This window comes from Streptomyces sp. NPDC041200 (assembly GCF_055591805.1).
On the sequence record NZ_JBVIZF010000025.1, the window covers coordinates 1 to 57,671 of the forward strand.

The window sequence follows — 57,671 nt, forward strand, 5'->3', positions numbered from 1 at the left end:
GATCAGCGGTCGATCAGAGATTGATGTCGCTGATGGAGCTGGCGACCGAGTCGAGGAAGTCCTGAATGTTCGGCGCCAGATCGGAAGAGGCGAGCAGGAAGCCGAAGAGGGCGGCGACGAGCGCCGGTCCCGCCTTCATCTTCCCGGCACGGATCATCAGTACGAGGATGATCCCCACCAGCACCACCAATGACAGGGAAATGACCACAGCTGATCAAGCTCCTCGGTCGCTCATGTCTTCACCCGGCCCCGGAAGCACGCGACCTCGCACACCCCCGCTGACAACCATCGTGCCATCAACTACGGCTCCACAGCAGCAGGGTGAGGCGACTACCTGCGTCGGCACACACCACACCCAGCCGCTTGGTACCCCGCCGGGAATGCGTTACACGGGCGGACACGGGTGACGCTCCCCACAATTCCGTGGATCAATTTTCGACCTGATCGCATAACCCGTAAGGGAATTCCGATTTCCATGAATCAGACATTCCACCGGAGGCACCTGAGGGGCATATGCACCATTTAAGGTGGATGAAACCCGACAGATCGGACAGCCTGAGTCCTCATATCGAACAGCTGGATCGCTATGTCGACTTGATAACGGTCGGCAATCGACCGGAGTGTGAACTGTATTACCGGGGAAGACGTGGACGAGGTTTTACGCAATAGAGGTTTCGGCGCTATCGTGCCTCAGATGTTCCACGCTGCCATCTCTCCCCCACGCGCAGTGCGGTCCCGGGTGCTCTCCCCCAGCTCCTGGTGGGAGGGCCTGTGACCAACTCCCTGCGCCCGCACGGTTCCCAGCGGTCCCCGCTCCCTCCGGCCCGGGAGGCCGAGGCCGAGGTATCCCCCACACCGCAGCGCGAAGAAGCAGGGCGTCAGGCGACTCCGCCCGCCGCCAGTGCCCCTGCCGGGCCGAAGCCGAAGCAGCGGGACGCGTTCTTCGACAACGCGAAGTACCTCGCGATCGTCCTGGTCGCGATGGCCCACTCCTGGGAGCCGCTCACCGACACGAGCCGCACCGCGGAAGCCCTGTACATGACCGTGTACACCTTCCACATGCCGGCCTTCATCATCATCTCCGGCTTCTTCTCCCGCAGCTTCGACATGCGGGCGGACCGGCTCAAGCGGCTCATCACCGGGGTCGCGGTCCCGTACGTGCTGTTCGAGGTCGCGTACAGCCTCTTCAAGCGCTGGGCCGACGACGACCCGAGCCACCCGATCAGCCTGCTCGACCCCTGGTACCTGACCTGGTTCCTGGTCGCGCTGTTCGTATGGCGGCTGACGACGCCGATCTGGAAGCTGGTGCGCTGGCCGGTCCCGCTGTCGCTGGCGATCGCCACCCTGGCGTCCGTCTCGCCCGACATCGGCGACGACCTCGACCTCCAGCGGGTCCTGCAGTTCCTGCCGTTCTTCGTCATCGGTCTGTGCATGAAGCCCGAGCACTTCCAGATGATGCGCGGACCCAAGATGCGGATCGCGGCCGTGCCGATCTTCGCCGGCGCGCTGCTGTTCGCCTACTGGGCGGCGCCCCGGATGAACTCGGCCTGGTTCTACCACCGCGACAGCGTCCAGGAGCTGCACGCTCCGGCGTGGACCGGCCCCGTGATGACCCTGGCCATGTTCGGCTGCTCGATGGTCCTCGTGGCGTGCTTCTTCGCCTGGGTGCCGCGGCGGAACATGTGGTTCACCGTGCTGGGCGCCGGAACGCTGTACGGCTACCTGCTGCACGGCTTCCTCGCCAAGGGCTCCCGCTTCTGGGGCTGGTTCGACATCGACTGGCTGCACAAGCCGCTGGGTGAGATCACCGTCACCGTTGTCGCCGCCAGCGTGATCACCGTGCTGTGCACCCCGCCGGTGCAGCGCGCCTTCCGCTTCGCGATGGAGCCGAAGATGAAGTGGGCCTTCCGCAAGGACCCCGCCGAGCAGGCCCGTCACCGTACGGCCGCCTGACCGCCCGCACCGCCGAAGGGCCGGGACCGTGTACGCACGGACCCGGCCCTTCTCGCTGTCCGCTCACTCCCCTCCGGGGCTCTCCCGGCGCAGCGCCGCGCGGGCGGGCAGGGCGGTCGCCGTGAGCCCGAGCGCCACGGCCGCGCCCACGAACCCGGCGTAGGTCAGCGGCGGGAGGTACGGGCGCCCGCCGGTCAGCCCGCGCACCATCGGTACGAGCGTGGCCAGGGCGATCGCCGTGCCCAGCGCGACACCGGCCATGGTCACCAGCAGCGCCTCCCAGCGCACCATCTCCAGCACCTGCCGCCGGGTCGAGCCGATCAGGCGCAGGATGCCCAGCTCCCGGCGGCGGTCGAGGACCGTCATCACCAGGGTGTTGGCGGCGGCGACCGCGGCGAAGCCGCCGAGCACCGCGGCCATGGTGCTGTTGGACCAGGCGTTCAGCGCGCGGTCCCGGTCCTGGGCGGCCGCGTAGCCGTCCCGGCCGGTGACCTGCTCGCCGAGCCGCTTCCCGAGCGCCGCCGCGACGGTGCCGTGGTCCGCGCCCGCGCCGTCCCGTACCAGCACGTCCCCGTCGAAGGGCGACGTGACGTGGGCCGCCAGGGCCGCGCGGTCCAGGGTGACCTGGGCGATGCCCAGGCCCCGGCCGTACGTCGCGACCACCTCGGGTGCGGCCTTGGTGCCGTCCGGGAGCCGGAGCCTGAGCCGGTCGCCCACGCGGACGTGCGCGGATTTCGCGAGGTTCGCGTCGACCGCGACCCGGCCCGGCCCCAGGTCCGCCAGGCGGCCGGTGCGGACGTCCAGGTCCTGTACGGCGGCCAGCGCGCGGCCGGTGCCGGAGACGCCCTGGGCCGTCGCGCCCTGCAGGCCGGAGCCCATCGGCACGAGCACCCCGGTGCGCAGCACGCCCACCGCCGCCGCGACGCCCGGGACGGAGGCGGCGCGGTCGGCCGTGTCGGCCGGGAGGCCGCCGGGGGCGGAGATGACCTGGTCGGCGACGATCCCGTCGCGTCGCTGCGCGGCCATCGCGTGGTCCTCGCTGGTGTGCATGAACACGAGCGTCGAGGAGAACGCCATGGCCAGCACGATCGGGGTGATCGCGGAGGCCAGCGGCCGGGCGTTGGCCAGGGTGTTGGCCGATGCCAGGACGGCCGGGGCCTGGCCCGCGCGCAGCGGCAGTCCGATCAGCCACGCGCACAGCCGGGCGATGAGCGGACCGAGCAGGGCCACGGCCAGCATGAAGAGCATCACGATCCCGAGCGCGGTGTTGGCCGCGTCCTCGCCGGAGGTCGAGGCGGCGATTCCGGACAGTGCGAAGCCGCCGACCAGGGCCGACGCGCCCAGCAGGGTACGGATCACCCCGGGGCGCAGCCGCTCGACGGCCGCCTCGCCGAGCGCCTGGCCGGGCTTGATCCGCGCCGGGCGGCGGGCGGCCATCAGGCCCGCCAGAAGCGAGGTGACCAGTCCCGCGCCGACGGCGGAGACCAGCGGAATCCAGGAGACCGCGGGCTCCACGGGGGCGGGGATCGCGCCCTTGTCCTTGAGCTGTCCGAACCACCAGTGCGCGAGGGCGATCCCGGGCAGGCAGCCGAGGGCGCCCGCGAGCGGGGCGACGAGCAGCGCCTCGGCCGCGATGGAGCGGCGGATCTGGCGCGGGGTGGCGCCGATGGCGCGCAGCAGGGCGACCTCGCGGGCGCGCTGGCCGACGGAGAGGGCCACGGTGCCCGCGGCGGTGAAGATGGCGACGGCGGTGGCGATCCCGCCGAAGGAGCCGCCGAGGGCGGTGAGCAGTTCCCTGGCCCCGGCGATCGAGGTGTCCTCGACCGCGCCGCGACCGTCGCCGGTGTGCACGCGCACGGCGGTGGCGTGCGGGGTCTTGCCGTGCGCCCCCTTGCCGTACGCGGCCTTCAGCCGTGCGGCAAGGTCGTCCGCGCTGGTGCCGGGGGCGGGGCGGACGAGGAGGGCGTCGACCGTACGGGGGTGGCCGGACAGGGCGCGGGCCCGGGCGTCGGCGAACCAGGCCGTGGGCCCGTCCTCGGTGGAGTGGGCGGTCCGTGCGATACCGGAGACCCGGAAGGCGTGCCGACCGTCCGGGGCGCTCACCGTGACGCGGCCGCCCACCCCGGTGCCCGCCGCGCGGGCGGCTCCCTCGTCGAGCACGACGTCGCCCGAGCGGGGCGGTGTGCCGGTGGCGAGTGTCACGCCGGTGAAGGGGGCCGCGCCCCAGCCGTGACCGGTCAGCGCCTGACCGGTCAGCGCGCCCTTCCGGACGCCGCCCAGCGGGAAGGTCACATCGGGTGCGGCGGCGGCCGTTCCGGGAGTGCGGGCGGCGGTGGTGACGAGCGCGGCGTCGAGCCGGGCCCGGTCGGGGAGCGGTTCGGACTCGTCCTCCCGGTCCTCCCCATGGCCGACGACGTAGTGCGCGCGCTGGTCCGCGGCGACGACGACCGGGGCGCCCGCGTAGCGCTCGGGGGGTACGGAGGCCCGTACGCCGGTCTCCAGCAGGATGCCGCAGGCGGACACGATCATCGCGGTCATCATCAGGGCGATGAAGGTGCCCGCGAAGGCGGCGGGCTTGAAGCGGACGGAGGCGCGGGCCAGTCCGTTGGTGAGCGCCCTCACCGGACGACGGCGAGGCCGGCGGGGGTGCGGGCGGTGAGCCGGGTCATCCGGTCGGCGATCTCGTCCGCCGGGGCGCGGGTGAGCCGGTCGGCTACGCCTCCGTCCGCGAGGAAGAGCACCCGGTCGGCGTAGCTCGCGGCCACCGGGTCGTGGGTGACCATCACCACGGTCGCGCCGAGCGTGTCCACCGCGTGCCGCAGCAGCCCGAGCACCTCGGCGGCGGTGACCGTGTCCAGGGCGCCGGTCGGCTCGTCGGCGAAGACCACGTCGGGGCGGGTGACGAGGGCGCGGGCGATGGCGACTCGCTGCTGCTGGCCGCCGGACAGCTGGCCCGGGCGGCGCCGGGCGTGCTCGTGCAGCCCGACCTGGGCCAGCACTTCCAGGGCGCGGTGGCGGTCGGGGCGGGCACCGGCGAGCCGCATCGGGAGCAGCACGTTCTGCTCGACGGTGAGGGAGGGGAGCAGGTTGAAGGCCTGGAAGACGAAGCCGAGGCGGCTGCGGCGCAGCGTGGTGAGCTTGTTCTCACTCAGTCCGGTGATCTCGGTGCCGCCGAGCCGGACGGATCCGGCGGTCGGCCGGTCGAGCCCGGCGGCGCACTGCAGGAAGGTCGATTTGCCGGAGCCCGAGGGGCCCATGACGGCGGTGAAGCTGCCGTGCGGGAGGGCGAGGCTGATGCCGCGGAGTGCGTGCACGGTGTTGCCGCCGCGGCCGTAGCGGCGCTGGACGCCATGGAGTTCGACGGCGTGGGTGGCAGGGGCGGGGTGCTGGTGCGGTGCCGGTGGCACCGCTGTCGTACGCCGCTTGCGCAGCCGCATGGTGGTGGCCCTCTCAGGAGTTCGCCCGATGTCTTTCGACGCCCTACGAACGTAGGGACCGGGGGTATCCCGGGGCCATGGCGGTCGCCGCCGTACCGAGGTGGGGTTAACCCCCGGTAAGGGGGCCCTACTGGCGGCAGATCAGCAGGAGCGCACGGTCGTCGTTGACGTCCTTCGCGACCGTCTCGATCAGGTGCCAGGCCGCGCCCTGGAAGCCGGAGGAGACGTAGCGGTCGGCCTCGCCCGTCAGGTGGTCGATGCCCTCGCTGATATCGCGATCGGCGGTCTCGACGAGGCCGTCGGTGAACAGCATCAGCACGTCCCCGGGGCGCAGGGTGCCCTTGGTGGGGTCGAACTGGGCGCCGTCGTAGACGCCGAGCAGCGGACCGTCGGCGGACTTCTCCTCCCATTTGCCGGTGCCCGCGCTGAGCTGGAGCGCGGGCAGATGACCGGCGGAGAACAGCTCGAAGTCGCCGCTGTCGAGGTCGAGTACGAGGTGGACGGAGGTCGCGAAGCCCTCTTCCCAGTCCTGGCGCAGGAGATAGCCGTTGGCGGCCGGGAGGAAGCCGTGCGGGGGCAGCGAGCCGAGGAGGCCGCCGAAGGCGCCGGAGAGCAGCAGGGCGCGGGACGCGGCGTCCATGCCCTTGCCGGAGACGTCGGTGAGGACGACTTCGAGGGTGCGGCCGCCGTTGCCGGTGCGGGCGGCGACCACGAAGTCGCCGGAGAAGGACTGGCCGCCGGCCGGGCGCAGCGCCATCTCACGGTGCCAGCCGCGCGGCAGGGCGGGCAGCTTGCTCTGGACGCGGATGCGTTCGCGCAGGTCGAAGAGCATGGTGCCGCCGCGCCGCCAGGGCACGCCGACCCGGCTGCGGAACTGGGCGATGAGCAGCCCGAAGAAGCCGACGGCGGCGACCACGAGGATGGTGCCGGGGGTGACCCGGGCGGAGGTGTCCTCCTCGGTGTACGGGCCGAGGACGGCGGACTCCACGATGAGCGCGGAGGCGGCGGCCGCGTACAGGCCGAGCAGGCTGGCGGGGCGCAGCAGCAGTCCGCCCGCGACGATCGGCAGGACGAGGGCGGAGGGGGCGCACCAGTCGGGGGTGGCGATGGTGCCGCAGGCGATGGCGGGGACGGCGAGGAGCAGCAGGGCGAGGGCGAGCCGGTCGGAGCCCTCGCCGCGGAAGTAGTCGACTCCGGCTTTGCGCACGCCGGTGCGAGCCCGGTGCAGAGCTTTGCGCATCCGGGCCATCGGAGTGTCCGCGCCGCCAGTCATTGCATCGGGACCCTACCCACCCGTTCGGACGCGCGTCGATTCGTGGCGCGTTGAACCACCCAGCCAGGGGGGCAATCGTAAGCGATATTCGTTCGCGCGTACGGGAAACCGCTGTTGGGGATGGGGATATGAGCGCGGAGCGGGGGGTACTCGATCGGCTGTTTGGGGTGATTGGTACGGAAAGCTGGTACTCGCGGCCGGTGTCGTACCCCGAACGCGGGAGAAAACCGCGTTCCGGCGGGAGTTGACCGAATGCGAGCGCTCGATGGTCTCAGCTCGCCGGCCTCAGAGGGTGTCCGCCTACGACCGCTGGCAGCCGGGGCACCAGAACAGATTCCGGGCGGCGAGTCCCGCGGTGCGGATCTCTCCACCGCAGACGTGGCAGGGCTGCCCGGCCCGGCGGTAGACGTAGACCTCGCCGCCGTGGTCGTCGACGCGCGGCGGACGGCCCATGGCCTCGGGGGTGTGCTCGGGGCGGACCGTGTCGATCCGGTTGTTCCGTACGCCCTCGCGCATCAGCTCCGCGAGGTCGGACCAGATCGCGTCCCATTCGGCGCGGACCAGCCCGCGGCCCGGCCGGTACGGGTCGATGCCGTGCCGGAACAGAACCTCGGCGCGGTAGACGTTGCCGACGCCCGCGACCACCTTCTGGTCCATGAGCAGCGCGGCCACGCTGACCCGGCTGCGGGAGACCCGGGCCCAGGCGTCGCCGCCGTCGTCGCCCGTGCGCAGCGGATCGGGGCCGAGCCGCTCGTGGATGGCCTGCTTCTCGGGCTCGGTGATCAGGGCGCAGGCGGTCGGCCCGCGCAGATCCGCGTACCCTCCGGGGCCCGCCAGCCGCAGCCGCACGGTCTCGGTGGGCGGTGGGGCGGGGGCCGGGCCGAAGGTGTACTTGCCGAACAGCCCGAGGTGGACATGGACCCAGCCGGTGGCCGCGAAGTCCAGGAAGAGGTGCTTGCCGTGCGCCTCGGCGTGCTGGAGCACCTGCCCGTCCACGAGGGCCGCCCCGTCGGCGAACTTCCCCTGGGGACTGGTGGCCCGCACGGACCGGCCGCCGAACCGTTCGAGGTGGTCGGCGGCCAGTCGGTGGATCGTGTGCCCTTCGGGCATCAGTCGCCGGCGGGGTGATGGGCCGGGACGGGCGGCAGTTCGCCGGTGGTCTCGTAGTCGGCGAGCATGGCGATGCGGCGGGTGTGGCGCTCCTCGCCCGAGTACGGGGAGCCCAGGAAGATCTCGACGAACTTGATCGCCTCTTCCCGGGTGTGCATGCGCCCGCCGATGCTGATCACGTTGGCGTCGTTGTGCTCGCGCGCGAGGGCGGCGGTCTGTTCGCTCCAGGCCAGCGCGGCGCGCACTCCCTTGACCTTGTTCGCCGCGATCTGCTCGCCGTTGCCGGAGCCGCCGATCACGATGCCCAGGCTGTCGGCGTCGGCGGCGGTCCGCTCGGCCGCGCGCAGGCAGAACGGCGGGTAGTCGTCCTGGGCGTCATAGATGTGCGGGCCGCAGTCGACGGGGTCATGGCCGCCCGCCCGGAGCCACTCCACGAGGTGGTTCTTCAGTTCGTAACCGGCATGATCGGAGCCGAGGTACACGCGCATGCCCAGAGTGTGGCATGGCTGTGTCTTTTTCGCCGAGCCGGGTAGGCGCTCCGTTGATTCCTCCGCAACACCAAGGAACCTCATGGAAACCTCAAGTAACAATTTGAAATCGAAGGTTCACCTGTTGGTTCTCCTGAGATTCACTGGCGTCGCTCCTCTTTCGGAAGCAAAGGATCGAGCCATATGAGCGCACAACCAGAGACTTCCCCCGATGGCCTGAAGGCCGGTCTCAAGAACCGCCATCTGTCCATGATCGCGATTGGCGGAGTGATCGGCGCCGGGCTGTTCGTCGGCTCCAGCGCCGGTATCGCCAAGGCCGGGCCGGGCATTCTCGTCTCCTACGCACTGGTCGGCCTCATGGTCGTCCTCGTGATGCGCATGCTGGGCGAGATGGCGGCCGCGAATCCGACCTCCGGCTCCTTCTCCGCCTACGCGGACCGGGCGCTCGGCCGCTGGGCGGGCTTCTCGATCGGCTGGCTCTACTGGTTCTTCTGGGTCGTGGTGCTGGCGGTCGAGGCGACCGCCGGTGCCAAGATCCTGGAGGAGTGGTGGCCCGCCGTACCGCAGTGGGGCTGGGCGCTGATCGTGATGGTCGTGCTCACCGCCGCCAACCTGGCCTCGGTCGCTTCCTACGGTGAGTTCGAGTTCTGGTTCGCCGGGATCAAGGTCGTCGCCATCGCCGCCTTCATCGTCATCGGCGGGCTCGCGGTCTTCGGCCTGCTGCCCGGATCCGAGAACGAGGGCGCGGGGCTGTCCAATCTGACCGCCCACAGCGGCTTCCTGCCCAACGGGCCGGGCGCGATCCTCACCGGTGTGCTGCTGGTCGTCTTCTCCTTCATGGGCAGTGAGATCGTCACCCTGGCCGCCGGTGAGTCCGCCGACCCGCAGCGGGCCGTCTCCAAGGCCACCAACAGCGTGATCTGGCGTATCGCGGTCTTCTACCTGGGCTCGATCTTCGTCGTGGTCACCCTGCTGCCCTGGGACTCCAAGTCGATCACCAAGGACGGCAGTTACGTCGCCGCGCTCGAATCGATCGGCATTCCGCACGCCGGTCAGGTCATGAACGTCATCGTGCTGACCGCCGTGCTCTCCTGTCTCAACTCCGGCCTCTACACCGCCTCCCGGATGGCCTTCTCGCTCGGGCAGCGCGGTGACGCCCCGGCCGCGTTCGCGAAGACCAACGCGCGCGGCGTGCCGCAGGCCGCGATCCTCGGCTCGGTCGTCTTCGGCTTCGTCGCGGTCTGGTTCAACTACCAGTGGCCGGACACGGTCTTCGAGTTCCTGCTGAACTCCTCGGGCGCGGTCGCGCTCTTCGTCTGGCTGGTCATCTGCTTCACCCAGCTGCGGATGCGCGGCATCATCCTGCGCGAGAACCCGGACAAGCTCGTCGTCCGGATGTGGGGCTTCCCGTATCTGACCTGGGCGACCATCGGGATGATCACGTTCGTGCTGCTCTACATGCTCACCGACGACGCCGGTCGCGAGCAGGTGCTGCTGTCCACCCTGGTGGCGGTGCTCGTGGTGGGCTTCGCGCTGGTACGGGAGCGGATCACCGGGCCCAAGACGGTCGCCCCCGCCGAGAACCCCTCCAAAGAGTCCGTGTCCTCGTAAGCCCCGGACCACCACCGGATGACGCGTCGGGCGGGCTGGTCTTCCGACCAGCCCGCCCGCGACGTGTGAGGAGTGCGGCTCAGCCGCGGCGGCCCACCAGCTTCCAGGCGGTCGGCAGCGCGCCCATCGCCAGCGCCGCCTTCAGCACGTCACCGACCAGGAACGGGGTCAGACCGGCGGCCACCGCCTGGCCGAGCGAGCTGTCCGTGGCCAGCGCCAGGTACGGGACGCCGATCGCGTAGATGATCGCGGAACCCACCGCCATGGTGCCCGCGGTGCGCAGCGCCCCCCGGTCACCGCCGCGCCGGGCCAGCGCGCCCACCACGGTCGCGGCGAGCAGCATGCCCAGCACGTAGCCGAAGGACGGCATGGCGGCTCCGGAGTCGCCCTCGGCGAACCAGGGCATGCCCGCCATCCCGGCCAGCGCGTACAGCGCGAGCGACAGGAAGCCCCGGCGGGCCCCGAGCGAGGTGCCCACCAGCAGCGCGGCGAACGTCTGGCCGGTCACCGGCACCGGCGAGCCCGGGACCGGCACCGAGATCTGCGCGGCGAGCCCGGTGAGCACGGCGCCGCCCACGACGAGCGCGGTGTCACGGGCGAGAACACGCCGGGCGGGAAAGACCGCGTCGGCGAGGACCGTACCGGTCGGGACGGCGGCGGAAACACTGCTCATCAGCGGAACTCCGAGGTCAGAAGGGGTGGACTACGCGACGGTAACCCGGCGCGGGAGCACCGGGCACCATCGGATGACCACAAAGGCGGGGCTCCGCGCTTGGCGTCTTCGGGCAGATGGGGGCGATACGGAGCGTGACCGCGATGTCCGATATCCAGAAAAGTTTGACATCAATGTTGTCCTGATCGGACACCCACCTTCACACTGGGGGCGTTTTGCATCCGCCCGCCCCTCACACAAGGGACAGAGACCAGTCATGAACCCGACACCTGCGTCCCCAGCGCCGCAGAGCGGCACGAAGGCGACCGACGCGGGCGCGGACGCCTCGCCTCCGCTCTCGCACGGCCTCAAGCAGCGCCACCTGTCGATGATCGCCCTCGGCGGCGTGATCGGCGCCGGGCTGTTCGTCGGCTCCGGCGCCGGAATCGCCGCCGCCGGGCCCTCGATCGTCCTCGCCTACGCGCTCTCCGGGCTGCTCGTGATGCTCGTGATGCGGATGCTCGGCGAGATGTCGGCGGCCAACCCGGCCTCCGGTTCGTTCTCCGTGCACGCCGAACGGGCCATCGGGCCGTGGGCCGGGTTCACCGCGGGCTGGATGTTCTGGGTGCTGCTGTGCGTGGGCATCGCCGCCGAGGCGATCGGCGCGGCCGGGATCATGGTCCACTGGTTCCCGGGCACCGAGTCCTGGATGTGGGTCGCCGTCTTCATGGCGATCTTCTGCGGCACCAATCTCGCGGCCGTCAGCAACTTCGGCGAGTTCGAGTTCTGGTTCGCCGCGCTGAAGATCGCCGCGATCAGCGTCTTCCTCGTCCTGGGCGCCCTCGCCATCCTCGGCATCCTGCCCGGCACCGACTCCCCCGGCAGCAACAACCTCACCGGCGAGGGCGGCTTCATGCCCAACGGCACGGACGGCCTGGTCGTCGGTCTGCTGGCCTCCGTCTTCGCCTACGGCGGCCTGGAGACGGTGACGATCGCGGCGGCCGAGTCCGAGAACCCGGTCAAGAGCGTCGCGGGCGCCGTGCGCACCGCCATGTGGCGCATCGCCCTCTTCTACGTCGGCTCGATGCTCGTCGTCGTCACGGTCATCCCGTGGAACGACAAGGCGGTCGTGAAGGACGGCCCGTACGTCGCGGTCCTCAACCACCTCGACATCCCGGCGGCCGGCAACATCATGAACGTCATCGTCCTGGTCGCCCTGCTCTCCGCGATGAACGCCAACATCTACGGCGCCTCCCGCATGTCCTACTCCCTGGTCACCCGCGGCGAGGGCCCCGCCCTCCTCGGCCGCGTCTACGGCGGCGTCCCCCGCCTCACCGTCCTCGCCTCCTCCTTCTTCGGCTTCGTCGCGGTGCTGCTCAGCTACTGGTGGCCGGACACCATCTTCAAGTGGCTCCTCAACATGGTCGGCGCCGCGGTGCTGGTCGTCTGGACCTTCATCGCCGTCTCCCAGCTCGTGATGCGCCGCCGCATCCAGCGCGAGGCCCCCGAGAAGCTCGTGGTCAAGATGTGGCTCTTCCCCTACCTGACCTACGTGGCCCTGGCCGCCACCATCGGCGTCCTGCTCCTGATGCTCCGCGAGGACGAGACCAGCACCCAGCTGTACTTCACGGTCGGCCTGACGGCGGTGCTCGCGATCATCGGCTACGTCCGCCAGAAGGCGGTGTCGGCACAGCGCTGACCGTCACCCCCTCCGCTTCCCGAGGCGGGGCAGGCCCTACATCCGTGGGCCTGCCCCGCCTCGGCCCTTTGGGGCAGACCTCCGAGGCTTCACCGGCGGAGAAAGTTCTTACTGGTAGCGTGCAGTTGCAAGTTAATTGCAATAAGCGTCCGGAGGGCTTGGCATGGCCATCTACACACTTCCTGAACTTCCGTACGACTACTCGGCGCTGGCGCCGGTCATCAGCCCCGAGATCATCGAGCTGCATCACGACAAGCACCACGCCACGTACGTCAAGGGCGCGAACGACACGCTGGAGCAGCTCGCGGAGGCGCGGGACAAGGACCAGTGGGGGTCGATCAACGGGCTGGAGAAGAATCTGGCCTTCCACCTGTCGGGCCACATCCTGCACAGCATCTACTGGACCAACATGACCGGCGACGGTGGTGGTGAGCCGCTGGCGAAGGACGGGGTGGGCGAGCTGGCCGATGGCATCGCCGAGAGCTTCGGGTCCTTCGACCGGTTCAAGGCGCAGCTGACCAAGGCGGCCGGGACCACCCAGGGGTCGGGGTGGGGTGTGCTGGCGTACGAGCCGGTGAGCGGGCGGCTGGTGGTGGAGCAGGTGTACGACCACCAGGGGAACGTGGGGCAGGGCTCGGTGCCGATCCTGGTCTTCGACGCCTGGGAGCACGCCTTCTACCTGCAGTACAAGAACCAGAAGGTGGACTTCATCGAGGCCATGTGGGAGGTCGTCAACTGGCAGGATGTCGCCCGTCGCTACACGGCTGCCAAGGAGCGCGCCCACAACCTGCTGCTCGCGCCGTGATGGGCCTCCTGCTGACGTGATCGTCTTCTCAGCCTTCACGGGCAGGCGGAAAAAGGGCCCCCGCGCGGTCGAGTCGCGCGGGGGCCCTGCCGTATCGAAGGGTGGGTGTCAGTCGAAGATCGGGCCGACCGTGCGGGTGCGCTTGATCTCGTAGAAACCCGGGATGGAGGCGACCATCAGGGTGCCGTCCCAGAGCCGGGCGGCGGCGTCACCCTTGGGGGCGGGGGTGACCACCGGGCCGAAGAAGGCGATCTGCTCGCCGTCCGAGCCGGGGACCGCGATGACCGGGGTGCCGACCTCCTGGCCGACCAGGTCGATGCCCGCCGCGTGGGAGGCGCGCAGCTCGGTGTCGTAGGCGTCGGAGTCGGCCGCGTCCGCGAGGTCGGCGGGCAGTCCGGCCTCCTCCAGGGCGGCGATGATCGTCTCGCGGTTCTTCTCCAGGCCCTGGTTGTGGAAGCGGGTGCCGAGGGCGGTGTAGAGCGGGCCGAGGACGTCACTGCCGTGCTTCTGCTCGGCGGCTATGCAGACCCGGACCGGGCCCCAGGCGGTCTTCAGCAGCTCCTGGTACTGCTCGGGCAGCTCGTCCATCTTGGGCTCGTTGAGCACGGCGAGGCTCATGACGTGCCAGCGCACCTCGACGGGGCGGACCTTTTCCACCTCCAGCATCCAGCGCGAGGTCATCCAGGCCCACGGACACAGCGGGTCGAACCAGAAATCGGCGGGAGTCTTGACTGTTTCGGTCACGGTCTCTCCTCAGACGGGCGCGCGTGGATAAAGAAGTATCGGGAGTTGTCTGGTACCGACAACGTGGCCGGGCCCGAAGACCATTCCCGATACCGAGCGTCAGTGCCGCGTGACATGATTCCCGCTGTCCGGAATGGCGAGAGGGACACGAGGGGAGCCGCTACGTGCCCGGTGAGAACCTGACCCGTGACGAGGCCCGCGAGCGGGCGAGGCTGTTGTCGGTGGACGCGTACGACGTGGCCCTCGACCTGCGGTCCGCGGTCGGGGCGGATCCCGGACCAGGACCGCGCACCTTCCGCTCGACGACGACCGTGCGCTTCCGCTGCGCCGAGCCGGGGGCCACGTCCTTCGCCGACCTGGTGGCCCCGGAGGTCGTCGCGGTGCGGCTCAACGGGCGGGAGCTGGACCCGGCCGCCGTCTTCGACGGGACCCGGATCGCCCTGGAGGGGCTGGCGGGGGAAAACGAGCTGGTGGTGGACGCGCGGTGCGCGTACAGCCGCACGGGCGAGGGGCTGCACCGCTTCGTCGACCCCGAGGACGGCGAGGTGTATCTGTACACCCAGTACGAACCGGCCGACGCCCGCCGGGTATTCGCCAACTTCGAACAGCCCGACCTGAAGGCGCCGTTCACCTTCTCGGTGACCGCGCCCGAGAGCTGGACCGTGCTGAGCAACGGGACGGCCGCCGGAGTCGAGCCGTCCGGTGACGGCGACGGGGCCGCGACCACCCGGTTCACCCCGACCCTGCCCATCTCGACGTACATCACGGCCGTCGTCGCGGGCCCTTACCACTACGAGAGCGACCGCTACCGCCGCACCCAGCCGGACGGCTCGGTGCTGGAGGTCCCGCTCGGCGCCCTGTGCCGCAAGGGGCTCGCCAAGCACTTCGACGCGGACGACATCTTCACCGTCACCAAGCAGGGCCTGGACTTCTTCCACGACCACTTCGACTATCCGTACCCCTTCGGGAAGTACGACCAGGCGTTCGTGCCGGAGTACAACATCGGCGCGATGGAGAACCCGGGGTGCGTGACCTTCCGCGAGGAGTTCGTCTTCCGCGGCAGGGTCACCCAGGCGTCGTACGAGCACCGGGCGACGGTCATCCTGCACGAGATGGCGCACATGTGGTTCGGCGACCTGGTCACCATGGAGTGGTGGGACGACCTGTGGCTCAAGGAGTCGTTCGCCGACTTCATGGGGGCCTTCGCGCTGGTCGGGGCGACCCGCTTCACCGACGGCTGGATCACCTTCGCCAACCGCCGCAAGTCCTGGGCGTACCGGGCCGACCAGCTGCCGTCCACCCATCCCGTCACGGCCGACATCCGGGACCTGGAGGACGCCAAGCTCAACTTCGACGGGATCACCTACGCCAAGGGCGCGTCGGTGCTCAAGCAGCTGGTGGCCTACGCCGGGCAGGACGCCTTCCTGGAGGGCGCCCGCCGCTACTTCAAGCGGCACGCGTACGGCAACACCCGGCTGACGGATCTGCTGTCGGTGCTCACCGAGACCTCCGGCCGGGACATGGCGGCCTGGTCGCGTGCCTGGCTGGAGACCGCGGGCGTCAATGTGCTGACCCCGCAGGCCGTCTATGACGCCGAGGGGCACATCACCGAGCTGTCCATCCTCCAGGAGGCCGGGTCCGACAGCCATCCTTCGCTGCGCCCGCACCGGGTCGCGGTCGGGCTGTACCGGAAGGACGCCGCCGGGGAGCGCCCCGGGGCGCTGTTGCGCTACGCCCGCGCCGAGGTGGACGTCGACGGTCCCCGTACGGTCGTCAGCGAGCTGACCGGGGCCGAGCGGCCCGATCTGATCCTGGTCAACGACGAGGACCTCACCTACGCCAAGGTCCGCTTCGACGAGGCCTCGCTGGACACCCTGCGCGAGCACCTGGGCGAGCTGAGCGACCCGCTCGCCCGCGCGCTGTGCTGGTCCGCGCTGTGGAACCTCACCCGGGACGGGCTGATGCCCGCCCGCGACTACCTCGCGCTGGTGAAGCGATTCGCCGGGGCCGAGAGCGACATCGGCGTGCTCCAGATGGTGCAGTCGTGGGCGCTGTCGGCCCTCCATCACTACAGTGCGCCCGCGCGCCGGGCGGAGGCCGGGGGCCAGGTCGCCGAGAGCGCGCTGCGCGAGCTGCGGCTCGCCGCGCCGGGCAGCGGACACCAGCTCGCCTGGGCGCGGTTCTTCGCCCAGGTCGCCTCCGGCGACGCCGAGCTGCGGATACTGCGCGGGCTGCTGGACGGCTCGGCCCGGATCGACGGGCTCGAGGTGGACCAGGAGCTGCGCTGGACGTTCCTGGCGTCGCTCGCCGCGCTGGGGGAGGCCGACGAGAAGGCGATCGCGGCGGAGCTGTCCCGCGACGACACCGCGTCCGGCAAGCGCCATCAGGTGCGGTCGCTGACCGCCCGGCCCTCGGCCGCGGTCAAGGCCGAGGCGTGGGCGGCCGTGGTGGACACCGACCGGCTGTCGAACGCGCTGGTGGAGGCCACCATCGCGGGCTTCGACCAGCCGAACCAGCGCGAGCTGCTGGCGCCGTACGCCCCGCGCTACTTCGAGGTGATCGAGCGGATCTGGCAGGAGCGGTCGATCGAGATCGCCATGGCGATCGTGCGCGGGCTGTTCCCGGCCACGCAGGGCGATGCCACCACCCTGGCGGCGGCCGACACCTGGCTGACCGGTCACCCCGAGGCGCCGTCCGCGCTGCGGCGGCTGGTGCTGGAGGCCCGCGACGATCTCGCGCGGACCCTGCGCGGACAGGAGTGCGACGCGCGGGCCGCCGGATGACCGCCGGATGACCGATCGCGGCGGGGGCCCTTTCGGCATTCGAACTGCCGTACTTTAGTGCGGTGTTGTCCGGTTTTGTCGACGGTTCTGTCACAGCGGTGAGGGGGGTGGAGCGGGCGGGAATGGCGGGGTCATGAACCACAACACACCGCTGTCCCCCCGCCCCCTCCACCACCTCTCCGACGCCCGCCGCCGCGTCCTGACGACGCGCCAGCTGCGGGAGCACGGCGTGACATCGGCGCAGACCGCCGAGCGCTGCCGGGCCGGTGGCCCCTGGCAGCGCATGCTGCCGGGCGTGCATCTGCTGCACCCGGGCCCGCCGACCGGCGAGGAGCGGCTGTACGCGGCGCTGCTGTACACGGCGAGCCGCGGCCACGCGGGGCCCGGTGGCGGTGACGGATCCGTGGCGGACGGCCCGTACGGCGAGGCGATGATCACCGGACTCCCGGCGCTCGCCCTGCACCACTTCTCCTCCGCTCCCCCGCTGGCCTCCCTCGACCGCGTCGACATCCTGGTGCCGCGCGCCCGGCGGCTGCGCTCCACCGGCTTCGTGCGCTTCGTCCGCGCCCACCCCCTGCCGGCGCCGCAGGACCGCGCCGGGATGCCCACCGCCCCGGTCGCCCGGGCACTGGCCGACGCGGTGGCCCGGCTCTCCGACGCGGTGACGGTGCGCGCGCTGCTCACCGAGTCCGTACGCCAGGGACACTGTGACGCCGCGGCCGTGGTCACGGAGTTGAGCGGGGCACGGCTGCTGTCCCGGCCGCATGTCGTCGACGCCGTCGACGCGCTGCTCGCCGAGGGGCGGGCCATCGCCGAGGGCCGGCTGTACGACATGGTGCGCGGCTACGGTCTGCCCGAGCCGCTGTGGAACGTGGAGCTGCGGATGCCAGGCGGGCCCGCACTCGGCGGGGTGGACGCGTACTGGCGGGACCAGGGCGTCGCGCTGGAGATCGACGCGCGGGCGCCGCGCCACGGCGGGCCCGTCCCGGGCACCGCCCAGGCCCGTCGGCGCGAGCATCTGGAGGGGATGGGCATCACGGTCGTGCGCGTCACGCCCAAGCGGCTCCGGGAGAGCCTGGAGGAGCAGGCCGCGGTGGTCCGTACGGCGCTGATCGCGTCCGCCGACCGCGGCCCGGCTCCCTATGTGATGCTCCTGCCGCGCTGAATCCCGGAGCGGCGGCCCGTCAGGGCTTGCGCAGCAGCAGTTCGGTGTTGCGGTCGTCCGGGTCACCGGCGAGGGTCTGGCTGGCGCCGGGGGCGTTGAAGGCCAGTTCGCGGTAGAGCGCGGCGAGTCCGGTCTGGGACAGGTCCTCGAAGTCGGTGCGGCGCGGGGCGGCCGCCTCGATGAGCGTGGTGAACAGGGACAGCGTGCCGTCCTCGTTGTCGACGACCTCGATGACCCGGGCCAGCTGGGGGAAGTCGACGTGGGAGGCGGTGGTGATCTCCCAGAAGGTGTCGCGGGGGGTGATCTCGTTCTGGTGGCTGTGGCCGTTGATCCAGGCCAGCACCTGGGGGTGGCTCTGGAAGAGGGAGACCACCTCGTCACCGCCGTGCCGGGCCTCGCCCGGGCGGGCCGGGTCGGCGTTCATGTTGCTCAGGCTGTCGCTGTAGTGGTGGCTGTAGACGATGACGTAGTCGTCCTTGTGCTCCTTCAGCGTCCGCTCCAGCCACTTCAGCTGGGCGGTGCCGATCGAACCGGTGTAGTGGCCGCCCGGGTCGGTGGTGTCCAGGCTGATGCCGACGACGTTCTCGGAGATCCGGAACGAGTAGTAGAGGGTGCCCTCTTCGAGGTTGGCCCGGGTGTAGCCGTGGCCGACCGGGCCCGACCCGGCGGCCAGCGGGTCGAGGTGCGCGGCCAGGTACTCCTTCTGGGTGAAGGGCGCGCGGCGCTCGTCCGGGGTGACCGTGCGCATCTCCTTGGCGTGCGCCTCCACCAGCGCCTTCATGTCGGTGCCCTTGGGGTCGGCGCCCTTGCGCTGGCCCTTGTAGATCGCCGCGGCCTCGTCGGCCGGGATGAGCTGGAGCTTCCGCTTGCCGGTCGCGATCTCCGCGAGGTAGTCGCGGCCGAACGAGTAGACACCGCCCGCCAGGTCGTCGTGGTTGCCGATGGTCGAGTACCACGGCAGCCGCAGACCGGGGCTGTTGACGGTGCGCAGGGCGGCGTCGAGGAAGCCGTCGATGCGCGGGAAGCCGAGCTGCTTGTCGGAGTCGCGCAGCGCCTGCTCCGGGTGCCAGAACTCCTTGAGCCCGCTGTTCTGCACGCCCTCGTAGTGGCGCGGATCACCGGTGTTGGGGGTGATCCGGCCGCCGTTCATGGCGGTGAGGAACCAGTCCAGCTCGATCTTCGAGTTGTTGTCGGTGTTGTCACCGGTGGTCATCACGAAGGAGAGCGGGGCGCCGGTCGCGGGGCCGCCGCGCAGCCCGTTGACCCGCTCGATGAGGGAGGCGAGGCCCACGACGGTGAGCGCCTCGTGGGGGCGCCAGGCGCCGGTGCGCCCGGAGCGCAGGAACTCGTAGCGCAACGGGTGCTGGACGTCGGACAGGTGCATGTCCGTCAGCTGGACGAACGAGGCGAGGGCGGTGCGCCGGTCCTCCCGGCCCGCCTTCGCGCCGGTGATGTCGGTACGTACCCGGCGCTCCCAGCCCGGGCCGTCACCGAGGCGCCGGTAGCCGCCGGAGTCGGAGGTCGGCGCGGAGAAAGTCTCCAGCGTGGTACCGGCGTCGGAGGGGGCGGCGGGCGCCTGGGCCACCCTGCGCCCCGCCACCTGTGCCGTGGCGGGCGACGATGCCTTTGCCGATCCGCTGCCGGGCCCGAAGGCGATGCCGAGGCCGGCCGTGGCGCCGGTGGCTGCCGCGGCGGTGAGAAAGGTGCGACGGTCGAGCGCGGCGACCGCGGAGGCGGCGGACCGTATGCGGGACATGCGCGATCTCTCCCCGAGTGATTCGCGAAGCGGGTGGACAGCGGCGGCTGTCCTCACCTCGGATCGTTGGCATCGGGGATGGCCTGAGAGTGAACGACGTGGCAACGCCGGTAGCCGATCTCCTCACGTCGATCTTCGTGAAGAAAACGGCCATCGCACCCTCGTGAACAGGAATTCTTCCGCTCACTTCGTGTTCACTCGCGCGGGAAGCCCGGGGAGCCCCGGCCCGTGCGACATTGGTCACGGAAAGGTCACGGCGAGGCCTGAGACACTGGCCGGAGGGGTAGGCGCCGCGAAGAGACACAACCAAGGAAAAGGGTTCATATGAGGATCGGAATCGTCGGAGCGACCGGCCAGGTCGGCGGAGTGATGCGGAGGATACTCGCCGAGCGCGACTTCCCCGCCGACCAGCTGCGGCTGTTCGCGTCCGCCCGTTCCGCAGGCCGCACGCTGCCCTGGGGCGGCACCGAGGTCACCGTCGAGGACGCGGCCACGGCCGACTACTCCGGCCTGGACATCGTGCTGTTCTCGGCGGGCGGCGCCACCTCCCGGGCGCTGGCCGAGAAGGTCGCCGCGCAGGGCCCGGTCGTGATCGACAACTCGTCCGCCTTCCGGATGGACCCCGACGTTCCGCTGGTCGTCTCCGAGGTCAACCCGCATGCGGCGGTGCAGCGCCCCAAGGGCATCATCGCCAACCCGAACTGCACCACCATGGCCGCCATGCCGGTGCTGCGCCCGCTGCACCAGGAGGCGGGGCTGACCGCCCTGGTCGCCACCACCTACCAGGCCGTCTCCGGCTCCGGGCTCTCCGGCGTCGCGGAGCTGGACAACCAGATCCGCAAGGGCGCCGAGCGCGCGGCGGAGCTGACCCACGACGGTTCGGCGGTCGACTTCCCCGAGCCGGAGGTCTACGCCCGCCCGATCGCCTTCAACGTGCTCCCGCTGGCCGGGAAGATCGTCGAGGACGGCCGTCTGGAGACCGACGAGGAGCAGAAGCTCCGCAACGAGAGCCGCAAGATCCTGGAGATCCCGGACCTGAAGGTCTCCGGCACCTGCGTCCGGGTCCCGGTCTTCAGTGGCCACTCGATCCAGGTGAACGCCCGCTTCGAGCGTCCGATCAGCGTCGAGCGGACCGTGGAGCTGCTGGCCGGAGCCCCGGGCGTGGCCCTCAGCGACATCCCGACCCCGCTGCAGGCCGCGGGCCAGGACCCGAGCTTCGTGGGCCGCATCCGGGTGGACGAGACGGTCGAGAACGGCCTCGCGCTGTTCCTGTCCAACGACAACCTGCGCAAGGGCGCGGCGCTGAACGCGGTGCAGATCGCCGAGCTGGTGGCGGCCGACCTGAGCTGACGTCCCCACCCGGAGGGGGAGCGGCCGCGGCCGCTCCCCCTCCGGCGTTCCCGAGGCCGGTTATGTACCGGCGCGGACCGCTTCCGACGTGCGAGGATGGCAATCCGCCTGACGCATGGCGTACCGCACATACCGCACATGACGAACGGGAGAGAGCCGACGTGCCTGGTACCAACCTCACCCGGGAGGAAGCGCAAGAGCGAGCGCGCCTCCTGACCGTGGACGCGTACGACATCGAGCTGGACCTGAGCGGCGCGCAGGAGGGCGGCACGTACCGCTCGGTGACCTCGGTGCGCTTCGACGCCGCCGAGGCGGGTGCGTCCTCGTTCATCGACCTCGTGGCGCCCACCGTCCACGAGGTGGTCCTCAACGGGGACGTCCTGGACCCCGCCGAGGTCTTCCAGGACTCGCGGATCGCGCTGCCGTCGCTGCTGGCCGGGCGCAACGAGCTGCGGGTCGTCGCCGACTGCGCCTACACCAACACCGGTGAGGGGCTGCACCGCTTCGTCGACCCGGTCGACCAGCAGGCGTACCTCTACACGCAGTTCGAGGTGCCGGACGCCCGCCGGGTGTACGCCAGCTTCGAGCAGCCGGACCTGAAGGCCACGTTCCAGTTCACCGTGACCGCGCCCGAGGGCTGGACGGTGATCTCCAACTCGCTGACGCCCGAGCCCAAGGACAACGTCTGGCGCTTCGATCCGACGCCGCGCATCTCGACGTACGTCACCGCGCTCATCGTCGGCCCGTACCACAGCGTGCACAGCAGCTGGGAGGGGAACGGCCGGTCGGTGCCGCTCGGCATCTACTGCCGCCCCTCGCTCGCCGAGTTCCTCGACTCGGACGCCATTTTCGCGGTGACGCGGCAGGGCTTCGACTGGTTCGAGGAGAAGTTCGACTACGCGTACCCGTTCGCCAAGTACGACCAGCTCTTCGTGCCGGAGTTCAACGCGGGCGCGATGGAGAACGCGGGCGCGGTGACCATCCGCGACCAGTACGTGTTCCGCTCCAAGGTGACGGACGCGGCGTACGAGGTGCGCGCCGAGACCATCCTCCACGAGCTGGCCCACATGTGGTTCGGCGACCTGGTCACCATGGAGTGGTGGAACGACCTGTGGCTGAACGAGTCGTTCGCCACCTACACCTCCATCGCCTGCCAGGCGTACGCGCCGGGCAGCAAGTGGCCGCACTCGTGGACCACCTTCGCCAACTCCATGAAGACGTGGGCCTACCGGCAGGACCAGCTGCCGTCCACCCACCCGATCATGGCCGAGATCAGCGACCTGGACGACGTCCTGGTCAACTTCGACGGCATCACGTACGCCAAGGGCGCGAGCGTGCTCAAGCAGCTCGTCGCGTACGTCGGCATGGACGAGTTCTTCCGCGGCGTGCAGGCGTACTTCAAGCGCCACGCGTACAAGAACACCCGGCTCAGCGATCTGCTCGGCGCGCTGGAGGAGACCAGCGGGCGCGATCTGAAGACCTGGTCGAAGGCGTGGCTGCAGACGGCCGGCATCAATGTGCTGCGGCCCGAGATCGCCACGGACGCCTCCGGCACCATCACCTCCTTCGCCGTGCGACAGGAGGCCCCGGCGCTGCCGACCGGCGCCAAGGGCGAGCCGACCTTGCGCCCGCACCGCATCGCGATCGGGCTGTACGACCTTGACGCGACCGGCAAGCTGGTCCGCTCCGAGCGGATCGAGCTGGACGTGGACGGCGAGCTGACCGAGGTGCCCGCCCTGGTCGGCACGCAGCGGTCCGCCGTCATCCTGCTCAACGACGACGACCTCTCGTACGCCAAGGTCCGGCTCGACGCCGATTCGCTCGCCGTCGTCACCGAGCACCTGGGCGACTTCGAGGCGTCCCTCCCGCGGGCCCTGTCCTGGGCCTCCGCCTGGGACATGACCCGGGACGGCGAGCTGGCCGCCCGCGACTACCTGGCGCTGGTGCTGTCCGGGGTGGCCAAGGAGTCGGACATCGGCGTGGTGCAGTCGCTGCACCGCCAGGTGAAGCTCGCGCTCGACCTCTACGCCGCGCCCGAGTGGCGTGAGACCGGGCTCGCCCAGTGGACCGAGGCCACGCTGGAGCATCTGCGCGCCGCCGCCCCCGGCAGCGATCACCAGCTCGCCTGGGCGCGCGCCTTCGCCGCGACGGCCCGAACCGACGCCCAGCTCGACCTGCTCGCCGGGCTGCTGGACGGCAGCGAGACGATCGAGGGCCTGGCCGTCGACACCGAGCTGCGCTGGGCCCTGGTGGAGCGGCTCGCCGCGACCGGGCGCGCCGACGAGGCCGAGATCGCCGCGGAGCTGGAGCGCGACAAGACGTCGGCGGGCGAGCGGCACGCCGCCACGGCGCGGGCCGCGCGGCCTACGGAGGCCGCCAAGGCGGAGGCGTGGGCGTCGGTCGTCGAGGGCACTGCGTCTGATTCACAAGCGGGGCTGCCGAACGCGGTGCAGGAGGCCGTGATCGGCGGGTTCGTCCAGACCGATCAGCGGGAGCTGTTGGCGCCGTACACCGAGAAGTACTTCGCGGCGGTCAAGGACGTCTGGAACGTCCGCAGCCATGAGATGGCGCAGCAGATCGCGGTGGGGCTGTACCCGGTGCTCCAGGTCTCCCAGGCGACGCTGGACGCCACGGACGCGTGGCTGGCCTCTGCCGAGCCCAGTGCGGCGCTGCGGCGGCTGGTGACGGAGTCGCGGGCGGGTGTCGAGCGCGCCCTCAAGGCGCGCGCGGCGGACGCGGCCGCGGGCTGACGCGGGCAGCGGCGGCGGTGCGAGCCCCTGCGGCTCGCCCTGCCGCCGGGCGCGGGGCGGGCCGCCCCTGGGGCCGGGGTTTCGTCGCCGGGTGCGGGCCGGTGGCCGGTTTGTGCCCACCCGTCCCGCCCCGCGGAACGCCTGCCCACAAACCGGCTAGTCTCGGCCCAGTTCGAGCAGGACCTCGGCCAGCTCGACGTGGGGGTCGGGGAGGGCTTGGCGGGCCATGGGGCCGTACTCGCGCAGCAGCCGCGGATGGCGTTCGGCGGCGGTGCGCAGCCACCGCTCGGCCTCCTCCGGGCGGCCGAGCCCGCGTACGGCCTTGGCCAGCCAGTACGCGGCCTCCGCGTGGTCGCCGTCGTGCGCGGCGTGCAGCAGCGGTACGGCGTCGGCGTAGGCGCCCCGCCGCACCATGCTGCGGCCCGCGAGGAAGGCGGGCGGGACGAAGCCGGTGCGGGCGGCGCGGACGTACCAGCGCTCGGCCTGCTGAGGGTCGCCGCCGCGCTCCTCGGAGGTCCGGCCGAGCCACCACGCGGCGCCCCCGTGGCCGAGTCCGGCGGCGCGGTGGAACCAGATCTCGGCGGTGCGCCGGTCCCCCGCCTCCTCGTGGACGCGGCCGATGTCGTACGCGGCGGAGGCGTCGCCCTCGCCCGCTGCGGGTTCGTAGTACGGCACCATGAGCGTGCCCTTGGCGCCGCCCGCCTGGTACAGCATCCGGCCGAGGGCGAGCAGGGCGCGCGGGGTGCCCGCCTTGCGGTACCACTCGGCGGCCTCAGGGAGCCGGTGGATGTGGTCGAGGGCCTCGGCGTAGGCGTACCAGGCGTCAGGCCCGCCGTCCTGGGCACGGGCGCGCAGTTCGGGGAGGCGGTCGCGCCACTGGGCGGCGCCCTGCCGCGCGGGGTCGGCGCGGATGGCGGCGACGTCCTCCAGGGCTCTGATGACCCGTTCCTCGCTCTCCGAGAACGGGTCCCAGTTCTCCGGGTCGATGCCGGTGGACAGCAGCCACTCCTCGGCCTCGTCCAGCCGCCGCTGGCGGGTGCACAGCACGCCGAGGTTGTAGCAGGCCCAGAAGTGTCCGCCGTCCGCGTCGTCGGCGGTGCGGTACCAGGTCTCCGCGGCCCGCAGCTCGCCGCGCTCCTCGGCCCAGACGCCGAGCACGAACGCGGCGCCGTCGTAGCCGCGTTCATGGGCGCGCTCGACCAGGGCGCGGGCCTCGTCCCGGCGGCTCGCGTCGCGGGCGGTGAAGATGGCCTGGTCGACCAGGGCCTTGACGCTGCCGACGGCCGCGGCGCGGGCGTACAGCGCCTCGGCCTCGGCGACCAGGTACGGGCAGGTGTCGTACATCCCCTGCCGCTCGGGGTCGAGCAGCGCGCGCAGCGCCTCGTACGCGGCGTCGGGGTCGCCCGCGGCCTCCGCCGCGGCGAGGGCGTCGCGCCAGCCCGCCAGCTCGTCGAGCAGGTCCTCGATGACCTTGCGGGTGCGGGTGGCGACGTCGTCACCCTCGGCGGACGCCTCGGCCAGCCGCTCCAGGGCGGTGTCCCACTCGCCCCGGGCGGCCAGCATCACGGCGCCGTCGGTCTTGCAGGCGACGCTGCCGAGCGCGGCCCCGCGCCCGTACCACTCCTCGGCACCGGCCGGGTCACCCGCCTCCTGGAGGAGCCGGGCGAGCCCGAGGGCGCAGCCGCCGTCGCGGTCGGCGGCGGTCCGGTACCACCGTTCGGCCTCGGCGAAGTCGCCGCGGCCCTGGTGGCATACCGCGAGGGTGCGCGACGCGTCCGCGTCCCCGGCGTCGGCGGCCCTGGCCCACCAGGGCAGGGCCTCGTCCAACTGACCGCGCTCCGTGAGGAGTTCGGCGTACGCGCGGTACGCGCCCGGCTCCCCGGCCGCCGCCGCGGCCCGCAACTCGGCTGCCTCGTCACGCCTTTCACCGTTTTCACGGCTGCCACCGGGGGTTTCCGCAGGAGCCGCGCCGGACGTCCCGTGCGAAGGATGATCGACCATCACCCGATGGTGCCAGAGTGATCAATCCTGCTCGGCACGGGCCCTGCGCCGGGCCAGCAGCGCCTCGCGGCGCTCGTCGAACTTGGTGGCCTGGTCGTCGAGCCCGCCCATGTAGAGGCCCAGTTCCTCCTGCGCCTTGAGGCCCTCCGGGCCGAGCCCGCCGATCTGCAGCACCTTGAGGAAGCGCAGCACCGGCTGGAGGACGTCGTCGTGGTGGATGCGCAGGTTGTAAATGCCCCCGATCGCTATCTGCGCCGCGGCCCGCTCGAAGCCGGGCATGCCGTGGCCGGGCATCCGGAAGCCGACGACGACGTCGCGGACGGCGCACATGGTCTGGTCGGGCGCCAGCTCGAAGGCCTTCGCGAGCAGGTTCCGGTAGAAGATCATGTGCAGGTTCTCATCGGTGGCGATGCGCGCCAGCATCCGGTCGCAGACCGGGTCGCCGGAGTGGTGCCCGGTGTTGCGGTGCGAGATGCGGGTGGCCAGCTCCTGGAAGGCGACGTAGGCCACGGTGTGCAGCATGCTGTGGTTGTTGTCGGACTCGAAGCCCTCACCCATGTGGGTCATGCGGAACCGCTCCAGCTGCACCGGGTCGACGGCGCGGCTGGTGAGCAGGTAGTCGCGCATGACGATGCCGTGCCGCCCCTCCTCCGCCGTCCAGCGGTGCACCCAGGTGCCCCAGGCGCCGTCGCGGCCGAAGAGGGTCGCGATCTCGTGGTGGTAGCTGGGGAGGTTGTCCTCGGTGAGGAGGTTCACCACGAGCGCGATCCGGCCGACGTCGCTGACCTTGGACTGGTCGGGCGCCCAGGCCTCGCCGCCCATGATCCCGTCGAAGTTGCGGCCGTCGCTCCACGGCACGTACTCGTGGGGCATCCATTCCTTGGCGACCTTCAGATGCCGGTTCAGCTCGGTCTCGACGACCTCTTCGAGTGCGTACAGGAGCTGGGTATCGCTCCACACGGCCTGACCGTTGCGGCTGGAGGGGGCGAGGGTCACTGCGAAGCTCCTGGGGACGGGAACGGTGGACTTTACCTACGGCTCCGTAGGTTACGACACCGTAGGTTAAAGCGAAAATAAACCGCTCCGGTCCGGGGCGTTGCGGCCGCGGATACGGGACGGATCGCGCGGATACGACGAGGGCGCCCCCGGCCGGTTCGGCCAGGGGCGCCCTCGCAGCGCCGTTCAGCGCTTCGTCTCTCGTTTGCCCGTCGTCAGTCGGTCTGCTGCGGACCGGACTTCTTGTCACCCAGCATGACGAGGCCCGCGATCACCAGGAACAGGAGGATCGGGGCGACGACGAAGAGGCCGAGCGTCTCGGCGACGCTCAGGCCCGGACCCGGGTCGTCACCGTCGTCGCGGGTGAGCGCGAACGCGGGGGACGACATCAGCTGCATCGCCGTCGTCGCGGCGATGACGGCACCGGCGCGCACGGCGTTCTTTTTGACCTTGTAGCTCACACGTTCAAGCTATCGGACGCCCGCGAGTGGCGCGTGCGCGGGGTGGCCCTTAAGGCTTCTGGGCCCGGTGGACGGTCACCGGCAGCAGCCGTGGTGTGGCACGGGTCTCCTGGACCCGCACCCGGACCGCGTCGGCGGTCACGGCCGTGGGCAGCGCCAGAACGCGCCGCGCGCCGATGGTGGTGCCGGAGGCGATGTCCCGCCAGGTCCCGGCGGTCCGCGCCTGTACGGTGAACGCCTCGACCCGCTGCCCGTACCGGATGTCCTCGCCGAGCCGCACCCGGTCGAACGTCACGGGGTCGCCGCCGGTCGGCAGGCCGGAGCCGTAGGTGTTCCGTACGGCCGTCCCGAAGGCGGTCAGGGACGCGACGTCGGCGTCGTCGATCCGGCCGTTCTTCGCGGGCGGGACGTTGAGCAGCAGCGAGGCGTTGCGGCCCACGCTGCGCTCGTACAGCGACATCAGCTGCGCGGCCGTCTTGGGGCGCTCGGCGGGGTGGTGGAACCAGCCGGGGCGCAGCGAGACGTCCGCCTCGGCCGGGTACCACTGGAGGTACTTCACGCCGGGGGCGGTCAGCTTCGCGCGGGAGCCGATGTCGGCGTCGGTGGAGTCGTTCGGCAGCCCGCCGCCGATCACGGTCCCGGGGTCGACGGCGGACGGGGTCACCGACCACTCCGTCTCGCGGGCCACGCCGTCCTCGTTGCCCACCCAGCGCACGCCCTGGGCGCCCTGGAAGACGACGGTGTCCGGGGAGAGGGCGCGGATCAGCCGGAACCAGTTGGTGACGTTGTACTTCTGCGTGACCCCGGCGCCCGACCAGGGGTTCGCGCCGTCCAGCCAGAACTCGTCGACGGGGCCGTACTGGGTGAGGATCTCGTAGATCTGGTTGAGGTAGTACGCGTCGTAGTCGTCGGCGATGAAGCGGAGGCTGGGCAGCTTGCCGGAGGCGACGTCGGCGGCGCGGTCGTCGCCGGGCACGAGGGTGGGGATGGTGCGCTCGGTGGGCGTGCTTCCGTTGCCGTACCGGCCCTGCCCGGCGGGGGCACGGCCCGCGTCCTCCAGCGCCATGCGCTCCGGCAGCGACAGCTGCCCGCCGTTCGCCTGCTTCTCGCGGACCTTCTCGACCCACTGGGCGTGCCAGGCGTGCGGCAGTTCGGCCCCGTCGGCGGGCGACAGGTACACCCCGACCTTGAGCCCCTCCGCGCGGGCCGCCTTCGCGTACGCCCCGAGCACGTCCCCGTCGGGGTTCTTGCCGCCGGGGCCGCGGGTCCACCAGGGGCTGGCGGCCACGTCGTGGTCCGTGTAGCGGCTCGGGTAGAGCGTGAAGCCGTCGTGATGCTTGGCGGTGAGCATGACCTGCTGGGCCCCGGCCGCCTTGTACGCGCCCATCCACTGGCCGAAGTCGAGCGCGGCGGGGTCGAACCGCTTCGGGGCCTCGGTTCCGGAGCCCCATTCGCGGTTGGTGAAGGTGTTCATCCCGAAGTGGGTGAACGCGGTGACCTCGCGCTCCTGCCAGGCGAGCTGGCCGGGGGCGGGGACGGTGTGGACGGCCTTGTCGATGATGCGGGCGGGGGTGTCGCAGGCCTCGATGACGTGCGTCGACGCGTTGGGGATGGGGGTCTCGCAGGCGTCCTGGGCGGCGGCGCCGCCCGTGGGTATCAGCGTCGCCGCGGCGGCCATGGTGGCGAGGGCGAGGGTGCGGAGTCTTCGGGCGGGTCGTCGTCCGGGCATGGATCCCCTCCACAATCATGGTTGTGTCCATGACACCCATTTCCCCGCCCCGCCCCTACCCGAACCCGGGGGCTACATCGGGTCGGTCAGGGTGGTCATCAGGGCGTGGAGGCGGGGGGAGGCGGCCAGTGCCTCCAGGGTCACCGGCTTTCCCGCCGCGTCGGCGATCGGCAGCCGCCAGTTCGGATACTGATCCCACGTGCCCGGCAGGTTCTGCGGCCGCCGGTCCCCCACCGCGTCCGGCAGCCACACGCCCACCATCCGCGCGGGCGTGCGCAGCAGGAAGCGGTGGACGGCCCTGATCGCGGCCTCCTCGTCCCCCGGGCCCTCCGGCAGCAGGCCCAGCCGTCCCAGCAGCTCCGTCCACTCGGCGACCTCGGCCGCCTCGGCCGCCCGCTCGGCCGCGAGCGGGCGGGTGAGCAGGCCCAGCCGGTGGCGCAGGGCGACGTGGTCGCCCGTGAGCCGGGCCGCGGTGCTGGGGAGGTCGTGCGTGGTGACCGTGGCGAGGCAGTCGGCCCGCCATTCCCCGGGGGCCAGCGGGCGGGCGGCGCCGCCGCCGTTCCAGTCGCGTTCGAACCACAGCACCGACGTCCCGAGCACACCCCGCCCGGCCAGAGCCTCCCGTACGCCCGGCTCGACCGTCCCCAGGTCCTCGCCTATGACGACGGCACCCGCCCGGTGCGCCTCCAGGGCGAGCGCGCCGAGCATCGCGTCCGCGTCGTACCGCACGTACGTGCCCTCGGTCGGCGGCCGTCCCTCCGGGACCCACCACAGCCGGAACAGGCCCATCACATGGTCGATGCGCAGCGCGCCCGCGTGCCGCAGCAGGCCGCGCAGCAGCTCGCGGTACGGGGCGTAGCCGGTGGCGGCGAGGGCGTCGGGGCGCCAGGGCGGGAGGCCCCAGTCCTGGCCGCGGGAGTTGAAGGCGTCGGGGGGCGCGCCGATGGACATGCCGGAGGCGAAGACGTCCTGCAGGGCCCAGGCATCGGCGCCGGACGGGTGCACCCCGACGGCGAGGTCGTGCACCAGCCCGATGCCCATGCCCGCGTCGAGCGCCGCGCGCTGGGCGTCGGCGAGCTGGCCGTCGGTGAGCCAGGCGAGCCAGGAGTGGAAGTCGGCGCGGTCCAGGTGCTCGCTCCGGGCACGGGCGGTGCGGGCGGAGCGCGGGTCGGCCAGGCCGCCGGGCCAGGCGCGCCAGTCGGGGCCGTAGGCATCGGCGAGGGCGCACCACAGGGCGTGGTCCTCCAGGGCCTGGCCGCGCTCGGCGAGGAAGTCGCAGTAGGCGGCGCGGCGGCCGGGGCTGAGGGGGACGGCCCGTACCAGCTCCAGGGCCTCGCGCTTGAGGGCCCAGACCGCGTCCCGGTCGATCAGCGCGCCGTCGCGCAGGACGGACGTACGGAGCGCGGCCGCGGCCTCCAGCAGCCGGTCGACCCGCTCACGGGCGGCGCCGCCCAGGTGGGCGTATTCGGGCACGTTCTCGACCCGCAGGTGGACGGGGTCGGGGAAGCGGCGCGAGGAGGGGCGGTACGGGGACGGGTCGGTGGGGGCGGCCGGAGTGCCGGGCACCGCCGAGTGCAACGGGTTGAGCTGGAGGAATCCGGTGCCGAAGGCGCGCCCGGACCAGGCGGCGAGGTCGGTCAGGTCGCCGAGGTCGCCCATGCCCCAGGAGCGGGCGGAGAGCAGCGAGTAGAGCTGGACGAGGAAGCCGTGGCTGCGGGCCGGGGGCGACGGCATCCGGTCGGGGGCCACGATGAGGGCGGCGGTGGCGGTGCGCCCGTCGGGGGCGTGCGCGGTGAGGGTGTGGATACCCAGGGGTAATCGCGCGCCCGGTTCCGCACCCAGTTCCGTGCCCAGGGAAAATTCCGCGCCCGGTTCCGTGCCCGGGGGCGCACCCTCAGTCACACCCGGAGCCCATGGCGCGCCCAGAGGCGCGCCCGGGGGTAATAACGGGCCCTCGACGGCCACCCGCCCCCACCCGCGTGGCGCGCCGTCCTCGGTGCGCACGCGCAGCTCCGTACCGTCGGGCAGGGCCTCGGCCAGGCCCAAGCCGTCGGGCAGGGCCTGGCGCGGCGTTCCGCCGGGGCGCAGGACCACGCAGGGGGGCAGCAGCCGGTCGCGCTGTCGGCGCTCGTGCCGGTCCAGCGCGTCATTCACTGATCGGGGGGTGGAGGCGTCCACGCCCAGCGCGGCGAGTACGGCCACGACGGTGTCCTCGGGCACCTGGACGGTGCGACCCGGGGCGGGCTCGTAAGAGGTGGCGACACCGTGCAGCTCGGCGAGCCGCGCTCTGCCCATCAGTACTCCATCGGCTCCATGGCCGCGCCCGCGCCGGTCCCGGCGGCGGTGGGCTCACTGGTCAGAGGCAGTTCGGTGGCGAGCGGGGGCTCGCTGGTCAGGGGGATGTTGTCGGCGTGTGGGGGTTCGCTGGTGAGGGGCGCCTCGGTGGCAACCCCGGACCCGAAGCCGTCCAGTCCGCACAGTCCGCAGTCGGGGTCGGAGACCCCGGCGAACGGGTCCGGCTCGCGCACGGCTTCGGGCACGCGTTTGGACAGGGCGGTGGGGAGAAGAGCTGACGCGGCCACACGGACCTCCGTGGGGTGTCGGCAGTGTGTCAATGACGAGGCCTACCCACTCAATCCAGCCGCAGACGTAAACGACACCCGGACGTGCCGTACGTCACACCCGCGGGACAGGCGATTTCGCGGCTGAGAGGGGTCGGGAACACAGAGCTTACGGACAGGGACCGCCTTCATCCGTCAGACTTGCGGAGGCGACACGACGGCGCGCGGGGGGCGGCTCCATGGGGGGCGCACATCCGTCGGCACTACCGCGCTCGCGGCAATGCCGACAGTTCGGTCATGCGCGTTGACACCCTCACCGGCGTACTGGTGGGCTCGTCGCCGATTGGCGCCTTGTGCGGCCAGATCGACGGGGCCAGCTATCTGAATCGAGGAGACGCCCGTGCACTTCCGGGGGAAGAGGCCGAGGGCAGTGGGGGCGACGGCCATGGCGGCCGCGGTCATCGGCGGACTGCTCGGCGGCGCCCAGGGGGCGAGCGCCGCACCCGTGGACGATCCCGGCACCGCCGGGGCCTCCACACCGGACCGGAACAGCGCGGGGGACGTACCGCCCGTCTGGCCGCGGCCCCAGTCGCTGCGCGCGCAGGGGGCGGACGTGGCGATACCCGGCGAGGCCACGCTCATAGCCGACGGCGACGCCGATCCGTACGCACTGGACGCGCTGCGCGCCCTGCTGCACGACGCGGGGGTGCGTACGGTCAGCGAAGCCACCCCAGGGGGCACGCCCCCAGCGCGCGGGCTCGTGGTGCACGCCGGAGGCAAGGGCGCACAGGGCGCGTTGCGCGCGCTGCGGGCGCCGGAGCGCGGCGACCTCCCGTCCGGCGGCTACCGGCTGGCCACCGGCCGGGTGGACGGGCGGGCCACGGTCGCGCTGGACGGCGTCGGGCGGGACGGCCTCTTCCACGCCGTCCAGACGCTGCGCCAGCTGCTCGTCCAGCGGCCCGGCCAGGACACCCGGGCCTTCGCCGGGGTCACCGTCCGCGACTGGCCCGGTACGGCGGTCCGCGGCACCACCGAGGGCTTCTACGGCTCCCCCTGGTCGCACCGGGACCGGCTGGCCCAGCTCGACTTCATGGGCCGCACCAAGCAGAACCGCTACCTCTACGCGCCCGGCGACGATCCGTACCGCCAGGCCCGCTGGCGCGATCCGTACCCCGCCGAGCGGCGCGAGGAGTTCCGCGAACTGGCCACCCGCGCCCGGGCCAACCACGTGACCCTCGGCTGGGCGGTCTCCCCCGGCCAGGAGATGTGCTTCTCCTCCGACAGCGACCGGAAGGCGCTGCTGAAGAAGGTCGACGCCATGTGGGCGCTGGGGGTGCGCTCCTTCCAGCTCCAGTTCCAGGACGTCAGCTACAGCGAGTGGCACTGCGGCAAGGACGCCGACACCTTCGGCTCCGGTCCCGAGGCGGCCGCGAAGGCGCAGGCCACGATGGCCAACGCACTGGCCCGGCACATCGCCGGGCGGCACCCGGACGCGGCTCCGCTCTCGCTGATGCCGACCGAGTACTTCCAGGACGGCGACACCGAGTTCCGGCGCGCGCTGGCCGCCGAGCTGGACACGGCCATCGAGGTGGCGTGGACCGGCGTCGGCGTGGTGCCCAGGACGATCACCGGCGGTGAGCTGGCCGACGCCCGGGCCGCCTTCGGCCACCGGCTGGTCACCATGGACAACTACCCGGTCAACGACTACGCCCAGGACCGGATCTTCCTCGGCCCGTACACCGGCCGGGACCCGGCCGTGGCCACCCAGTCCGCCGCCCTGCTGGCCAACGCCATGGAGCAGCCGACCGCGTCCCGCATCCCGCTGTTCACGGCGGCCGACTTCGCCTGGAACCCGCGCGGCTACCGCCCCCAGGAGTCCTGGCAGGCGGCCATCGACGACCTGGCCGGGCCCGACGACAAGACCCGCGCGGCGCTGCGCGCGCTCGCCGGGAACGACGCGTCCTCGGTGCTCAGCGCCGACGAGTCCGCGTATCTGCGCCCCCTGACCGACGCCTTCTGGGCGACGGTCGGCCGTACGGACGTGGGGCGGCTGGACCGGGCGGCGGACCGGCTGCGCGCGGCGTTCCGCACGATGCGGGACGCGCCCGAGCGGCTGTCCGGGACGCTGGGCGAGGACGTACGGCCCTGGCTCGACCAGCTCGGGCGCTACGGCGACGCGGGCGTCCAGGCCGTGGACATGCTCACCGCCCAGGCGCACGGCGACGGCGACAAGGCCTGGACGGCGCGGCTGGCGGTGGAGGGACTCCGCGAGAAGATCGCGGACAGCCGGGTCACGGTCGGGAAGGACGTGCTGGACCCGTTCCTGAAGAAGGCCCTGGCCGAGGCGGACGGCTGGACCGGCGTGCACCGGTCGGGCAAGGAGAAGCTCCGTACGCACGAGGCCGATCGCGCGGCCGCCGACGGCAAGGCGACCACCACGGTGGTCTCCCCGGGCAAACCGGTCACCGTGCGCTTCGGCCGCACTCGCCCGCTGGCCTCGGTCTCCGCGCTCACCGGGCGGTCAGCGGAGGACTCGGGCACGGTCGAGGCCCATGTGCCGGGCGAGGGCTGGCGCAGGCTCGGCGCGCTGGCCTCGGACGGCTTCACCCAGGTCGGCGGCAAGGGCCTGCGGGCCGACGCGGTCCGGCTGAGCTGGGCGGCGGGCACCGCCCCGCCCACGGTGCACGAGATCACCCCCTGGTTCGCCGACACCCCGGCCGCCACGCTGCGGCTGTCCCGGGGGTCTGTGGACGCCGAGGTCGGCGGGCAGTCCGCGACCATCGAGGCCGAGCTGACCTCACTGCGCCCCGGCGATGTGAACGACAAGCTCACGCTGCGCACCCCGCACGGCATCACGGCCCGGGCCCCCGAGGCGGTGACGGCCCCGCGCGGGGCCACGGCGACCGTCCGGATCGAGGTGTCGGTCGACAAGGACACCAAGCCGGGCACGTACGCCGTCCCGGTCCGCTTCGGGTCGGAGAAGCGGATGCTGACGGTCCGGGCCCTGCCGCGCACCGCCGGCCCCGACCTGGCCCGCGCGAAGGGGACGAAGGCCAGCTCGTCCGGCGACGAGACGCCCGACTTCCCGGCGTCCGCGGCCGTCGACGGCGACGCCAAGACCCGCTGGTCCTCCCCCGCCGAGGACGGCGCCTGGCTCCAGCTCGAACTGGCCCGCCCGACCCACCTCGGACGGCTCGACCTGCGGTGGCAGGACGCGTACGCGGCGCGCTACCGGGTCCAGGTCTCGGCCGACGGACGCACCTGGCGCACGGCGGCGACCGTCACGGACGGCCGGGGCGGCCGGGAGATGGTGGGGGTGGACGCCCCGGACACCCGGTTCGTCCGCATCCAGGGCATCGAGCGCGGCACCCGCTTCGGCTACTCGCTCTGGTCGGTCGCGGCGTACGCGGTGGAGAAGGGCAAGAAGTAGAGCGGGTCCCGCCCTTCGGCCCGCCCCAGCCACCGCTGGGGCGGGCCGAAGCGGCGCGCCGGAGGCTCATCGGGCCCCGACAAAGCACGAGCCCGGCATCTCAGGCGGATTTGCCGTCGATCCGGGCCATCGCGTCGTCCGCGCCGAATGCCTCCAGGTATGGCAGCCAGCGCGGGTCCCTATGGCCGGTGCCGATGATGCGCCAGGCGAGGCCGGACGGCGGCGCGGGTTGATGGCGCAGCCGCCAGCCGATCTCGGCGACGTGCCGGTCGGCTTTGACGTGGTTGCACCTGCGGCAGGCGGCGACCACGTTTTCCCAGGTGTGCTGCCCGCCACGGCTGCGCGGGATGACGTGATCGACGCTGGTTGCGACGCCACCGCAATAGGCGCATCTCCCGCCGTCACGGGCGAACAGGGCGCGGCGGGTAAGCGGGACGGGCCCGCGAAAGGGCACCCTCACGAAGCGCTTCAGCCTGACGACGCTGGGAGCGGGGATCGCGCGGGTTGCGCTGTGCATCAGGGCGCCTGAGTCCTCGAGGCTGATGGCCTTGTCGTTGAGGACGAGAATGAGCGCGCGGCGGAGCGGTACGACGCCGAGCGGCTCGTACGACGCGTTGAGGACCAGGACATGCGGCACGGATGCCTCCTTGTACGCCGGCGGCGCGTGGCTCGCGCCGGGACGATCTCCCCCAGTTTCCCCTGAACCCTGGCCGGAACGCCACTATCACCGGGTTAACGGTTGAGAGGCATTTCCGCGTACCGCTCGCATACGGCCCGCACACACTGCACACGGGGCCTTCAGAACTTCGTGGAGTGGCAAGAATCACGGCTCCGGCGGCCCCGGAGCCGATCTTGTGGCCTTCCGGGAGATCCGGCGGGCGGCGGAAACCGCCAGCTGAGGCCGATCGCCCTGCTTTCGTGCGCCCCCCGAGCGCCTTCGCGCGCTCTCGAACACAGGAACGGCGGTTTCCCGCGCCCGGCTACTGTGTGAAGGAATTGCGCGTGCGCCATCCGCGCGGGCATGCCGTACACGAAGGGTTTCCGCTGTGTTCTGGTCCGCCGCTCTGGCCGCTGACTCGACGCCTCGCCCTACCGCCCCGACGACCTTGGACGATGCGCACCGGAGCGCCACCAACGCCGCGGGCTGGGTGGAGGAGAACTGGTCCACCTGGCTCAGCGTCGGGCTGCGTATAGCCCTGATCCTGGTGATCGCTTTTGTGCTCCGGACCGTCGTCCGGCGGGGGATCACCAAGCTGATAGAGCGCATGAACCGCACGGCCCAGGCCGTGAACGGCACCGCGCTCGGCGGGTTGCTGGTCAACGTCGAACGGCGGCGGCAGCGGTCCGCGGCCATCGGCTCGGTGCTGCGCTCGGTCGCCTCGTTCGCGATCATGGGGACCGCGGGGCTGATGATCCTCTCCGCCCTCCAGATCAATCTGGCGCCGCTGCTCGCGAGCGCCGGAGTGGCGGGTGTGGCGATCGGTTTCGGCGCCCGCAACCTGGTCACCGACTTCCTCTCCGGCGTCTTCATGATCCTTGAAGACCAGTACGGGGTGGGCGACTCGGTCGACGCGGGGGTGGCCTCCGGCGAGGTGATCGAGGTCGGCCTGCGGGTCACCAAGCTGCGCGGGGACAACGGCGAGATCTGGTACGTCCGCAATGGCGAGGTCAAGCGGATCGGCAACCTCAGCCAGGGCTGGGCGACGGCCGGGGTGGACGTGCAGATCCGCGCCGACGAGGACCTGGACCGGGTCCGCGAGGTGATCAACCAGGTCGGCGTGGACATGGGCAAGGACGAGCCCTGGAACGAGCGGCTGTGGGAGCCGATCGAGGTGCTGGGGCTCACCGCGGTCTACCTGGACTCCATGATCGTCCAGGTCTCGGCGCGGACCATGCCGGGCAAGGCGCTCGGCGTCGAGCGCGAGCTGCGCTGGCGGATCAAGAAGGCGCTGAACGAGGCGGGCATCCAGCTGGTCGGCCACCCGCCCGAGGCGAACCTGGCGACCGACGCGTCCGACCCGTCGGCGGGCATGACGGCGCCGTCCGCGCTGGCCAACCCTGACTCGCCGCAGTCCGCGGCGGCCAGCCCCCTCGCGCCGCCCGCGACGACTACACCGGTTCCTCCCGCGAAGTGACGGGCCGAGCGCACCGCGACAAGACACCAAATCCGGACGCTCCTCCCCATTGACGCCACCCCCGCGCCGCCTTACCTTCCTCTTCATCGATAGGAAAGTTTCTTAACAGAGTGAGGCGGGGCACCACCATGGCGGCACCACCCCCCGGCAACACCCCCAACGGCACCCCCGGCACCCCCCGGGTCCTGCGGGCCATGAACGACCGGGCCGCGCTGGATCTGCTGGCCGCGCACGGCCCGCTCACCCGAACCCGGCTCGGGGAGCTGACCGGGCTGTCCAAGCCGACCGCTTCGCAGCTGCTGACCCGCCTGGAGTCCGCCGGACTGGTCCGGCCGACCGGCAATGTGACCGGCCGCCCCGGGCCCAACGCCCAGCTGTACGAGATCAACCCGGCCGCCGCCCATGTCGCCGCGCTCGCCGTCGACCAGGAGGGCATCACCGCCGCCGTCGCGGACATCACCGGCCAGGTGGTCGGGGAGTACCGGGTGACCGCCCCCACGACCGACGAGTCGCTGACCGGCCGTACCGCGGAGCTGGTGGCCGAGGCCGTCGACGGCGCCCTGGCCGCGGCCGGGCTCGTACGGGCCGACCTGCACGGGACCGTCATCGGCACCCCCGGCGCCCTCGACCCGCGCACCGGGACCCTGCGGTACGCGCCGCACCTGCCGGGCTGGCAGTCGCGCGCCCTGCGGGACGAGCTGGCCGAGGTGCTGCACACCCCGATCGTCATCGAGAACGACGTCAATCTGGCGGCCGTCGCCGAACAGCACCACGGCACTGCCCAGGACTTCGACGACTTCGCCCTCGTCTGGGCCGACGAGGGGGTCGGCGCGGCCATCGTGCTCGGCGGCACGCTGCTGCGCGGGGCCACCGGCGGCGCCGGGGAGATCGGCTACATGCCGCTGCCGGGGGCGCCGCTCGCCCGTGGCGGGCCGGACGCGGCGGCCCGGCCGGACGGGGGCGGCGGGTTCCAGAAGCTGGTCGGCTGCCCCGCCGTCGTAGAACTGGCCCGGGAGCACGGCATCGAGGCGCCCACGGCCGCCAAGGCGCTGACCGCCGCGCTGCGTACCCCGGGGGCGGGGGACGAGGTGCTGACCGAGCTGGCCCGGCGGCTGGCCACCGGGCTCGCCTCCGTCGTCGCGGTGGTCGATCCGGAGCTGGTGGTGCTGTCGGGGGAGGTGGCGCAGGCCGGTGGGGAGCGGCTGCGCGAGCTGGTCGAGACCGAGCTGACGGGGCTCGCACTGCCCCGGCCGGAATTGCGGATCAGCGATATCGAGGGGGATCCGATACTCATCGGCGCGCTGCGTCAGGCGGTCGCCGATGCCCGTAACACCGTTTTCGATACTGCCTGATTTTCGACACTGTCTGAGTCTCGATACCGCCCGAGGTTCGATACCGCCTGATTTTCCCCCGCAAGGAAGTACCGCCATGCCACCAAGACTGGCTGTTCTCGCGTCGGTGCTCAGCGCCGGTGCCCTTCTGCTGACCGGTTGCGCCAACCCCAGCACCGGCAGCGCGACCGACGATCCGACCAAACCCGTGACGCTGAAGTTCTGGCACGGCTGGTCGGAAAAGAACGAGGTCAGGGCGATCGATGACAGCATCGCCCGGTTCGAGAAACTCCACCCCAACATCAAGGTGAAGACCACCGGCAATGTCACCGACGCCACCTTGAACCAGGCGCTGCGGGCCGGCGGGAGCGACGCTCCGGACGTGGCCTCGTCGTTCACCACCAACAACGTCGGACAGTACTGCTCGTCCGGGATGTGGGCGGACCTCGACCCGTTCATGAAGAAGACCGGGCTGGACAAGAACAAGGTCTTCCCCAAGACGCTGCTGGACTACACCAGTTACGACGGCGACCAGTGCGCCCTGCCGCTGCTCGCCGACGCGTACGGCATGTACTACAACAAGGACGCGTTCAAGGAAGCCGGGATCTCCCGCCCGCCGCGCACCATGTCGGAGCTGAAGCGGGACGCCGTCAAGCTGACCAAGCGCACCAAGAACGGCGGTTACGAGCGGGTCGGCTTCATGCCGAACTTCCGGCTCTACCAGAACAGCCCGGACCGCCTCTTCGCCCAGTGGGGGCCGACCTACTTCGACAAGGACGGAAAGGCGCGCCTGGCGAAGGGCAGCGCCGCCAAGGACTTCTTCGCCACCACCCGGGACCTGGTGAAGAGCCAGGGCGGATACGGTCCGCTGGAGAAGTTCCGTACGTCCTTCGGCGACGAGATGTCCTCGCAGAACGCCTTTCTCACCGGCAAGCTGGCCATGCACATGGACGGCGAATGGCGCGGCCTCTTCATGAAGGGCGCGAAATTCAAGTGGGGCACCGCTCCCCTGCCGGTTCCCGACGACCAGCCCGAGACCTACGGCCGGGGCTATCTCACCGGAACGGTGATAGGCATCGGGCACAGCAGCACCCACCAGAACGCGGCGTGGGAGCTGGTGAAGTTCCTGACCGCCGACACCGATCAGGTCGTCTCCTTCGCCAACGCCATCCACAACGTGCCGTCCACCAAGGCCGCCCTCACCTCCCCCAAGCTCGACCCGGACCCCACCTTCCGCGCCTTCCTGGGTATCGCGCAGAACCGATACAGCACCGCCCTGCCCGCCTCGATCAACGGCGGACAGTACGTGGTCTCCCTCCAGGACTTCTCCTATGGCGTCGAAGAAGGCAAGGAACCCGATCTGAACAAGGGCTTGAAGGAACTCGACAAGGAAATCGACGCCGACAATCTCCAGGCTCAGAACTGACGGAGCGCGACATGGCCACAGTGACACACAACCCCGCCCTGCGCCGCAAGGCCGTGCGCGAGCGGCTGCGCACCCTCGGTTTCCTCTCCCCCTGGCTGGTCGGCTTCACCGTCTTCTTCGGCTATCCGCTGGTCGCCACCGTCTATTTCTCCTTCATGCACTACAACCAGATCGAGACCCCGACCTTCGTGGGGCTGCGGAACTGGCGGTATGTGTTCGAGCAGATGCCGCTGTTCGGCCCGGCGCTGTGGAACACCCTCTGGCTGGTCGTGGTGATGGTCGCGCTGCGGGTCGTCTTCGGCCTCGGCATCGGTCTCCTGGTCACCAAGGTGAAGTCGGGGGTCGGTTTCTTCCGCACCGCCTTCTACCTTCCGTATCTGGCTCCCCCGGTGGCGGCCACCGTCGCCTTCGTCTTCCTGCTCAATCCCGGCACCGGTCCGGTGAACGACATTCTCGGGACGATCGGGATCTCCGCCCCCAACTGGTTCAACGACCCGACATGGGCCAAGCCCTCGCTCGTCCTGCTGTCCCTGTGGGGCATCGGCGATCTCATGGTCATCTTCATGGCGGCGCTGCTGGACGTGCCGAAGGACCAGTACGAGGCGGCCGATCTGGACGGCGCCGGGGCGCTGCACAAGTTCCGTTATGTGACCTGGCCGTCGATCACCCCGATCGTGATGTTCGCGGTCGTGACGGGCGTCGTCCAGACCATGCAGTACTACACCCAGGCGCTGGTGGCCGGAAAGCTCGCCTCCGGCGTCAGCATCGGGCCCGGTTCGGTCATCCAGCCCGGCTATCCCGACCACTCCACCCTCACCGTGCCGCAGCTCGTCTACTCGCTCGGCTTCCAGAACTTCAACACCGGAGCCGCCTGCGTGCTGTCGCTCGTGCTCTTCGCGATCGCGATGGCGGTGACGACGCTGCTGATGCGTCGGCGCGCCGGCCTGCTGTCGGCCGAGGACTGACCGGCCGAGGACTGAGAGGACCCGTCCGCCATGACCGCAACCACCACCACGCTCACGGCGCCCTCCGCGCCCGTCCGCCCCCGCACCCGGCGCTCCCCCGCCCCGGCCGCCCGCCGCCGCGCCGCGCTCCACTGGATCGCCGTGCACACCGTCGCCATCGCCGCGGCGCTCTTCTTCCTGCTGCCGTTCGTCTTCGTCTTCCTGACCGCCGTGATGAGCGACAGCCAGGCGATGAGCGGCGCCCTGTGGCCCACCGAATGGCACTGGTCGAATTACGCCGATGTCTTCCGTACCCCCGGTTTCCTCGACTGGTGGCGCAATTCGCTGATGTACGCCGTGCTCGGCACCCTGTTCACGCTCTGTTCGTCCATTCCGGTCGCGTACGCGCTCGCCAAGTTCCGCTTCCGCGGCCGCCGTACCGCCATGCTCCTGGTCATCTCGACGATGATGCTGCCACCGCAGGTCATCGTGGTGCCCATGTATCTGGTCTGGGCCCAGCAGTTCCATCTGTCGGGCTCGCTGTGGCCGCTGATCATTCCGATGGCGTTCGGTGACGCGTACTCCATCTTCCTGCTGCGCCAGTTCCTCCTGACGATTCCCCGGGAATACCTGGAGTCGGCGCGGGTCGACGGCTGCGGGGAGTTCCGTACCCTGCTGCGCGTCATCATCCCGATGGCCAAGCCGGGCATCGCGGCCGTCGCGCTCTTCCAGTTCTTCTACTGCTGGAACGACTACTTCGGCCCGCAGATCTACGCCGCGCAGAACCCGGGCGCCTGGACGCTCAGTTACGGACTGGAGAGCTTCAAGAGCGCGCACAGCGTCAACTGGAACCTGACGATGGCCGCGACACTGCTGGTCATGGCCCCCGTCATCATCGTCTTCTTCTTCGCGCAGAAAGCCTTCGTCGAGGGCGTCACACTGACAGGAGTCAAGGGTTGAAACTCGCAGTCGTGGGGGGCGGTTCCACCTACACCCCCGAACTCATCGACGGGTTCGCCCGGTTGCGGAATGTGCTCCCGATGGAGGAGCTGGTCCTGGTCGACCCGGCCGCCGACCGGCTGGAGCTGGTCGGCGGGCTCGCCCGCCGGATCTTCGCCAAGCAGGGCCACCCCGGGAAGGTCTCCTGGACCGACGACCTGGACAAGGGCGTGGACGGCGCCGACGCGGTGCTGCTCCAGCTGCGCGTCGGCGGCCAGGCCGCCCGCGCGCAGGACGAGACCTGGCCGCTGGAGTGCGGCTGCGTCGGCCAGGAGACCACCGGCGCGGGCGGGCTCGCCAAGGCACTGCGTACCGTACCCGTCGTCCTGGACATCGCGGAGCGGGTGCGCCGCCGCAACCCGGACGCGTGGATCGTGGACTTCACCAACCCGGTCGGCATCGTGACCCGGGCGCTGCTGACGGCCGGGCACCGGGCCGTCGGCCTGTGCAACGTCGCCATCGGTTTCCAGCGCAAGTTCGCGAAGCTGCTGAACGTGGCGCCCGGGGAGGTGACGCTGGAGCACGTCGGCCTCAACCACCTCACCTGGGAGCGGTCGGTGCGCGTCGGCGGCCCGGACGGCGAGGACGTGCTGCCCAAGCTGCTCGCCGAGCACGGCGACGCCATCGCCGACGACCTGCGGATGCCGCGCGACCTGGTGGACCGGCTGGGCGTCGTCCCGTCGTACTACCTGCGCTACTACTACCAGCACGACGCCGTCGTACGGGAGCTGCGCACCAAGCCGTCGCGGGCGGCGGAGGTGGCGGCGATCGAGCGCGAGTTGCTGGAGATGTACGGCGACCCCGCGCTGGACGAGAAGCCGGAGCTGCTGAGCCGCCGCGGCGGCGCGTTCTACTCGGAGGCGGCGGTCGATCTGACCTCGTCGCTGCTGCGCGACAGCGGGGAGGTACGCATCGTCAACGCGTTCAACGACGGCACCCTGCCCTTCCTGCCCGACGACGCGGTGATCGAGGTCCCGGCGGCCGTGAACGCACAGGGCGCGAGCCCCCTCCCGGTGCGCCCCCTGGAGCCGCTGTACGCCGGGTTGATCGCCCATGTCACGGCGTATGAACACCTGGCGCTGGAGGCAGCGTTGAAGGGCGGGCGGGAGCGCGTCTTCCAGGCGCTGCTCTCCCACCCCCTCATCGGCCAGATCGACTACGCCGAGAAGCTGACCGACGACCTGATCGCGCACAACCGGGAGCACCTGGCGTGGGCCTGACGCACTCCGAACGGGCCGGTTCCGCACCGGCCTCCACCACCTCCGCCACGCCGGGGCCGTCCGTGCTGGCGATCGACGCGGGCAACAGCAAGACCGATGTCGCGCTGATCGGCCCGGACGGAACCGTGCTCGGCACGGCCCGCGGCGGCGGCTTCCAGCCGCCCATCGTGGGCACCGGGCGGGCCGTCGGCGCGCTCGCGCGGCTGGTGGAGGAGGCGGCGCGGCAGGCCGGCGGCTCCGGCCCGCCGCGGGTCGGGCACGTCTCCGCGTGCCTGGCCAACGCCGATCTGCCGAGCGAGGAGAAGGAGCTGACGGAGGCGCTGACCGGCCATGGCTGGGGCGACACCGTCACGGTCGCCAACGACATCTTCGCGCTGCTGCGGGCCGGGGCCGCGGACGACGGCGAGCCGACCGGCGTCGCCGTCGTCTGCGGGGCCGGGATCAACTGCGCCGGGCTGGGCCACGGCGGGCGCACCGCCCGCTTCCCGGCCATCGGGCGGCTCTCCGGCGACTGGGGCGGCGGGGGCTTCCTGTCGGAGGAGGCGCTGTGGTGGGCGGCGCGCGCGGAGGACGGCCGGGGCGAGCCGACCGAGCTGGCCCGCGCCCTCCCGGCGCACTTCGGTCTGACCACGATGTACGAACTGATCGAGGCCATTCATCTGGGGCGGCTGGAGCCGTCCCACCGCTATGCGCTGACGCCGGTGCTCTTCGCGGTGGCCGCGGGCGGCGACGAGGTCGCGCGCGCGATCGTCGACCGGCAGGCGGAGGAGGTGGTCACGATGGCCACGGTCGCGCTGACCCGGCTGGACCTGCTGGCAGAGGAGACGCCGGTGATCCTGGGCGGCGGGGTGCTCGCGGCCCGGCATCCACAGCTGGACGGCCGGATCCGCGAACTCCTCGCGGAGCGCGCCCCGAAGGCCGCGCCCCGGGTCGTCACGGTCCCGCCCGTGCTCGGCGCGGCGCTGCTCGGCCTGGACCGCACCGGCGCGCCGCCGACGGCGTACGCCCGGCTGCGCGCGCACTACGACGGGGCTGCGGGGGCAGCGCCCGCCGAGGGGCGAATGGAAACTGACAGTGACGAAATGGGAACCGGGAGTCCCTCCCGAGCGTAATAAAAAGGGAGGGAAGATCGCGATCCGAGCAAGATCCAGGCAAGACCGGTGACCTTGTCGGGGGGTGCGGTCCATACTTCTGCGGACAGTGACCGTGGGGTCCGGACCAAGGGGGAGGTCTCGTGTCACATCAGTCGGCTCTGTCGACCACCGGCAGACCCGCGCCGCCGCCCGCGCCCGCGGCCCCGCCGCGGACCGCGTGGCGGGAAGGCCTGGACCGGTTGCGGACCGCGGCCACGACGGAGCCCGGGCGGCTGCGGATCATCGGAGCCGTGCTGGCCGCACTGGTGGTGGCGTTCGGGGCGGTGACGGCCTGGCAGGTCTCCGCCCGGGAGACCGCGGCCGACGCGGTGGCCGAGCACAGCCAGCCGCTGAGCGCGGACGCCGCGCGGATCTACCGCTCGCTGGCCGACGCCGACACCACGGCGGCGAGCGGCTTCCTGGCGGGCGGCCATGAGCCCGCCGCGGTGCGGCGGCGGTATGAGCGGGATGTCGACACCGCGTCCGAGCTGCTGGTGCGCGCCGCGGCCAACACGGAGGGTTCGGCGTCGGCGCGCGCCGAGATACGGAAGATCAGCCAACTGCTGCCGGTCTACACGGGGCTGGTCGAGTCCGCGCGCGCCAACAACCGCCAGGGCCTGCCGCTGGGCGGCGCGTATCTGCGGTATGCGAACGACACGATGCGCACCCGGCTGCTGCCCGCCGCCGACCGGCTGTACGAGGCGGAGACGGCCCGGCTCGGCGAGGACTACGGGGACGCGAAGTCCTGGCCCTGGGTGGCGATAGGGGTGGGCGTGGTCGCGCTGGCCGCCCTGGGCTGGGCCCAGCGCCGCAACTACCGGCGGACCAACCGGGTGTTCAACCACGGTCTGCTGGGCGCGTCCGCCGCCGCCACGGTGGTGCTGGTGTGGCTGGTGGCCGGTCATGCCATCGCCCGGGCCGAGCTGAACGACTCCGACGACCACGGGGCGAAGTCCCTGCGGGTGCTCAACGAGGCGCGGATCGCCTCGCTGCGGGCCCGCGCCGACGAGAACCTGACGCTGATCGCGCGCGGCGCGGTCGTCGTCGACAAGGACGGGTCCAACAAGGGCAAGGACGCCTACGAGGTCAGCTACACCTCCCGGATGGCCGGGCTGGTCGGCAGCGGGTCCGGCGGCCGTCCCGCCGGGGGCAGCCTGCTGGACCGGGCGCGGGATCTCGCGGACGACGGCGGGGGCCGGCAGCCGGTGGAGGCGGCCGCCACGGCGGTCCGCGCGTGGCAGGCCCGCCACCAGGCGGCCCGCGGCGCCGATGACGCGGGCGACTACAAGGACGCGCTGGAGAAGGTCATCGGCGCCAAGGACAGCACGGGCGAGTCCTTCGACCGGGTGGACGACGAGCTGGCGAAGGCGCTGGACCATGAGCAGCGGCAGTTCCAGCAGGCCGCGGACAGCGGGCGCGGGGCGTTCACCGCGATGGCGTTCGGGGCCGGGGTGCTGGCGGTGCTGGGCGCGGCGGGCGCGGTCCTGGGCATAGGCCGCAGGCTGTCGGAGTACCGGTGACGGCGATGGGGGGCGGAGACATGCGATCGGTGCGACGGGGATCAGCGCGGATACGGTCGGGGCTGGCCGCGGCGGTGTGCGCCCTCGGGGTGGCCACGGCCCTCGCGGGGCCCGCGCTGGTGGGCGGCGGGGGCGGCGGTTCCCAGGAGTCCCAGCCGTCTCAGCGGTCCCGTCTGGGGCCGCACTCGCTGGGGTCCGGTTCCGAAGCGGCGGCGGAGAGCTGTAAGAAGCCGGAGGCGAGCCTGCGGCCATCGGGGGCGAGCGGCCCGGCCATCAAGCGGATCAAGGAACGGGAGATCAACGGGCACAAGGTCGGCAAGCTGATCGCGGGCGTCGACCAGAACAGCTACCGCTGGGGCTATCGCGACCCGGCCACCGGTGAGCTGACCGGATTCGACATCGACCTCGTGCGCGCGATCGCCAAGGACATCTTCGGCGATCCGGACGCGGTCATCTACCGCACCATTCCGACCAGTCAGCGCATCAAGGCCCTCCAGCAGGGCAAGGTGGACATCGTGGTGCGCGCCATGACCATCAACTGCGACCGGATCAAGGACGTGGCCTTCTCCACCGCCTATTTCCAGGCCGGACAGCAGGTGCTGGTCCCCGACGGCTCGTCCATCACCGGCTACAACACGACGCTGCGCGGCAAGAGGGTCTGCACGGCGCAGGGTTCGACCGCCGAGGTCGTGCTGGACGACCCGGAAAAGGGCGTCAAGGCGCTCGGCGCGATCAAGGTCAAGCTCGTTCCCAACCAGCTGGACTGCCTGGTCAGACTGCAGATGGGCCAGGTGGACGCGGTGATCACGGACAATGCGCTGGCGGCGGGCCAGGCCGCCCAGGACCCCTCCGTCAAGCTGGTCGGCCCCCGATTCACCGACGAGTTGTACGGCGTGGCGATGAACAAGAACGACGACGACCTGGTACGCCGTGTCAACACGGTACTGGAGGACTACCGCAGGGGCGGCTCCGACAGCCCCTGGCAGCGCGCCTACCGGACCTGGCTCGCGGAGGACTTCGGCAGCACACAGCGGAACCCGGCGCCTCCGGATCCGCTGTACAAGGACTAGAGGGAGTTATGGATTAGCGCCTGGTTGATACGCGTAGGGATGTCGCAGCAGACGGATCACGCCTGACGGATACGGATACGGACACGGACTCGGAGAGGTGATCGATGGGGGTCCCGGGACCCTTCCCCGGCGCCGCGGGGACACCCGAGGGGCCGGTCATGGGCCGCGAAGAGGTGGACCGTGCGCTGGCGAGGCTCGGCGCCGAGCACGAGGCGATCGAGACGTCGCTGCTCGCCCTCCAGGACCACGCGGGCAGAAGGCTGCTCGAGGGCGCCGGGCTGACGGGCGTCACGAAGGACCGATGGGCCACCACCGAGCAGGCCATCTCCCTTCTGTGGAGCTATTTCGACGCGTACACGGACGCCCTCCGGCGCGCCCGCGAGGTGCGCTCCCGGCACCGCTGGTCCACCCCGGGCGAGCTGGCCGAGCTGACCGAGCTGCTGCGCGGCCCCGGAATCACCCTGCCCAGCACCGCCACGCTCACCGGATCGCCGCTGCTCAGCGAGCAGTTGAGCCTGGACCGGCTGGTCGACCGGATGAACCGCTGGTATGCCGAGGCGCTGGACGTCATCGTCACGGCCGACGCCGTGTGGTCCGCGCTGCCCGCCCGGATCGACATGCTCTCCGCCGAGCTGCACCGCACCCGTTCGCTCGCCCACTCGGTCGGGGTGCGGCCCGGTGAGCACCCCTCGGGCGACGATCTGGAGCAGATCACCGCGGAGCTGACCGCGCTGCGCGCCGAGGTGGTCTCCGATCCACTCGCCTTCTGGAAACCGGCCGCCGGGAGTTCGGCGCCGGGCGGCGGCAGCCCCGACACCGTCCGCTACGACCGGGCCGCCCGCGCCCTGGACGACGTGCGGCGCGAGATCGAGGCCGTCCTCGATGTCCGGCAGGACGCGGAGCGGCGTCTGATGCGGCTGCGCGATGTGCTGTCCCGCGCCGATCGCACCCTCGCGGAGGCCCGGCAGGCGCGCGGTGAGGTGCTGGCGAAGATCGCGGCGTCCGAGGTGCCCGCGGTCAGCGGCCCGCCGACCGCCCTGCACGAGCAGCTGGTCGCGGCCGCCGACTACCGGCGGCGCTCCCAGTGGCACCGGCTCTCCCCGCTGCTGGAGAGCCTGGAGCAGCGCGCCGACGACGAACTGCTCCGGGCCCGTGAGTCGTTGACGGCGGTGACCGCGCCGCTCGCGGTCCGCGCCGAGCTGCGCGGGCGGCTGGACGCGTACAAGGCGAAGGTCGCCCGGCACGGCATGGCGGAGGACCCGCTGCTGGTCGAGCGGTACGACGTGGCGCGCCGGATGCTGTGGAGCGCCCCGTGCGATCTGCGCGTCGCCGGGCAGGCGGTCCTGCGCTACCAGCAGGCGGTCGCCGAGGCGTTGACACCCCGGCAGCCGGACCCGGCCGATCGCAGTCCCGCCGATCACGGCAGTGAGGGGGAGCGGTATGAGTGACACGGTCACCTGCCAGCGGCGCGAGTGCGGCGGGTCGTACGAGGACATGGGCGGCGGCGAGCTGTACTGCGACACCTGCGGGATGGCCCCGGTGGTCTCCCCGCAGGGCATGGTGAGTTCACCGCCCACCGGCGTCGCCGCCGGGGGCCATGGCTCGGCCTCGTCGTCATCGTCTCGCTCCTCGCGGCCGTCCCGGTCGTCGTCGTCCCGCCGCTCGGTGTCCGGGCGGCTGTCCCGGTCCTCCTCCGGGCGCTCCTCGCGTTCGGTCTCGGTGCGCGGCTCCGGCTCCTCCTCGACCCCCTCGGGGCGGAACGCGCTGGGCGCGGGCCTGGTCAGCGTCCCGGAGGTGCCGCGCCCCGATCCGCGCACGGCGGTGCTGGCCAACCCCGAAGTGCCGGAGCGCAAGCGGTTCTGCAGCCGGGGCGACTGCGGGGCGCCGGTGGGCCGCGCCCGCGGCGACCGGCCGGGCCGCACCGAGGGGTTCTGCACCAAGTGCGGCCACCCCTACTCGTTCGTGCCGAAGCTCGGCCCCGGCGACATCGTGCACGGGCAGTACGAGGTGGCGGGCTGTCTGGCGCACGGCGGGCTCGGCTGGGTCTATCTGGCCATCGACCGCGCGGTGTCGGACCGCTGGGTGGTGCTCAAGGGCCTGCTGGACACCGGCGACGAGGAGGCCTTGGCGGCCGCCGTCTCCGAGCGCCGCTTCCTCGCCGAGATCGAGCACTCCAACATCGTCCGGATCTACAACTTCGTCGAGCACCTCGACCAGAACACGGGCAGTCTCGACGGCTACATCGTCATGGAGTACGTCGGCGGCAAGTCCCTCAAGGACATCGCCAACGGGCGGCGCTCCCCGGACGGCAGGCGCGAGCCGCTGCCGGTCGAGCAGGCGTGCGCGTACGGGATCGAGGCGCTGGAGGCCCTCGGCCATCTGCACAGCCGCAATCTGCTCTACTGCGACTTCAAGGTCGACAACGCCATACAGCAGCAGGACCAGCTCAAGCTCATCGACATGGGCGCGGTCCGGCGGATGGACGACGAGGACAGCGCCATCTACGGCACCGTGGGCTACCAGGCTCCGGAGATCGCGGAGCAGGGTCCCTCGGTCGCCTCCGACCTCTACACGGTGGCGCGCACGCTCGCCGTGCTCACCTTCGACTTCCAGGGCTACACGAACGTCTTCGTGGACAGCCTCCCGGACCCCGAGCACATCGAGGTCTTCCGGCGGTACGAGTCCTTCTACCGGCTGCTGGTGCGGGCCACCGACCCCGACCCGGGGCGCCGGTTCTCCTCCGCCCAGGAGATGTCCGACCAGCTGACCGGTGTACTGCGGGAGGCCGTGGCGCTGCAGACCGGGCGGCCGCGGCCCGCGCTGTCCACCCTCTTCGGGCCGGAAACCCGGGTGGTGGACACGGAGTTGTTCGCCGAGCAAGGCCAGGACGCGTCCCTGCTGGGCGGCCGGGCGGCGGGCCGGGGCGCACCGCCCGGCGGGCCCGTACCGCCGCAGGGCCTGCCGACCCTGCCGCTGGCCGCCACCGCTCCGCTGGACACCCGGGCCGCCGCGCTCGCCCTGCCCGTGCCGCTGGTGGATCCGTCCGATCCCAACGCCGGTTTCCTGGCCGGACTGCTGTCCGCCCCGCCCGCCGAGATCGACGCGGCGCTGCCCACCGCGCCCGTCGACTCGCCCGAGCTGCGGCTGCGCCGGGTGCGCGCCCTGCTGGAACTGGGGCAGGCGCAGGAGGCGGGCGTCGCGCTGACCGGTCTGGAGGCCGCCTACCGCGACGACTGGCGGATCGTCTGGTACCGGGGGGTGCACGCGCTGGCGACCCGCGACCACGAGACGGCCGCGCTGTCCTTCGACGCCGTCTACGACGCGTTCCCCGGGGAGCCCGCGCCCAAGCTGGCGCTCGGCGTCTGCGCCGAGGTGCTGGGCCAGCTGGACAACGCGGCGGAGTACTACCGGCTCGTCTGGGCGACTGATCCGAGCTTCGTGAGCGCCGCCTTCGGGCTGGCCCGGGTCCGGCTGTGCTCCGGCGACCGGGCGGACGCGGTGCGGGTGCTGGAGTCGGTTCCGGAGTCGTCGATCCACTTCACGGCGGCCCGGGTCGCCGCGGTGCGGGCCCGGCTGCGCCAGCGTGCCGCCTGGGAGGGGCTGTTGGCCGATCTGACGGCGGCCGCCCTCCAGGTGGAGCGGCTGGGCGAGTTCGGCCTCGACGCGGTGCGGCGCGAGCGGCTGTGTACGGAAGTCCTGGGCAGTGCGCTGGATTGGGTACTGTCCGGCAGCAGCGGCGCGCCGCCGGGCCAGACCCGGCCGCCGCTGCTCGGCAGCAGCCTGGACGAGCGCGGGCTGCGGTTCGGACTGGAGCGCTCGTACCGGGTACTCGCCAGGCTCGCGCAGCGCGGCGAGGAAAGGATCGAACTGGTGGAGCGGGCCAACCGCTACCGCCCCAGGACGTGGGTGTGATCGATGTCGCAGATGCCACAGCTACCGCAGCTGTCAGCCTGCCCGACCTGTGCAGAGCCGCTGGAGGCGGGAGACAACTACTGTGGCGGGTGCGGGGCCGACCTTTCGGCGGCCGTGCCGTCCCCGCGGCGGGAGCCGGAGGACTACCCGCTGGCGGCCCCAGCGCCGTCCCCGGTAGCCGACCCGCGGACCGCGGCGGCGCTCGACGCCCCGCCCCCGCCGGGACCCGGCACACCACCGACCACCCCCGCCGGTGCGCCCACGGACCCGCACCAGCACACTCAGACGCACACCAGTACACGCACGGCAGCGAGCGCGGGCACCGGCACCGGGGCGGACCCCCGGCTGCCCGGCGGCGACAGCCGCCTCCGGTGCGCCGCGTGCCAGGAGGGCACCATCGACAGGGACGGATACTGCGAGCACTGCGGGCACGCACAGGCGCGTGAGCGCGACCATATGGAGCGGGAGTTGGCGGGCGTCGCCGCGGCCAGTGACCGCGGCCTGCGCCACCACCGCAACGAGGACGCGTTCTCCGTGGCCACGGCCGCCCTTCCGGACGGCTCACCGGCCGTCGTCGCGGTGGTGTGCGACGGGGTCTCCTCGGCCACCCGCCCGGACGACGCGTCAGCCGCGGCCGCCCACGCGGCGGAAGCGTCGCTGCTCACCTTGCTCCCCCGGGGCACCCACCCCCAGCAGGCCATGAACGAGGCGATCGTGGCCGCCGCCGACGCGGTCTCCTCGCTCGCTCTGGAGACCGGCGTGCCGGGTCCGCCCGAAGAGCACCAGCGCCAGCAGAACGCTCCGGCGTGCACCATCGTCAGCGCCGTGGTCACCGGCGGGATGCTCACCGTGGGCTGGATCGGCGACAGCCGCGTCTACTGGGTGCCCGACGACCGGACGACCCAGCCCGCCCGGCTCACCGAGGACGACTCGTGGGCGGCCCAGATGGTGGCGGCGGGACTGATGTCGGAGGCCGAGGCGTACGCGGACGAGCGGGCGCACGCCATCACCGGCTGGCTCGGCGCGGACGCCTATGAACTGGAGCCGCACACCGCCTCGTTCAAGCCCGACCGGCCGGGGGTCGTGGTGGTGTGCACCGACGGGCTGTGGAACTACGCCGAGTCGGCGGAGGAGATGGCCCGCGCGGTGCCGCCGGACGCCCGGGGGAGGCCGCTGCAGAGCGCGCGCGTCCTGGTGGGCCACGCCCTCAACGGCGGGGGCCACGACAACGTAACAGTGGCCGTGGTGCCGTTCCCCGCCGCGCCGGGAGGGGCAGGATCGGCCTGACGGCCCGAGGGGGGACGGGCTCAGGCCCGGAGGGGGATACGGGCTCCGGCCCGCGGGGCGGCTCCGGACGCCATCACTCCGCCCACGCTCTCGCGGCACGACGCAATGCCCGTACGTCCCTGTGGAGTGCCAAGGAGCGGATCACATGGCCAACTTCTCCAAGTCCCAAGCGCCGCGGTTCTCGGTCGACGTCTATCAGAACGAGTACCTCCCGGAGGGAGGCCGTGAGGTCAACGCGATCGTCACGGTCACCTCGACCGGCGGCGGGACGACCGGAGGGATACCGATCCCCGCGCCCGTCGCCGCCCCGGGTCAGTACGCCCGGGGCGGCGGCTCCACCGGCGCGGCCGTGGTGATCATGGTGGACTGCTCCGGCTCCATGGACTATCCGCCGACGAAGATGCGCCACGCCCGGGACGCGACCGCCGCCGCGATCGACACGGTGCGCGACGGGGTCGCCTTCGCCGTGATCGCGGGCACCCACAAGGCGGTCGAGGTCTTTCCGGGCAACGGGAGGCTGGCGATCGCCGATCCGCTCACCCGCGCCGAGGCCAAGGACGCGCTGCGCGGGCTCTCCACGGGCGGCGGCACGGCGATCGGCACCTGGCTGAGGCTCGCCGACCGGCTGCTGGGCGCCGCCGACGTCTCGATCCGGCACGGCATCCTGCTCACCGACGGCCGCAACGAGCACGAGAAGCCGGAGGAGCTACGGGCCGCGCTCGACGCCTGCGCGGGCCGCTTCACCTGCGACGCCCGTGGGGTCGGCACGGACTGGGAGGTCAAGGAGGTCACCGGGATCGCCTCCGCCCTGCTCGGAACGGCCGATATCGTGGCGAACCCGGCCGAACTGTCCGCGGACTTCACGCGGATGATGGCGACGGCCATGCGGAAGGAAGTCGCGGACGTCCACTTGAGGCTGTGGGCCCCGGTGGGCGCCGAAGTGGTTTTTGTGAAACAGGTCGCACCCACGGTCGAGGATCTGACCGGGCGGCGCACCGAGGCCGGACCGCGCTCCGGCGACTACCCAACCGGGTCATGGGGGGACGAATCCCGCGATTACCACGTGTGTCTGCGGGTTCCGGCGGCGGAAATCGGCCAGGAAATGCTCGCGGCCCGGGTCTCCCTCGTCCTGCCGCCGCCGGACGGCCAGAGCCCTCCGACCCCGCTGCCCCAGGGGCTCGTCCGGGCCGTGTGGACGACCGACATGACCGCCTCCACCTCGATGAACCCGCAGGTCGCGCACTACACGGGCCAAGCCGAACTGGCACAGGTCATCCAACAGGGCATGGATGCGCGTAAGTCCGGCGATGTCGAGGGAGCGACCGCCAAGCTGGGAAGGGCCGTACAGCTGGCGAACACCTCGGGGAACAGGGACACGGCGAAACTGCTTGCGAAGGTGGTGGATGTCGTCGACGCGGCGGCAGGTACTGTGCGACTGAAAGCGAAGGTCGCGGAGGCGGACGAGATGACACTCGAAACACGCTCAACCAAAACAGTCCGCGTCAAGAAGTAGCACGAAGAGATCGCGTTACGGCAGAAATGCCAAGAACGGCACAAGAGGGGGATCACCGACATGCCGACTTGCCCTAACGGCCACCAATCGGCGGCCGACGACTGGTGCGAGGTGTGTGGCCACCGGATGTCGGGGACACCCATGCCCTCCGGCCACGTCCCACCGCCTCCGCCCCCGCCGATGCCCGGTGGCTACGGCTACCCGGCCCCGGGCGGCCCGCCGCCCCCGCCCGGCGCGCCCTCCGGCGGCTACGGCTACCCCAGCCCCGCCCCGGCGCCACCGCGGCCGGACGGCGGCTACCAGCCGGAGGTGTGCCCGCAGTGCCGTACGCCGCGTGAGGCACAGGCGCCGTTCTGCGAGGAGTGCCGCTACAACTTCCTGACGCAGCAGCCCACCTCGTACGCCCCGCCGCCCCCCGGACAGGGCGGATTCCCGCCGCCGCCCGGACCGCCGCAGCCGTACGGGCAGCCGCCGCAGGGTCCGCCCGGGCAGCCGCTGCCGCCGCACGGCCAGCAGCAGCAGCCGCACCAGACCCACGGCGGCGACTACCAGGCCTCGCGCCCGTCCCAGATCAACCGCCCGGCCGAGCCGTTGTCGCCGTCGCAACCGAACCAGCCCTCCGGCCCGGCCTTCGGCTCCGCGGAGGACGACTGGCCGCTGGCGCCGCCGCAGGCGTCCGCGGGCGCCGCCCCGCCGGCTCCGCCGGCTCCGGCCCCGCCGCAGCAGCAGCAGGGGTACGGCTACGGCTACCCCCAGGCGCCGCAGCCGCCCACGCCCCCGGCCCCGGCCCCGGCCCCGGCCTACGGCAACGAGGCGTACCAGGGCCCCGGCACACCCCCGCCGCCCGGCCCGTACGGACAGGGCGGCGGCCACACGCCCCCGCCCCCGGCCGGGCCCGGGAACTGGACGGCGGTCGTCGCGCCGGACCGTGACTACTTCACGGCGATGATGCACCGCAGCGGCCCCGAGGCCGCCGGGCTGAACCTCCCGGCGTACTCCCCCGAGCAGCAACTGCAGCTGAGCGGCCAGCAGATCACCATCGGCCGCCGCCGCCACAGCACGGGCGAGGCGCCGGACATCGACCTCGGGCGCGCGCCCGAGGACCCGGGCGTCTCGCACCAGCACGCGGTCCTCGTCCAGCAGCCGGACGGCGGCTGGGCGGTCGTCGACCAGGACTCGACCAACGGCACGACGATCAACGGCGGCGAGGAGCCGATCCAGCCGTACGTCCCGATCCCGCTGCAGGACGGCGACCGGGTGCACGTCGGCGCCTGGACGACGATCACCGTCCGCCGCGCCTAGGGGGTGTCCGGCGGATCTTCGCGGGCCCGCGACGCCTGGCACGGCACCTAGCCCAAGCGACACGTGGGCCGGGGCACTTCGCCCCGGCCCCGTCTCATCGGGTGAGGTCCGCGCCCAGCGGCCAGGCGTACGCGCCCTCCGCGTCGTCCAGCCAGGCCCACTGCCGCTCGCCCCGTACCGTCACCCCGTAGCGCTCGCGGCCCGGCCGCCCCTCGTGCTCCCACAGCGCCAGTGCCTCGACCGGCTCCAACTGGCCCGCGGCCACGTTCAGCAGGAAGCGGAACGAATCGTCCAGCAGCGGCCACGACGGCAACCCGTGGGTGGGAACGGGGCCCGGCGTCCCGCTGCCGCGCAGCGGGACGAAGTACGCGGGAGTGGCCAGAAAACGGCCCTCCGCGTGCCGGGCGTCATGGACCCGCAGCACGATCAGCCCGGTGGCCAGCGGCATCAGCACCAGCGCCCCGGCTCGGCACTGACCGAGCCACGCGGACGGCACGGACGGCACGGCACACGTCGCGATGATCCGGTCGTAGGGGGCCCGCGCGGGACAGCCGCGCGCCCCGTCACCGGTCACGACGGCCGGACGGAATCCGGCCGCGGCCAGGTGTCTGCGGGCGGCCTCGGTGATCTCCGGGTCAAGGTCTACGGTCGTCACCCGGGCGTCGCCGAGCCGATGGGCGAGCAGCGCCGCGTTGTAGCCGCTGCCCGCGCCGATCTCCAGCACCCGGTCCCCGTCCCGCACCCGCAGCGCGTCGAGCATCCGCGCCATCAGGGACGGCTGGCTGCTGGAGGAGATCAGCTCGCCGTCGCGCACCCGCGTCGCCAGGGGCACGTCGGCGTACGCCCCGGCCAGCCAGCGGGCGCGGCGCAGCGGGTCCCGGTCGTCCCGCCACAGCCGGGTGGTGAGCGCCGCGCCGCCCTCGTCGCCCGCTTCGTAGTAGTACGGCACGAAAAGATGGCGCGGCACCGCCTCGAACGCCGCCCGCCACCGCGGATCGGTGAGCCCGCCGCCCGCCGTGATCTCCCGGACGAGCCCGGCCCGCGCCGCGGCGGCCGCTCCGGCGTGACGGTCGGGCCGGTCGCCCGTACGTCCGCGCCCGCCGCCCGTCTCCGTCACGCCCGTGCCGCCCATGCCTCCACTGTCCTGCGCCCGGGCCGGGCCCGCTACAGGTCCTAGGCCCCCTTACCTAGGACGGGCTGTCTGAGAGCATGGAGGCGTGAAAGACATTCCGCGCGGCACACTTCAGGAGCAGACCTTCTACGAGCTGGTCGGCGGCGAGCAGACCTTCCGGCGCCTGGTCCGACGCTTCTACCAGGGGGTCGCTGAGGACCCGCTGCTCCGGCCGATGTACCCCGAGGACGATCTGGGCCCGGCGGAGGAGCGGCTGGTGCTCTTCCTCATGCAGTACTGGGGCGGGCCCCGCACCTACAGCGACAACCGCGGCCATCCACGGCTGCGCATGCGGCACGCGCCGTTCACCGTGAACCGGGCGGCGCATGACGCCTGGCTGCGCCATATGCGGGACGCGGTGGACGAGCTGGAGCTGGCGCCCGACTTGGAGCGCCAGCTGTGGAACTACCTCACCTACGCGGCCGCCTCCATGGTCAACACCGAGGGCTGAGACCACCCAGGGCCGAGAACGCCTAGGCGGGCGTCACGGACAGCCCGGGCAGCCCCGACGTACGCACCGCGATCGAGCCGTACGGGGTGCGCAGCCGCAGCCAGCCGCCCGCGGCGAGCAGGGCCAGCGGCTCGGCCGCCGGGGCGAGGGCGGTGGCACCGCGGGAGCCGGTGGCGGCGCCCGCGCTCGCCCGCGCGGGGCGCAGGAAGCCCAGCGACTGGGCGGCGTGCACGGCGCGCAGCGGCAGTCCGGTGTCGCCGAGCGTGCGGGACCAGATCTCGTGGCCGATGCGGTCGCGCTCGGCGCGCGTACGGTGCTCCTCGGGGAGCGCCTCGTCGCGGGCCCGGAACTCGGCGACCGCGGCCGCGACAGCTCGGCGCACCTCGTCCGTGCCGGGCAGTCCCGCCTCCCGGCGCCAGCCGCCGCGCGGCGGCAGCACTCCGGCCCAGGGCGGGCCGGTGACGGCCTCCGGCACGGCGACAGTGAGCCCGCCGGACGCCGGCCGGCCGGTGCCCGCCGTGTCCAGCGCGTCGGCGAACTGACCGGCCGAGACGGTGGTGTCCAGCGCGCCCGGCCCGCCGGGGGCCCCGGCGTCCGAGGCGCCCGCGGTGACGACGGCTTCCAGCCGTGCCGTACGGATGGCCAGCACCTCGAAGGACGGCGGCCGGCCGAAGACGGCCAGCACCCCGCCGCCCGCCTGCAGCCGGACCGCCGCGGCGCGGTCGTAGTGGATCAGCCGGGCCAGGAAGGCGGCGAGGTCGGCCGCCTCCCCGGCGTCGGCGAAGTGCAGCTCGTGCCCCATTGCCGTCATACGGTGACGGCCCCCTCGGCGGACTTCCCGGCTCCCTTCCCGGTGCCCGGCTCGGGCTCCAGGTAGTCGGTCAGGAAGCTCTCCTCCTCGGGCGTGACGCGGCGCGGCCGGCCCGCTTCGAGGTCGAAGGGGACGATGCGGGTGGCGGCCCGCACGTACACGGTCTCCTCGTCCTTGATCTCGTAGCGGAGGTTGATGTACGCGGCACGGATGTCCGTCACCCAGGTCTCGATGACCACCGGCGTGTGCCGGTGGACGAGCGGCTTCAGATAGTCGATCTCGTGCCGGGCCACAACCACCCCGCCGGTGAACGCGTCACTCCCGTTCCCCGGCGCCAGCCGCCACATGAAGTCGACGCGCGCCTCTTCCAGATAGCGCAGGAAGACCACGTTGTTGACATGGCCGAACGCGTCCATGTCGAACCAGCGCAGGGGGCAGGAGTAGATGTGCCGGGCCATCCGATCAGCCCCGGGTCAGCTTCTTGTAGGTGGCGCGGTGCGGACGGGCCGCGTCCGGGCCGAGCCGCTCGATCTTGTTCTTCTCGTACGACTCGAAGTTGCCCTCGAACCAGAACCACTTGGAGTCGCCCTCGTACGCCAGGATGTGGGTGGCGACGCGGTCGAGGAACCAGCGGTCGTGGGAGACGACCACGGCGCAGCCGGGGAAGTCGAGCAGCGCGTTCTCCAGGGAGG

At 72.0% G+C, this 57,671-nt stretch carries 44 protein-coding genes (1 of these 44 running past the window's edge); 24 read left to right on the plus strand and 20 right to left on the minus strand.

The features are described from left to right. Positions 1-13: 13 nt before the first annotated feature. Positions 14-208: a hypothetical protein gene (locus tag ACZ6CL_RS33435; protein WP_063734160.1), complete on the minus strand. Its 195-nt coding sequence runs from the start codon at positions 206-208 to the stop codon at positions 14-16. Positions 209-771: 563 nt separating this feature from the next. On the opposite strand from ACZ6CL_RS33435, the gene ACZ6CL_RS33440 reads away from it, so the two are divergent. Further along, positions 772-1,953, plus strand: a complete 1,182-nt coding sequence (locus ACZ6CL_RS33440; protein WP_468942778.1) for an acyltransferase family protein — start codon at positions 772-774, stop codon at positions 1,951-1,953. Positions 1,954-2,016: 63 nt separating this feature from the next. On the opposite strand, the gene ACZ6CL_RS33445 is transcribed toward ACZ6CL_RS33440, so the two are convergent. From ACZ6CL_RS33445 to ACZ6CL_RS33465, 5 genes are all read right to left on the minus strand, one after another. Further along, complete coding sequence (locus ACZ6CL_RS33445) at positions 2,017-4,575, minus strand: ABC transporter permease (protein WP_468942780.1); 2,559 nt, start codon at positions 4,573-4,575, stop codon at positions 2,017-2,019. Next, complete coding sequence (locus ACZ6CL_RS33450) at positions 4,572-5,390, minus strand: ABC transporter ATP-binding protein (protein WP_468942783.1); 819 nt, start codon at positions 5,388-5,390, stop codon at positions 4,572-4,574. The genes ACZ6CL_RS33445 and ACZ6CL_RS33450 overlap by 4 nt, the downstream gene beginning before the upstream one ends. 127 nt (positions 5,391-5,517) lie before the next feature. After that, a complete protein-coding gene (locus ACZ6CL_RS33455; RefSeq protein ID WP_468942786.1) occupies positions 5,518-6,630 on the minus strand; it encodes a PP2C family protein-serine/threonine phosphatase in 1,113 nt (370 codons plus the stop codon). A gap of 333 nt (positions 6,631-6,963) precedes the next feature. Then, entirely contained in the window at positions 6,964-7,773 is an 810-nt protein-coding gene (locus ACZ6CL_RS33460) for an Fpg/Nei family DNA glycosylase (RefSeq protein WP_468942789.1), read from the minus strand. Beyond that, positions 7,773-8,261, minus strand: a complete 489-nt coding sequence (locus ACZ6CL_RS33465; protein ID WP_468942790.1) for a ribose-5-phosphate isomerase — start codon at positions 8,259-8,261, stop codon at positions 7,773-7,775. The genes ACZ6CL_RS33460 and ACZ6CL_RS33465 overlap by 1 nt, the downstream gene beginning before the upstream one ends. Before the next feature lie 183 nt (positions 8,262-8,444). On the opposite strand from ACZ6CL_RS33465, the gene ACZ6CL_RS33470 reads away from it, so the two are divergent. After that, entirely contained in the window at positions 8,445-9,872 is a 1,428-nt protein-coding gene (locus ACZ6CL_RS33470) for an amino acid permease (protein WP_468942792.1), read from the plus strand. Positions 9,873-9,951: 79 nt separating this feature from the next. Here ACZ6CL_RS33470 and ACZ6CL_RS33475 read toward each other — a convergent pair whose 3' ends face one another. Beyond that, positions 9,952-10,545, minus strand: a complete 594-nt coding sequence (locus ACZ6CL_RS33475; RefSeq protein ID WP_468942794.1) for a biotin transporter BioY — start codon at positions 10,543-10,545, stop codon at positions 9,952-9,954. A 256-nt stretch (positions 10,546-10,801) separates the two neighbouring features. On the opposite strand from ACZ6CL_RS33475, the gene ACZ6CL_RS33480 reads away from it, so the two are divergent. Then, the gene (locus ACZ6CL_RS33480) at positions 10,802-12,223 is read left to right on the plus strand and encodes an amino acid permease (protein WP_468942796.1); all 1,422 of its coding nucleotides are present in this window, start codon (positions 10,802-10,804) and stop codon (positions 12,221-12,223) included. 163 nt (positions 12,224-12,386) lie between these two features. Continuing rightward, a complete protein-coding gene (locus ACZ6CL_RS33485; RefSeq protein WP_468942798.1) occupies positions 12,387-13,028 on the plus strand; it encodes a superoxide dismutase in 642 nt (213 codons plus the stop codon). Between the two features lie 108 nt (positions 13,029-13,136). Here the strand turns inward: ACZ6CL_RS33485 and ACZ6CL_RS33490 are convergent, their stop codons facing one another. Next, positions 13,137-13,772: a mycothiol-dependent nitroreductase Rv2466c family protein gene (locus ACZ6CL_RS33490; protein ID WP_468942800.1), complete on the minus strand. Its 636-nt coding sequence runs from the start codon at positions 13,770-13,772 to the stop codon at positions 13,137-13,139. 164 nt (positions 13,773-13,936) lie between these two features. On the opposite strand from ACZ6CL_RS33490, the gene pepN (ACZ6CL_RS33495) reads away from it, so the two are divergent. Further along, positions 13,937-16,555, plus strand: a complete 2,619-nt coding sequence (gene pepN / locus ACZ6CL_RS33495; protein ID WP_468942802.1) for an aminopeptidase N — start codon at positions 13,937-13,939, stop codon at positions 16,553-16,555. A gap of 133 nt (positions 16,556-16,688) precedes the next feature. Beyond that, positions 16,689-17,720, plus strand: coding sequence for a hypothetical protein (locus ACZ6CL_RS33500; RefSeq protein WP_468942805.1), 1,032 nt, complete (start codon positions 16,689-16,691; stop codon positions 17,718-17,720). Positions 17,721-17,739: 19 nt separating this feature from the next. Here ACZ6CL_RS33500 and ACZ6CL_RS33505 read toward each other — a convergent pair whose 3' ends face one another. Then, complete coding sequence (locus ACZ6CL_RS33505) at positions 17,740-19,476, minus strand: TIGR03767 family metallophosphoesterase (protein ID WP_468942808.1); 1,737 nt, start codon at positions 19,474-19,476, stop codon at positions 17,740-17,742. Positions 19,477-19,800: 324 nt separating this feature from the next. Between ACZ6CL_RS33505 and ACZ6CL_RS33510 the strand changes: the two genes are divergently transcribed. Both ACZ6CL_RS33510 and pepN (ACZ6CL_RS33515) read left to right on the plus strand, forming a co-directional pair. Next, positions 19,801-20,826: an aspartate-semialdehyde dehydrogenase gene (locus tag ACZ6CL_RS33510; RefSeq protein WP_468942811.1), complete on the plus strand. Its 1,026-nt coding sequence runs from the start codon at positions 19,801-19,803 to the stop codon at positions 20,824-20,826. Between the two features lie 161 nt (positions 20,827-20,987). Continuing rightward, positions 20,988-23,576: an aminopeptidase N gene (pepN, locus tag ACZ6CL_RS33515; RefSeq protein ID WP_468942813.1), complete on the plus strand. Its 2,589-nt coding sequence runs from the start codon at positions 20,988-20,990 to the stop codon at positions 23,574-23,576. A gap of 156 nt (positions 23,577-23,732) precedes the next feature. Here pepN (ACZ6CL_RS33515) and ACZ6CL_RS33520 read toward each other — a convergent pair whose 3' ends face one another. The 6 genes from ACZ6CL_RS33520 to ACZ6CL_RS33545 all read right to left on the minus strand — a co-directional run bounded on the left by ACZ6CL_RS33520 (position 23,733) and on the right by ACZ6CL_RS33545 (position 31,345). Further along, positions 23,733-25,577 (minus strand): tetratricopeptide repeat protein, encoded by a 1,845-nt coding sequence (locus tag ACZ6CL_RS33520; protein WP_468942816.1) that lies wholly within the window; start codon positions 25,575-25,577, stop codon positions 23,733-23,735. 21 nt (positions 25,578-25,598) lie between these two features. Further along, complete coding sequence (locus ACZ6CL_RS33525) at positions 25,599-26,573, minus strand: acyl-ACP desaturase (RefSeq protein ID WP_468942818.1); 975 nt, start codon at positions 26,571-26,573, stop codon at positions 25,599-25,601. Between the two features lie 215 nt (positions 26,574-26,788). After that, on the minus strand, positions 26,789-27,034 hold the full coding sequence (locus ACZ6CL_RS33530) for a hypothetical protein (RefSeq protein WP_468942821.1): 246 nt from the start codon (positions 27,032-27,034) through the stop codon (positions 26,789-26,791). Between the two features lie 49 nt (positions 27,035-27,083). Then, positions 27,084-28,763, minus strand: coding sequence for an alpha-L-fucosidase (locus ACZ6CL_RS33535; RefSeq protein ID WP_468942823.1), 1,680 nt, complete (start codon positions 28,761-28,763; stop codon positions 27,084-27,086). Positions 28,764-28,835: 72 nt separating this feature from the next. Then, positions 28,836-31,058: a 4-alpha-glucanotransferase gene (malQ, locus tag ACZ6CL_RS33540; RefSeq protein WP_468942826.1), complete on the minus strand. Its 2,223-nt coding sequence runs from the start codon at positions 31,056-31,058 to the stop codon at positions 28,836-28,838. Further along, positions 31,058-31,345, minus strand: a complete 288-nt coding sequence (locus tag ACZ6CL_RS33545) for a hypothetical protein (protein ID WP_468942829.1) — start codon at positions 31,343-31,345, stop codon at positions 31,058-31,060. Before ACZ6CL_RS33545 ends, malQ begins: the two co-directional genes overlap by 1 nt. A gap of 424 nt (positions 31,346-31,769) precedes the next feature. Here ACZ6CL_RS33545 and ACZ6CL_RS33550 point away from each other — a divergent pair, with 424 nt between their 5' ends. Next, positions 31,770-34,754 (plus strand): beta-N-acetylglucosaminidase domain-containing protein, encoded by a 2,985-nt coding sequence (locus ACZ6CL_RS33550; protein ID WP_468942831.1) that lies wholly within the window; start codon positions 31,770-31,772, stop codon positions 34,752-34,754. A gap of 100 nt (positions 34,755-34,854) precedes the next feature. On the opposite strand, the gene ACZ6CL_RS33555 is transcribed toward ACZ6CL_RS33550, so the two are convergent. Continuing rightward, on the minus strand, positions 34,855-35,391 hold the full coding sequence (locus ACZ6CL_RS33555; protein ID WP_361481753.1) for an HNH endonuclease: 537 nt from the start codon (positions 35,389-35,391) through the stop codon (positions 34,855-34,857). A 409-nt stretch (positions 35,392-35,800) separates the two neighbouring features. Here ACZ6CL_RS33555 and ACZ6CL_RS33560 point away from each other — a divergent pair, with 409 nt between their 5' ends. From ACZ6CL_RS33560 to ACZ6CL_RS33625, 14 genes are all read left to right on the plus strand, one after another. Beyond that, positions 35,801-36,889: a mechanosensitive ion channel family protein gene (locus ACZ6CL_RS33560; protein WP_468942835.1), complete on the plus strand. Its 1,089-nt coding sequence runs from the start codon at positions 35,801-35,803 to the stop codon at positions 36,887-36,889. A 128-nt stretch (positions 36,890-37,017) separates the two neighbouring features. Next, positions 37,018-38,241, plus strand: a complete 1,224-nt coding sequence (locus tag ACZ6CL_RS33565) for an ROK family transcriptional regulator (protein WP_468942837.1) — start codon at positions 37,018-37,020, stop codon at positions 38,239-38,241. Positions 38,242-38,317: 76 nt separating this feature from the next. After that, positions 38,318-39,646, plus strand: a complete 1,329-nt coding sequence (locus tag ACZ6CL_RS33570; RefSeq protein ID WP_468942840.1) for an extracellular solute-binding protein — start codon at positions 38,318-38,320, stop codon at positions 39,644-39,646. An 11-nt stretch (positions 39,647-39,657) separates the two neighbouring features. Beyond that, a complete protein-coding gene (locus ACZ6CL_RS33575) occupies positions 39,658-40,611 on the plus strand; it encodes a carbohydrate ABC transporter permease (protein WP_468942843.1) in 954 nt (317 codons plus the stop codon). Positions 40,612-40,641: 30 nt separating this feature from the next. After that, the gene (locus ACZ6CL_RS33580) at positions 40,642-41,550 is read left to right on the plus strand and encodes a carbohydrate ABC transporter permease (RefSeq protein WP_468942846.1); all 909 of its coding nucleotides are present in this window, start codon (positions 40,642-40,644) and stop codon (positions 41,548-41,550) included. Next, positions 41,547-42,809, plus strand: coding sequence for a 6-phospho-beta-glucosidase (locus ACZ6CL_RS33585; protein ID WP_468942848.1), 1,263 nt, complete (start codon positions 41,547-41,549; stop codon positions 42,807-42,809). Before ACZ6CL_RS33580 ends, ACZ6CL_RS33585 begins: the two co-directional genes overlap by 4 nt. Before the next feature lie 62 nt (positions 42,810-42,871). Then, on the plus strand, positions 42,872-43,921 hold the full coding sequence (locus ACZ6CL_RS33590; protein WP_468942951.1) for an N-acetylglucosamine kinase: 1,050 nt from the start codon (positions 42,872-42,874) through the stop codon (positions 43,919-43,921). A gap of 122 nt (positions 43,922-44,043) precedes the next feature. After that, a complete protein-coding gene (locus tag ACZ6CL_RS33595) occupies positions 44,044-45,462 on the plus strand; it encodes a hypothetical protein (protein WP_468942850.1) in 1,419 nt (472 codons plus the stop codon). Positions 45,463-45,482: 20 nt separating this feature from the next. Continuing rightward, positions 45,483-46,532 carry a glutamate ABC transporter substrate-binding protein gene (locus tag ACZ6CL_RS33600; RefSeq protein WP_468942853.1) on the plus strand — a complete coding sequence of 350 codons (1,050 nt, stop codon included), beginning with the start codon at positions 45,483-45,485 and terminating at the stop codon, positions 46,530-46,532. Between the two features lie 104 nt (positions 46,533-46,636). Then, a complete protein-coding gene (locus ACZ6CL_RS33605; RefSeq protein WP_468942856.1) occupies positions 46,637-47,980 on the plus strand; it encodes a hypothetical protein in 1,344 nt (447 codons plus the stop codon). After that, positions 47,973-50,444 (plus strand): serine/threonine-protein kinase, encoded by a 2,472-nt coding sequence (locus ACZ6CL_RS33610; protein ID WP_468942858.1) that lies wholly within the window; start codon positions 47,973-47,975, stop codon positions 50,442-50,444. The genes ACZ6CL_RS33605 and ACZ6CL_RS33610 overlap by 8 nt, the downstream gene beginning before the upstream one ends. 3 nt (positions 50,445-50,447) lie before the next feature. Beyond that, positions 50,448-51,731: a PP2C family protein-serine/threonine phosphatase gene (locus ACZ6CL_RS33615; protein WP_468942861.1), complete on the plus strand. Its 1,284-nt coding sequence runs from the start codon at positions 50,448-50,450 to the stop codon at positions 51,729-51,731. A gap of 145 nt (positions 51,732-51,876) precedes the next feature. After that, positions 51,877-53,244, plus strand: coding sequence for a vWA domain-containing protein (locus tag ACZ6CL_RS33620; protein ID WP_468942863.1), 1,368 nt, complete (start codon positions 51,877-51,879; stop codon positions 53,242-53,244). Between the two features lie 60 nt (positions 53,245-53,304). Further along, positions 53,305-54,546 carry an FHA domain-containing protein gene (locus ACZ6CL_RS33625; protein ID WP_468942866.1) on the plus strand — a complete coding sequence of 414 codons (1,242 nt, stop codon included), beginning with the start codon at positions 53,305-53,307 and terminating at the stop codon, positions 54,544-54,546. Positions 54,547-54,640: 94 nt separating this feature from the next. Here the strand turns inward: ACZ6CL_RS33625 and ACZ6CL_RS33630 are convergent, their stop codons facing one another. Then, positions 54,641-55,678: a methyltransferase domain-containing protein gene (locus tag ACZ6CL_RS33630; protein ID WP_468942869.1), complete on the minus strand. Its 1,038-nt coding sequence runs from the start codon at positions 55,676-55,678 to the stop codon at positions 54,641-54,643. An 85-nt stretch (positions 55,679-55,763) separates the two neighbouring features. On the opposite strand from ACZ6CL_RS33630, the gene ACZ6CL_RS33635 reads away from it, so the two are divergent. Beyond that, a complete protein-coding gene (locus tag ACZ6CL_RS33635) occupies positions 55,764-56,168 on the plus strand; it encodes a globin (protein ID WP_358617572.1) in 405 nt (134 codons plus the stop codon). Positions 56,169-56,190: 22 nt separating this feature from the next. On the opposite strand, the gene ACZ6CL_RS33640 is transcribed toward ACZ6CL_RS33635, so the two are convergent. The 3 genes in view from ACZ6CL_RS33640 to ettA are tightly spaced (at most 4 nt apart) and all read right to left on the minus strand, a layout consistent with a single transcriptional unit that may run on beyond the window. After that, complete coding sequence (locus ACZ6CL_RS33640; protein WP_468942871.1) at positions 56,191-56,979, minus strand: DUF8185 domain-containing protein; 789 nt, start codon at positions 56,977-56,979, stop codon at positions 56,191-56,193. Then, on the minus strand, positions 56,976-57,437 hold the full coding sequence (locus ACZ6CL_RS33645) for an acyl-CoA thioesterase (protein WP_468942873.1): 462 nt from the start codon (positions 57,435-57,437) through the stop codon (positions 56,976-56,978). The genes ACZ6CL_RS33640 and ACZ6CL_RS33645 overlap by 4 nt, the downstream gene beginning before the upstream one ends. A 4-nt stretch (positions 57,438-57,441) precedes the next feature. After that, positions 57,442-57,671, minus strand: the end of a protein-coding gene (gene ettA / locus ACZ6CL_RS33650; protein ID WP_468942876.1) for an energy-dependent translational throttle protein EttA. It continues 1,435 nt past the right edge of the window; 230 of the gene's 1,665 nt are visible here — the last part of the coding sequence; its start codon lies beyond the right edge, outside the window — the gene reads right to left on this strand; it ends in the stop codon at positions 57,442-57,444.

What these genes read in the sequence shown, in the direction of transcription:
- ACZ6CL_RS33460 (WP_468942789.1), bottom strand. Translation starts at nt 7,773, where the DNA reads ATGCCCGAAGGGCACACGATCCACCGACTGGCCGCCGACCACCTCGAA.
- ACZ6CL_RS33455 (WP_468942786.1), bottom strand. Translation starts at nt 6,630, where the DNA reads ATGCGCAAAGCTCTGCACCGGGCTCGCACCGGCGTGCGCAAAGCCGGA.
- ACZ6CL_RS33630 (WP_468942869.1), bottom strand. Translation starts at nt 55,678, where the DNA reads ATGGGCGGCACGGGCGTGACGGAGACGGGCGGCGGGCGCGGACGTACG.
- ACZ6CL_RS33620 (WP_468942863.1), top strand. Translation starts at nt 51,877, where the DNA reads ATGGCCAACTTCTCCAAGTCCCAAGCGCCGCGGTTCTCGGTCGACGTC.
- ACZ6CL_RS33625 (WP_468942866.1), top strand. Translation starts at nt 53,305, where the DNA reads ATGCCGACTTGCCCTAACGGCCACCAATCGGCGGCCGACGACTGGTGC.
- ACZ6CL_RS33500 (WP_468942805.1), top strand. Translation starts at nt 16,689, where the DNA reads ATGAACCACAACACACCGCTGTCCCCCCGCCCCCTCCACCACCTCTCC.
- ACZ6CL_RS33565 (WP_468942837.1), top strand. Translation starts at nt 37,018, where the DNA reads ATGGCGGCACCACCCCCCGGCAACACCCCCAACGGCACCCCCGGCACC.
- ACZ6CL_RS33610 (WP_468942858.1), top strand. Translation starts at nt 47,973, where the DNA reads ATGAGTGACACGGTCACCTGCCAGCGGCGCGAGTGCGGCGGGTCGTAC.
- ACZ6CL_RS33450 (WP_468942783.1), bottom strand. Translation starts at nt 5,390, where the DNA reads ATGCGGCTGCGCAAGCGGCGTACGACAGCGGTGCCACCGGCACCGCAC.
- ACZ6CL_RS33605 (WP_468942856.1), top strand. Translation starts at nt 46,637, where the DNA reads ATGGGGGTCCCGGGACCCTTCCCCGGCGCCGCGGGGACACCCGAGGGG.
- ACZ6CL_RS33505 (WP_468942808.1), bottom strand. Translation starts at nt 19,476, where the DNA reads ATGTCCCGCATACGGTCCGCCGCCTCCGCGGTCGCCGCGCTCGACCGT.
- ACZ6CL_RS33485 (WP_468942798.1), top strand. Translation starts at nt 12,387, where the DNA reads ATGGCCATCTACACACTTCCTGAACTTCCGTACGACTACTCGGCGCTG.
- malQ (WP_468942826.1), bottom strand. Translation starts at nt 31,058, where the DNA reads ATGGGCAGAGCGCGGCTCGCCGAGCTGCACGGTGTCGCCACCTCTTAC.
- ACZ6CL_RS33580 (WP_468942846.1), top strand. Translation starts at nt 40,642, where the DNA reads ATGACCGCAACCACCACCACGCTCACGGCGCCCTCCGCGCCCGTCCGC.
- ACZ6CL_RS33535 (WP_468942823.1), bottom strand. Translation starts at nt 28,763, where the DNA reads ATGCCCGGACGACGACCCGCCCGAAGACTCCGCACCCTCGCCCTCGCC.
- ACZ6CL_RS33480 (WP_468942796.1), top strand. Translation starts at nt 10,802, where the DNA reads ATGAACCCGACACCTGCGTCCCCAGCGCCGCAGAGCGGCACGAAGGCG.
- ACZ6CL_RS33510 (WP_468942811.1), top strand. Translation starts at nt 19,801, where the DNA reads ATGAGGATCGGAATCGTCGGAGCGACCGGCCAGGTCGGCGGAGTGATG.
- ACZ6CL_RS33640 (WP_468942871.1), bottom strand. Translation starts at nt 56,979, where the DNA reads ATGACGGCAATGGGGCACGAGCTGCACTTCGCCGACGCCGGGGAGGCG.
- ACZ6CL_RS33615 (WP_468942861.1), top strand. Translation starts at nt 50,448, where the DNA reads ATGTCGCAGATGCCACAGCTACCGCAGCTGTCAGCCTGCCCGACCTGT.
- ACZ6CL_RS33570 (WP_468942840.1), top strand. Translation starts at nt 38,318, where the DNA reads ATGCCACCAAGACTGGCTGTTCTCGCGTCGGTGCTCAGCGCCGGTGCC.
- ACZ6CL_RS33600 (WP_468942853.1), top strand. Translation starts at nt 45,483, where the DNA reads ATGCGATCGGTGCGACGGGGATCAGCGCGGATACGGTCGGGGCTGGCC.
- ACZ6CL_RS33465 (WP_468942790.1), bottom strand. Translation starts at nt 8,261, where the DNA reads ATGCGCGTGTACCTCGGCTCCGATCATGCCGGTTACGAACTGAAGAAC.
- ACZ6CL_RS33645 (WP_468942873.1), bottom strand. Translation starts at nt 57,437, where the DNA reads ATGGCCCGGCACATCTACTCCTGCCCCCTGCGCTGGTTCGACATGGAC.
- ACZ6CL_RS33575 (WP_468942843.1), top strand. Translation starts at nt 39,658, where the DNA reads ATGGCCACAGTGACACACAACCCCGCCCTGCGCCGCAAGGCCGTGCGC.
- ACZ6CL_RS33550 (WP_468942831.1), top strand. Translation starts at nt 31,770, where the DNA reads ATGGCGGCCGCGGTCATCGGCGGACTGCTCGGCGGCGCCCAGGGGGCG.
- ACZ6CL_RS33470 (WP_468942792.1), top strand. Translation starts at nt 8,445, where the DNA reads ATGAGCGCACAACCAGAGACTTCCCCCGATGGCCTGAAGGCCGGTCTC.
- ACZ6CL_RS33520 (WP_468942816.1), bottom strand. Translation starts at nt 25,577, where the DNA reads ATGGTCGATCATCCTTCGCACGGGACGTCCGGCGCGGCTCCTGCGGAA.
- ACZ6CL_RS33475 (WP_468942794.1), bottom strand. Translation starts at nt 10,545, where the DNA reads ATGAGCAGTGTTTCCGCCGCCGTCCCGACCGGTACGGTCCTCGCCGAC.